53 protein-coding genes and 1 pseudogene are annotated in these 55,883 nt (G+C 67.1%); 25 read left to right on the top strand and 29 right to left on the bottom strand.

Annotation, left to right across the window (positions count from 1 at the left end; translation table 11 throughout):
* Positions 1 to 198 precede the first annotated feature (198 nt).
* On the top strand, positions 199 to 1,545 hold the full coding sequence (locus tag ACZYVJ_RS25250; protein WP_463833952.1) for a flavin monoamine oxidase family protein: 1,347 nt from the start codon (positions 199 to 201) through the stop codon (positions 1,543 to 1,545).
* Here the strand turns inward: ACZYVJ_RS25250 and ACZYVJ_RS25245 are convergent.
* The gene (locus tag ACZYVJ_RS25245; protein ID WP_463833950.1) at positions 1,540 to 2,505 is read right to left on the bottom strand and encodes an alpha/beta fold hydrolase; all 966 of its coding nucleotides are present in this window, start codon (positions 2,503 to 2,505) and stop codon (positions 1,540 to 1,542) included. The two genes, ACZYVJ_RS25250 and ACZYVJ_RS25245, sit on opposite strands and share 6 nt — an antisense overlap.
* A gap of 121 nt (positions 2,506 to 2,626) precedes the next feature.
* On the opposite strand from ACZYVJ_RS25245, the gene ACZYVJ_RS25240 reads away from it, so the two are divergent.
* On the top strand, positions 2,627 to 4,015 hold the full coding sequence (locus ACZYVJ_RS25240) for a flavin monoamine oxidase family protein (protein WP_463833948.1): 1,389 nt from the start codon (positions 2,627 to 2,629) through the stop codon (positions 4,013 to 4,015).
* 17 nt (positions 4,016 to 4,032) lie between these two features.
* Here the strand turns inward: ACZYVJ_RS25240 and ACZYVJ_RS25235 are convergent, their stop codons facing one another.
* The 3 genes from ACZYVJ_RS25235 to ACZYVJ_RS25225 all read right to left on the bottom strand — a co-directional run bounded on the left by ACZYVJ_RS25235 (position 4,033) and on the right by ACZYVJ_RS25225 (position 7,236).
* Positions 4,033 to 5,118 (bottom strand): helix-turn-helix transcriptional regulator, encoded by a 1,086-nt coding sequence (locus ACZYVJ_RS25235; RefSeq protein WP_463834051.1) that lies wholly within the window; start codon positions 5,116 to 5,118, stop codon positions 4,033 to 4,035.
* Between the two features lie 37 nt (positions 5,119 to 5,155).
* On the bottom strand, positions 5,156 to 6,331 hold the full coding sequence (locus tag ACZYVJ_RS25230; RefSeq protein ID WP_463833946.1) for a glycosyltransferase: 1,176 nt from the start codon (positions 6,329 to 6,331) through the stop codon (positions 5,156 to 5,158).
* A gap of 122 nt (positions 6,332 to 6,453) precedes the next feature.
* Positions 6,454 to 7,236: a sulfate transporter gene (locus ACZYVJ_RS25225; protein WP_463833945.1), complete on the bottom strand. Its 783-nt coding sequence runs from the start codon at positions 7,234 to 7,236 to the stop codon at positions 6,454 to 6,456.
* Between the two features lie 106 nt (positions 7,237 to 7,342).
* Between ACZYVJ_RS25225 and ACZYVJ_RS25220 the strand changes: the two genes are divergently transcribed.
* Together ACZYVJ_RS25220 and ACZYVJ_RS25215 are read left to right on the top strand one after the other, a co-directional pair.
* Positions 7,343 to 9,445 (top strand): catalase, encoded by a 2,103-nt coding sequence (locus ACZYVJ_RS25220; RefSeq protein ID WP_463833944.1) that lies wholly within the window; start codon positions 7,343 to 7,345, stop codon positions 9,443 to 9,445.
* 74 nt (positions 9,446 to 9,519) lie between these two features.
* A complete protein-coding gene (locus tag ACZYVJ_RS25215; RefSeq protein ID WP_463833942.1) occupies positions 9,520 to 9,777 on the top strand; it encodes a DUF7218 family protein in 258 nt (85 codons plus the stop codon).
* On the opposite strand, the gene ACZYVJ_RS25210 is transcribed toward ACZYVJ_RS25215, so the two are convergent.
* The gene (locus ACZYVJ_RS25210) at positions 9,771 to 10,349 is read right to left on the bottom strand and encodes a nucleotidyltransferase family protein (RefSeq protein WP_463833941.1); all 579 of its coding nucleotides are present in this window, start codon (positions 10,347 to 10,349) and stop codon (positions 9,771 to 9,773) included. The two genes, ACZYVJ_RS25215 and ACZYVJ_RS25210, sit on opposite strands and share 7 nt — an antisense overlap.
* Before the next feature lie 92 nt (positions 10,350 to 10,441).
* Between ACZYVJ_RS25210 and ACZYVJ_RS25205 the strand changes: the two genes are divergently transcribed.
* Genes ACZYVJ_RS25205 through ACZYVJ_RS25185 form a run of 5 tightly spaced genes read left to right on the top strand, consistent with a single transcriptional unit; the run spans position 10,442 to position 14,310 of the window.
* Positions 10,442 to 11,146 (top strand): glycosyltransferase family 2 protein, encoded by a 705-nt coding sequence (locus tag ACZYVJ_RS25205; RefSeq protein WP_463833940.1) that lies wholly within the window; start codon positions 10,442 to 10,444, stop codon positions 11,144 to 11,146.
* Positions 11,143 to 12,096: an acyl-CoA dehydrogenase family protein gene (locus tag ACZYVJ_RS25200; RefSeq protein ID WP_463833938.1), complete on the top strand. Its 954-nt coding sequence runs from the start codon at positions 11,143 to 11,145 to the stop codon at positions 12,094 to 12,096. The genes ACZYVJ_RS25205 and ACZYVJ_RS25200 overlap by 4 nt, the downstream gene beginning before the upstream one ends.
* Entirely contained in the window at positions 12,093 to 12,866 is a 774-nt protein-coding gene (locus ACZYVJ_RS25195; protein ID WP_463833936.1) for a PIG-L deacetylase family protein, read from the top strand. The genes ACZYVJ_RS25200 and ACZYVJ_RS25195 overlap by 4 nt, the downstream gene beginning before the upstream one ends.
* Complete coding sequence (locus ACZYVJ_RS25190) at positions 12,863 to 13,489, top strand: SAM-dependent methyltransferase (RefSeq protein ID WP_463833935.1); 627 nt, start codon at positions 12,863 to 12,865, stop codon at positions 13,487 to 13,489. Before ACZYVJ_RS25195 ends, ACZYVJ_RS25190 begins: the two co-directional genes overlap by 4 nt.
* Before the next feature lie 56 nt (positions 13,490 to 13,545).
* A complete protein-coding gene (locus tag ACZYVJ_RS25185; protein WP_463833934.1) occupies positions 13,546 to 14,310 on the top strand; it encodes an endonuclease/exonuclease/phosphatase family protein in 765 nt (254 codons plus the stop codon).
* A gap of 7 nt (positions 14,311 to 14,317) precedes the next feature.
* Here ACZYVJ_RS25185 and ACZYVJ_RS25180 read toward each other — a convergent pair whose 3' ends face one another.
* Together ACZYVJ_RS25180 and mbp1 are read right to left on the bottom strand one after the other, a co-directional pair.
* Positions 14,318 to 14,602: a DUF3349 domain-containing protein gene (locus tag ACZYVJ_RS25180; protein ID WP_463833933.1), complete on the bottom strand. Its 285-nt coding sequence runs from the start codon at positions 14,600 to 14,602 to the stop codon at positions 14,318 to 14,320.
* Positions 14,603 to 14,770: 168 nt separating this feature from the next.
* Positions 14,771 to 15,007: a microaggregate-binding protein 1 gene (gene mbp1, locus ACZYVJ_RS25175; protein WP_463833931.1), complete on the bottom strand. Its 237-nt coding sequence runs from the start codon at positions 15,005 to 15,007 to the stop codon at positions 14,771 to 14,773.
* Positions 15,008 to 15,247: 240 nt separating this feature from the next.
* Between mbp1 and ACZYVJ_RS25170 the strand changes: the two genes are divergently transcribed.
* The 4 genes from ACZYVJ_RS25170 to ACZYVJ_RS25155 all read left to right on the top strand — a co-directional run bounded on the left by ACZYVJ_RS25170 (position 15,248) and on the right by ACZYVJ_RS25155 (position 19,926).
* On the top strand, positions 15,248 to 16,054 hold the full coding sequence (locus tag ACZYVJ_RS25170) for an SDR family oxidoreductase (protein ID WP_463833930.1): 807 nt from the start codon (positions 15,248 to 15,250) through the stop codon (positions 16,052 to 16,054).
* 229 nt (positions 16,055 to 16,283) lie between these two features.
* Positions 16,284 to 16,682 (top strand): heme-binding protein, encoded by a 399-nt coding sequence (locus ACZYVJ_RS25165; RefSeq protein WP_463833929.1) that lies wholly within the window; start codon positions 16,284 to 16,286, stop codon positions 16,680 to 16,682.
* A gap of 131 nt (positions 16,683 to 16,813) precedes the next feature.
* Positions 16,814 to 17,869: a DNA topoisomerase IB gene (locus tag ACZYVJ_RS25160; RefSeq protein WP_463833928.1), complete on the top strand. Its 1,056-nt coding sequence runs from the start codon at positions 16,814 to 16,816 to the stop codon at positions 17,867 to 17,869.
* A 263-nt stretch (positions 17,870 to 18,132) separates the two neighbouring features.
* The gene (locus ACZYVJ_RS25155; RefSeq protein ID WP_463833927.1) at positions 18,133 to 19,926 is read left to right on the top strand and encodes a thiamine pyrophosphate-requiring protein; all 1,794 of its coding nucleotides are present in this window, start codon (positions 18,133 to 18,135) and stop codon (positions 19,924 to 19,926) included.
* Between the two features lie 19 nt (positions 19,927 to 19,945).
* Here ACZYVJ_RS25155 and ACZYVJ_RS25150 read toward each other — a convergent pair whose 3' ends face one another.
* Positions 19,946 to 20,614: a UdgX family uracil-DNA binding protein gene (locus ACZYVJ_RS25150; RefSeq protein ID WP_463833926.1), complete on the bottom strand. Its 669-nt coding sequence runs from the start codon at positions 20,612 to 20,614 to the stop codon at positions 19,946 to 19,948.
* Positions 20,615 to 20,685: 71 nt separating this feature from the next.
* Positions 20,686 to 21,246 carry a hemerythrin domain-containing protein gene (locus ACZYVJ_RS25145; protein ID WP_463833924.1) on the bottom strand — a complete coding sequence of 187 codons (561 nt, stop codon included), beginning with the start codon at positions 21,244 to 21,246 and terminating at the stop codon, positions 20,686 to 20,688.
* Between the two features lie 183 nt (positions 21,247 to 21,429).
* On the opposite strand from ACZYVJ_RS25145, the gene ACZYVJ_RS25140 reads away from it, so the two are divergent.
* The 3 genes from ACZYVJ_RS25140 (at position 21,430) to ACZYVJ_RS25130 (ending at position 24,681) form a co-directional block, all read left to right on the top strand.
* Positions 21,430 to 22,467, top strand: coding sequence for a hypothetical protein (locus ACZYVJ_RS25140; protein ID WP_463834049.1), 1,038 nt, complete (start codon positions 21,430 to 21,432; stop codon positions 22,465 to 22,467).
* Positions 22,468 to 22,537: 70 nt separating this feature from the next.
* Positions 22,538 to 23,557: a sensor domain-containing protein gene (locus tag ACZYVJ_RS25135; protein WP_463833922.1), complete on the top strand. Its 1,020-nt coding sequence runs from the start codon at positions 22,538 to 22,540 to the stop codon at positions 23,555 to 23,557.
* A 152-nt stretch (positions 23,558 to 23,709) separates the two neighbouring features.
* Positions 23,710 to 24,681, top strand: coding sequence for an aldo/keto reductase (locus ACZYVJ_RS25130; RefSeq protein WP_463833920.1), 972 nt, complete (start codon positions 23,710 to 23,712; stop codon positions 24,679 to 24,681).
* Here ACZYVJ_RS25130 and ACZYVJ_RS25125 read toward each other — a convergent pair.
* The 4 genes from ACZYVJ_RS25125 to ACZYVJ_RS25110 all read right to left on the bottom strand — a co-directional run bounded on the left by ACZYVJ_RS25125 (position 24,678) and on the right by ACZYVJ_RS25110 (position 30,900).
* Complete coding sequence (locus tag ACZYVJ_RS25125) at positions 24,678 to 25,445, bottom strand: SDR family oxidoreductase (protein WP_463834047.1); 768 nt, start codon at positions 25,443 to 25,445, stop codon at positions 24,678 to 24,680. The genes ACZYVJ_RS25130 and ACZYVJ_RS25125 overlap by 4 nt on opposite strands.
* 94 nt (positions 25,446 to 25,539) lie before the next feature.
* A complete protein-coding gene (locus tag ACZYVJ_RS25120; RefSeq protein WP_463833918.1) occupies positions 25,540 to 27,294 on the bottom strand; it encodes a diguanylate cyclase domain-containing protein in 1,755 nt (584 codons plus the stop codon).
* A gap of 181 nt (positions 27,295 to 27,475) precedes the next feature.
* On the bottom strand, positions 27,476 to 29,626 hold the full coding sequence (gene glgX / locus ACZYVJ_RS25115; RefSeq protein WP_463833917.1) for a glycogen debranching protein GlgX: 2,151 nt from the start codon (positions 29,624 to 29,626) through the stop codon (positions 27,476 to 27,478).
* 92 nt (positions 29,627 to 29,718) lie between these two features.
* Positions 29,719 to 30,900 carry a zinc-dependent alcohol dehydrogenase gene (locus ACZYVJ_RS25110; protein ID WP_463833916.1) on the bottom strand — a complete coding sequence of 394 codons (1,182 nt, stop codon included), beginning with the start codon at positions 30,898 to 30,900 and terminating at the stop codon, positions 29,719 to 29,721.
* Positions 30,901 to 30,989: 89 nt separating this feature from the next.
* On the opposite strand from ACZYVJ_RS25110, the gene ACZYVJ_RS25105 reads away from it, so the two are divergent.
* A complete protein-coding gene (locus ACZYVJ_RS25105; protein WP_463833915.1) occupies positions 30,990 to 32,144 on the top strand; it encodes an NAD(P)/FAD-dependent oxidoreductase in 1,155 nt (384 codons plus the stop codon).
* Here the strand turns inward: ACZYVJ_RS25105 and ACZYVJ_RS25100 are convergent.
* Positions 32,145 to 32,575 (bottom strand): annotated as a pseudogene (locus ACZYVJ_RS25100) (ANTAR domain-containing protein).
* Positions 32,576 to 32,657: 82 nt separating this feature from the next.
* Between ACZYVJ_RS25100 and ACZYVJ_RS25095 the strand changes: the two are divergent.
* Positions 32,658 to 33,968, top strand: coding sequence for an NAD(P)/FAD-dependent oxidoreductase (locus ACZYVJ_RS25095; RefSeq protein ID WP_463833914.1), 1,311 nt, complete (start codon positions 32,658 to 32,660; stop codon positions 33,966 to 33,968).
* Between the two features lie 20 nt (positions 33,969 to 33,988).
* On the opposite strand, the gene ACZYVJ_RS25090 is transcribed toward ACZYVJ_RS25095, so the two are convergent.
* Together ACZYVJ_RS25090 and ACZYVJ_RS25085 are read right to left on the bottom strand one after the other, a co-directional pair.
* Complete coding sequence (locus tag ACZYVJ_RS25090) at positions 33,989 to 34,525, bottom strand: DUF1360 domain-containing protein (RefSeq protein ID WP_463833913.1); 537 nt, start codon at positions 34,523 to 34,525, stop codon at positions 33,989 to 33,991.
* A gap of 65 nt (positions 34,526 to 34,590) precedes the next feature.
* Positions 34,591 to 34,956 carry a MerR family transcriptional regulator gene (locus tag ACZYVJ_RS25085; RefSeq protein ID WP_463833911.1) on the bottom strand — a complete coding sequence of 122 codons (366 nt, stop codon included), beginning with the start codon at positions 34,954 to 34,956 and terminating at the stop codon, positions 34,591 to 34,593.
* Between the two features lie 141 nt (positions 34,957 to 35,097).
* Here ACZYVJ_RS25085 and ACZYVJ_RS25080 point away from each other — a divergent pair, with 141 nt between their 5' ends.
* Both ACZYVJ_RS25080 and ACZYVJ_RS25075 read left to right on the top strand, forming a co-directional pair.
* Positions 35,098 to 35,547: an Hsp20/alpha crystallin family protein gene (locus ACZYVJ_RS25080; protein WP_463833909.1), complete on the top strand. Its 450-nt coding sequence runs from the start codon at positions 35,098 to 35,100 to the stop codon at positions 35,545 to 35,547.
* Positions 35,548 to 35,658: 111 nt separating this feature from the next.
* Positions 35,659 to 36,342 carry a PAS and ANTAR domain-containing protein gene (locus tag ACZYVJ_RS25075; protein WP_463833907.1) on the top strand — a complete coding sequence of 228 codons (684 nt, stop codon included), beginning with the start codon at positions 35,659 to 35,661 and terminating at the stop codon, positions 36,340 to 36,342.
* Positions 36,343 to 36,370: 28 nt separating this feature from the next.
* Here the strand turns inward: ACZYVJ_RS25075 and ACZYVJ_RS25070 are convergent, their stop codons facing one another.
* Complete coding sequence (locus tag ACZYVJ_RS25070; RefSeq protein ID WP_463834046.1) at positions 36,371 to 38,020, bottom strand: sensor histidine kinase; 1,650 nt, start codon at positions 38,018 to 38,020, stop codon at positions 36,371 to 36,373.
* 59 nt (positions 38,021 to 38,079) lie between these two features.
* Positions 38,080 to 38,748, bottom strand: coding sequence for a response regulator (locus ACZYVJ_RS25065; protein ID WP_463833906.1), 669 nt, complete (start codon positions 38,746 to 38,748; stop codon positions 38,080 to 38,082).
* Positions 38,749 to 38,968: 220 nt separating this feature from the next.
* On the opposite strand from ACZYVJ_RS25065, the gene ACZYVJ_RS25060 reads away from it, so the two are divergent.
* Positions 38,969 to 39,385: a pyridoxamine 5'-phosphate oxidase family protein gene (locus tag ACZYVJ_RS25060; protein ID WP_463833905.1), complete on the top strand. Its 417-nt coding sequence runs from the start codon at positions 38,969 to 38,971 to the stop codon at positions 39,383 to 39,385.
* 9 nt (positions 39,386 to 39,394) lie between these two features.
* Here ACZYVJ_RS25060 and ACZYVJ_RS25055 read toward each other — a convergent pair whose 3' ends face one another.
* Positions 39,395 to 40,369: an Acg family FMN-binding oxidoreductase gene (locus ACZYVJ_RS25055; protein ID WP_463833903.1), complete on the bottom strand. Its 975-nt coding sequence runs from the start codon at positions 40,367 to 40,369 to the stop codon at positions 39,395 to 39,397.
* A 141-nt stretch (positions 40,370 to 40,510) separates the two neighbouring features.
* On the opposite strand from ACZYVJ_RS25055, the gene macS reads away from it, so the two are divergent.
* Both macS and ACZYVJ_RS25045 read left to right on the top strand, forming a co-directional pair.
* A complete protein-coding gene (gene macS / locus ACZYVJ_RS25050; protein WP_463833901.1) occupies positions 40,511 to 41,671 on the top strand; it encodes a MacS family sensor histidine kinase in 1,161 nt (386 codons plus the stop codon).
* Entirely contained in the window at positions 41,661 to 42,326 is a 666-nt protein-coding gene (locus tag ACZYVJ_RS25045; protein WP_463833899.1) for a response regulator, read from the top strand. The genes macS and ACZYVJ_RS25045 overlap by 11 nt, the downstream gene beginning before the upstream one ends.
* Before the next feature lie 51 nt (positions 42,327 to 42,377).
* On the opposite strand, the gene ACZYVJ_RS25040 is transcribed toward ACZYVJ_RS25045, so the two are convergent.
* The 9 genes from ACZYVJ_RS25040 to ACZYVJ_RS25000 form a co-directional block, all read right to left on the bottom strand.
* The gene (locus tag ACZYVJ_RS25040; protein WP_463833897.1) at positions 42,378 to 43,694 is read right to left on the bottom strand and encodes an acyltransferase family protein; all 1,317 of its coding nucleotides are present in this window, start codon (positions 43,692 to 43,694) and stop codon (positions 42,378 to 42,380) included.
* Positions 43,695 to 43,825: 131 nt separating this feature from the next.
* Entirely contained in the window at positions 43,826 to 44,116 is a 291-nt protein-coding gene (locus ACZYVJ_RS25035; RefSeq protein WP_463833896.1) for a YiaA/YiaB family inner membrane protein, read from the bottom strand.
* Between the two features lie 49 nt (positions 44,117 to 44,165).
* Positions 44,166 to 44,300 (bottom strand): hypothetical protein, encoded by a 135-nt coding sequence (locus ACZYVJ_RS25030; protein WP_463833895.1) that lies wholly within the window; start codon positions 44,298 to 44,300, stop codon positions 44,166 to 44,168.
* A 58-nt stretch (positions 44,301 to 44,358) separates the two neighbouring features.
* Positions 44,359 to 45,546 carry a cation:proton antiporter gene (locus ACZYVJ_RS25025; RefSeq protein ID WP_463833894.1) on the bottom strand — a complete coding sequence of 396 codons (1,188 nt, stop codon included), beginning with the start codon at positions 45,544 to 45,546 and terminating at the stop codon, positions 44,359 to 44,361.
* A gap of 32 nt (positions 45,547 to 45,578) precedes the next feature.
* Positions 45,579 to 46,661, bottom strand: a complete 1,083-nt coding sequence (locus tag ACZYVJ_RS25020; RefSeq protein ID WP_463834045.1) for a PDR/VanB family oxidoreductase — start codon at positions 46,659 to 46,661, stop codon at positions 45,579 to 45,581.
* A 2-nt stretch (positions 46,662 to 46,663) separates the two neighbouring features.
* Positions 46,664 to 47,593: an alpha/beta fold hydrolase gene (locus ACZYVJ_RS25015; protein ID WP_463833893.1), complete on the bottom strand. Its 930-nt coding sequence runs from the start codon at positions 47,591 to 47,593 to the stop codon at positions 46,664 to 46,666.
* 2 nt (positions 47,594 to 47,595) lie between these two features.
* Entirely contained in the window at positions 47,596 to 48,504 is a 909-nt protein-coding gene (locus tag ACZYVJ_RS25010; RefSeq protein ID WP_463833892.1) for a metal-dependent hydrolase, read from the bottom strand.
* A gap of 88 nt (positions 48,505 to 48,592) precedes the next feature.
* Positions 48,593 to 51,844, bottom strand: coding sequence for a thioester reductase domain-containing protein (locus ACZYVJ_RS25005; protein WP_463833891.1), 3,252 nt, complete (start codon positions 51,842 to 51,844; stop codon positions 48,593 to 48,595).
* A gap of 417 nt (positions 51,845 to 52,261) precedes the next feature.
* On the bottom strand, positions 52,262 to 53,254 hold the full coding sequence (locus ACZYVJ_RS25000) for a diacylglycerol/lipid kinase family protein (RefSeq protein WP_463833889.1): 993 nt from the start codon (positions 53,252 to 53,254) through the stop codon (positions 52,262 to 52,264).
* 149 nt (positions 53,255 to 53,403) lie between these two features.
* Here ACZYVJ_RS25000 and ACZYVJ_RS24995 point away from each other — a divergent pair, with 149 nt between their 5' ends.
* Together ACZYVJ_RS24995 and ACZYVJ_RS24990 are read left to right on the top strand one after the other, a co-directional pair.
* Entirely contained in the window at positions 53,404 to 54,297 is an 894-nt protein-coding gene (locus tag ACZYVJ_RS24995; protein WP_463833888.1) for an oxidoreductase, read from the top strand.
* Positions 54,298 to 54,410: 113 nt separating this feature from the next.
* A complete protein-coding gene (locus ACZYVJ_RS24990; RefSeq protein WP_463833887.1) occupies positions 54,411 to 55,328 on the top strand; it encodes a DMT family transporter in 918 nt (305 codons plus the stop codon).
* Positions 55,329 to 55,392: 64 nt separating this feature from the next.
* On the opposite strand, the gene ACZYVJ_RS24985 is transcribed toward ACZYVJ_RS24990, so the two are convergent.
* Positions 55,393 to 55,883 (bottom strand): MCE family protein (locus tag ACZYVJ_RS24985; RefSeq protein WP_463833885.1); only part of this gene is annotated, 491 nt, incomplete at its 5' end.

Genomic DNA, 55,883 nt, shown 5'->3' with positions numbered 1-55,883 from the left:
GGCGCCGCACTGGTCGGAGCGGTCGGACGGGTGGCAGGGCTTGTGGCAGGGCTTGTGGGAAACACGTGGTCGCAGCGTAATTAACATGGCCAGGCCGGCATATGTTTGCCATCGCGGTGATGCGAAACGTCCTGCGGTTCGGCAGTCAGCTTGCAGAAATTGCCATGAAAACCGCAGAAATGCGGTTCACTAGACCGCGTGCCAAAACCCCCACGGATTGTCGACGTTGTCGTGGTCGGTGCGGGCTTTGCCGGACTCGCCGCGGCGCGCGAGCTGTATCAACAAGGCCATGACGTGGTGGTTTTCGAGGGTCGTGACCGGGTCGGCGGACGATCGCTGACCGGCAGCGTCGCTGGATTGCCGGCCGATCTGGGCGGCACTTTCGTCGGGCCGACCCAGGACGCCGTCTTGGCGATGGCCGCCGAACTCGACGTCCCGACCACCCCGACGCACCACGACGGCAAGAACCTCATCCATTGGCGCGGGTGGACGCACGCGTATCACGGCACCATCCCGAAGCTTTCGCTGACGGGACTGCTGGACATCGGTCGGCTGCGGTGGCAGTTCGACAGGATCGCCCGCAGCATCCCGCTGGCGGCGCCGTGGGACGCCCGACGGGCCCGCGAACTCGACGGCCTATCGCTGGGCGGCTGGTTGCGTTCGGTGCGGGCGACCGCTTCCTCGCACGACCTGCTGGCGATCGTGGCGCGGGTGACCTGGGGATGTGAACCCGACGACGTATCGATGCTGCACGCCGCCCGCTACGCCCACGCGGCCGGCGGCCTGGACCGGCTGCTCGACGTCGAGGACGGCGCCCAACAGGACCGCTTCCCCGGCGGCACCCAACAGATCGCCGAGGCCGCGGCCGCCGAACTGGGTACCCGCGTGGTGCTCAACGCGCCGGTGCGCCGAATCGAGCGCCACGGCGCGGGCGTCACCGTCACGACCGATGTCGGTGAGACCGAGGCCGGGTTCGTCATCGTCGCCATCCCGCCGGCCCATCGCGCCTCGATCGAGTTCACTCCGCCGCTGCCCGCCGAGTACGAGCAACTCGCCTTACATTGGCCGCAGGGCCGGCTCAGCAAGGCCTACGCCGCCTATTCCACGCCGTTCTGGCGGACTAACGGTTTCTCCGGGCAGGCGCTGTCCGACGAGGGCCCCGTGTTCATCACCTTCGACGTCAGTCCGCACCCGGAGGGTCCCGGCATCTTGATGGGTTTTGTCGACGCCCGCACGTTCGACTCGCTACCCAGCGATCAGCGTCGGCGCGATGCGTTGCGCTGCTTTGCAACGCTTTTCGGTGATGACGCGCTCAAACCCCTGGACTACGTCGATCATCGTTGGGGGGTGGAGGAATTCGCCCCCGGCGGCCCCACCGCCGCGGTGCCGCCCGGGTCGTGGACCCGGTTCGGGCCGTGGTTGCGCGAACCGGTCGGGCCAATTCACTGGGCCGGTACCGAAACCGCCGACGAGTGGACCGGGTTCCTCGACGGGGCGATCCGGTCCGGGCAGCGCGCGGCCGCCGAGATCACCGCCCTGCTATGAACTGATCCGCCGGGTGGCGGCGTTGTGCACCGCCATCTCGGCGAGGGCGCGCAACTGGCGATTAACCTCGCGCGGGTGTTCCAGCATCGAGCAGTGACCGCCGGGCAGCTCGACCAGCTCGATCAGGTTGGGTGTGGTGCGCGCGATCCTGCGCGACTGGCTGATCGGGGTCAGCCGGTCGCGTTCGCTGCCGATGACCAACGTCGGCACGGTCAGGCCGTCCAGGTTGAGATACCGAGACCCTAGTGAGGTGACCAGCGCCCTCGCACAGCCGGCCCGGCCCGCCGCCGAGGTGTTCTCGAAGAGGTCGCAGACGAGCCTGGCGATGCTCGGATCGGCGTCGCGTCCGGTGGCCAGCATCGCCACCACATACCGGCTTGGGATGCGGGCGGCACCCGGGACGGGGAAGCCACCGAACGCATTGATCAGGGTCCGCCCGGCGAGAACTCGAGCCGGCGACAACCCGTACGGCACCGGCAGCAGCTGCACCTGTCGGATCAGGTCTCCGGTGGTGGTGTTGATCAGGGCGACGGCGTCGGCGCGCCGGGGAACCTTGTGGCGGTAGCGCTCCGACCACGCGGCGATGGTGATCCCGCCCATCGAGTGACCGGCGATCACGGCCCGCTGGTGTGGCGCCAGGGTGGCATCGAGCACCGAATCCAGATCGGAGGCAAGGTGTTTGAGGCTGTAGCCCTTGGGACGCGGCACGCCACTTCGGCCGTGGCCGCGGTGATCGAAGGCGATCACCCGGTAGTCGTTGGACAGATCGGCGATCTGATAGGCCCACGCCTTGATCGCGCAGGTGATGCCGTGCGTCAAGACGATCGGATACCCGTCGGGCGGCCCGAACACCTCCACGTGCAGCCGGGTGCCGTCGGTTGCGGGGACCGACACCGTCTCGCTCGGCGGCAGCCGGTCGGGAAACGGGTCAACAGGGCGAGCCGATCGTCGAGCACTCATCACCGCTCCCCCCTCGAACGCGGACCGGAGTTGCCGCAGCTAAGGATGAGACGATTTTATCCCCAAGTTCGGTCCGCTTTTGGGAAATCCGGCAAACGATTCTTATGAGACGCTTAGACCCGTGTCTGGGTTGTCGCGTCGGGCATTCTTCGCGGCCGCGACCGGCGTGGCCGGCGGTGGGCTGACGGCCGCCTGCGCGTCGAACCGGCCGACCCGTGCGAGCGGTCGCCCGTCCGATTCACCCCCACCGCGTGAAACCACGTCCATCCTTATCGTCGGCGCCGGGATGGCCGGCTTGTCCGCCGCCCGCAGCCTCGCCGACGCCGGACGGCCGGTACGCGTCATCGAAGCTCGCGGCCGCATCGGTGGCAGGGTGTGGACCGACCGTGACTGGGGCACGCCGCTGGAGCTGGGTGCGTCGTGGATTCACGGCACCACGGACAATCCGCTGACCGAGCTGGCCCGGCGCGCACGGGCGCAGCTGATCAGCACCGACTACTACGGATGGGCCAAACTCGAGGTCGATCCCGCCGTGGCGCCGCTGGACTACCACAGCGCAACCTGGCGATCGTTTGTCGAGCGGGCGCGCGCTCAGGCAGGTGCGGGAAGTCTGGGCGCAGCGGTACACGCCGCCGCCGACAGCGCACGGCTGTCCGCGTCCGATCGCACCCAGCTGGCGTTTTACCTCGCCACCGAGATCGAGGACGAATACGCCGCCGATGCGAACCAGCTCTCGGCCAACAGCTTTGACAAGGGTGACTACGCCGGCGGCGACCAGGACGTGATCATGAACGGCTATGACGCCCTGCCTCATTCACTCGCCGACGGACTTGCCATCGAGCTCAACACGCCGGTTACCGCGATCGTGCAACGCGACGACGCAGTCATCGTTCGGACCAGGGACAGGTCCTTCCAGGGTCCCGCCGCGGTCGTCACCGTCCCCCTGGGTGTGCTGAAATCCGGCGCGATCACGTTCGATCCGCCGCTGCCCGATGGCCATGCCCAGGCCGTGGCGGCCCTGGGCTTCGGAGCGTTGTCCAAAAGCTTCTTTCGCTTCAATCAACGAACATGGAAGGCAGACAACGCTTTCTATCAGTACATCGGACCCGAAGGCGGGCTGTGGTCGCAGTGGTTCACCTTGCCGAGCACCGCCGGCCCCATCGCCGTGGCCTTCCACGGCGGCGGGCGGGCACGATTCGCGGAATCCTGCGCGCCAAGGGATCTGCTGGCCGGCGCGCTACCGGTGGCCCGCCGGCTCTTCGGCGACAACGTGGCGCTGACGGATGTGCGAACGTCGAACTGGACCCTCGACCCGTACGCACTCGGTGCGTATTCGTTTCACCCGCCCGGCTCCGGCCTGGACGACCGGCGCCGCCTACAGCAACCGGTCGGCGACCGGCTCTACCTGGCGGGCGAGGCTGTGGGAGTTGACAATCCGTCGACGGTGACGGGCGCGTTGGCCAGTGGACGCTACGCCGCGAACCAACTGCTGCACACGCTGAATGGGTGACCCGGCCCGCGCGGCGATCAGGATGGCGAAGCCTGCTGCCTCAGCGTGGTATGGGGGCTCTGGCCGTAGGTCTGCCGGTACAGCACCGCGAATCGGCCGGTGTGCGCGAAGCCCCACCGCTGGGCGATTTCGGTGACGGTGGAGGTGGCGGCGGTTGCCGCCAGCAGCTCTTGATGGGCCCGGCTGAGCCGGACACGACGCATGTATTCCGTCGGCGTCGTGTCGAGCTGCCGGCGGAAGAGGTACTGGACCGCCCGGGGTGTCAGGTGTACGGCTGCGGCGACCTCGTTGATGCCGATGTCTTCGATGGTGTGGCGGTGGATGAAAGACACCGCCTCCTTGAGGGTGTCGGGCAGCGCGAGATCGCTGGCCGGGTCCTGCTCGGTGAGGTTTGACGGGTAACACTCGAGCAGAGCACCGGCCAACAGGCCCGCCATACCCGCGGCGATCAGCGGCTGTTGGGCGGTGTCAGCGGAGGCCAACGTCGCAACCACATAATCCAGCGCCCGGTGCCACGCCCGCACGGCGGCACGGGAACGTGGGCGCCAATTCACGAACTGGGTCTGCTGTCCCGGCGACGTGTGCCATTCCGCGGCGACCTTGTGCAGCACGTCCGCCTCGATGGTGACCACATCGAAACGCGCGCCGTTGCAGTGCAATACACAAGGCATTCCGTGTGCAACGAGGATCGGGAAGTCCGCGGTCGCCACTGGACCGTCCGCGACTCGCAACGATCCCGCACGCGGCTGGATCACCACGATGGTGTCGGAAGCCGGGATCTCCAGGGTCGAACGGCCCTGGATCATCACCTCGTCCACCGTCATCGAACCGGCGTCACTGCGAAGATGTGACATCGCGGCGTGACGGGTCAGCCCGGAGATCCGCCAGCCAGGCTGATAGGCACCGGCGAAGAATCGCCGCGCGGCCTGCGCATCGGTGGTACGAAACTGCCTGTATTGCACCGCGACTAGATGCAGATTGTGCAGGGAGTCACTTCCGAGCACTGATTGCGCCGGGCGGCGGTCGGGCCCGTGCGCTTCGCCGCCGGCCACGACGGCCTGATTGGTGGTATCGCTGCGGGTCCCGTCCACCAGGGTGGTCATGGCCGGCCGGGGGGCTACCGCGGACGCCGTCATTGCGTCACCGCGCCGCGGCCGAGGGCAAACCCGCATGGGCCTGATGATGCGCCCCGACGCTTCCATAGATATTCAGTGCGTCGAGCGCGATTCGCTGCCACGCGAAGCGCGACATGGCGCGGCTGCGGCCCGACGCGCCCATGCTCTTGGCCTGAAAGCTCTGGGCGAGAAGCCTTCTCGTTGCCGCAGCCACGCCGACGGGATTCTCCGGCGGGACCACGAGCCCGGTGATGTCGTCGAGCACGACGTCGGCAAGGACCCCCACACTTGTCGCGACCACTGCCACCCCGCTGGCCATGGCCTGCAGCACGACATTGGCGCGCGGTGGTTGCCGGGGAGTGCACACCACGACGTCGGCGGACCGGATGAACTTCGGCAGCTCGTCGTCGGCGACCCTGCGGGCAAAGTTCACGCGATCAGCCACGCCCACTTTCAACGCGAGATGTTGCAGCCGTGATCGCGCGTCGTTGTGGGTGCCATTCGTGACGTCAGTCTCCGCAATCATCAGTTCCGCACCGGGAACCTTGGGCAATGCGCGGATCGCAAGGTCGATACCGTTGCACCACAACGGATTTGGTGCAATACAGAGAATTCTCTGCAAGCGGTTGCGCGAGACCGCCGGCCCGCTTGGTGTGTAGCGCTCGGGATCGACGCCACACGTCAAGGCGGACAACCGTGCCCGGCTGTGACGCAATTGGGCCAGCACATTGATATCGTCACTGCTCTCACCCGTAACCCAACTCGCGCTGCGCGCCAGGAGCGACTCGATCCGCTCACGTTCGTTTTGTTCAGCGTCGCCCTGTTCGCGCGATGTCGCGGCCAATCCCAGGAACGTCTGGACCGTCGGTATGCGCCGTCGACGTGCGGTCAGTTGTGCGGCCAAGCCGCCCAGCCAGCCGTATGCGTGCACGACGTCGGGTCGCTCCGTTGACCAGATCCGGTCCAGTGCGGCGGCCCAGTCCCCCACATAGGGCAGCACATCGACGGGCGATTTCGCTTTGCGCGGACCGATGGAGACCGAGATGCGCCGATAGTTGCCGTCAGTGGCCGCCTGCGCGCAGCGTCGGTTGGCTCGCCGGAGACACACCGTCGCGTCGTGTCCCTGCCCCGCCAGCGCGGCACACAGCTGCTCCGGGTCCTCCGCGACGACGTCATCGCCGTTGACAATCGCAATCTTCAACTGCATTTCCTCTGCGCAGTAGCCTTACCCGCCAGTAACGGGGGGCATACCCTTAGCGGAATTACCGAAACAGGACGGTTGGTGACTCGCACCGCGGCGAGGCCGAACACCGTCTGAGCTCCTTAGAATTGGCTTTCCTGGCCAATCACTGCCCACACCGTCTTGCCGGATGATGTCGGGGCGCTGCCCCACGCTCGACACAGTGCGGTAACGATGGCAAGGCCAGAGACAGCATCGACGCCGCGGCTCACGTCCTCGTGACGAACCGGCAAGCTAGAGGAGTTGTCTTCGACGGCGACCGCGACGGTGTCCCGGTATTTCTCGACGATCAGGCCTGGCGCACTTTGCGTGTGGTCGAGGACATTTTCGACGAAGGCCGTTGCAACCGTAGCCACGGCCGGCAGCACCCCCCGTAAGTCCCAATTGCTGAGCCAGTACGTGACCACATCGCGGGCGAGCTCGATGCCCTCGCGCGATCGCGGAAGGTCGGTACGTACCCGCTCGCGCGCCCGTAAGGCCTGGGTGTGGACAGCGCCTAGCGCGGCCTCCCGGGTGCGATGTATCGGCAAATATCGATTGATGCCGCTGGTGAAGAGGGCCCTTCGATTCCCGGAATGCGCACATACGAGCAGGATCTTGACGTCTGGCCAGATGCTGACGTGCCAGCGGGCACTGGTAAGCACCGCCCAGGCGGAGGGCGAGGGCGAAGACAAGCGGTCGACATCGACAATCACCGCCGGAGGATCATCGACCGCGGCCTTGATTACAGCGTCGCGCAGAGTCAGATAGGTAGAGCTACTGAGGATGCCCGCCGCCACCAGGACCGGCACATCCCGCTGTGGTTCCACATCGATTCGAATACCGCACTCGAGGCCACCATCCCCGTTAGCTGCCTCGATCACCACCTCCGACTACCCGGATCGACCCCGGCTAATCAGCACGAGATTAGATGTGCCGCGCTAGTAGATTGTCGGGCCGTTTGCACCCGTTGGCCGGTGGTACCCCGACAGAATGTCCACTGACCAGAACCCGAAACAGCGCGATCTGGACTCGGCGCGGTTCCGCCGCGACACCGGATACCTGACCACACAGCAGGGCGTCCGCGTCGACCACACCGACGATTCGCTGACCGTCGGCGAGCGGGGCCCGACCCTGCTGGAGGACTTCCACGCCCGAGAGAAGATCACCCACTTCGACCACGAGCGCATTCCGGAGCGCGTGGTGCACGCACGGGGAGCCGGCGCCTACGGTTATTTCGAGCCATACGACGATTGGCTGGCCGACTACACCGCAGCGAAATTCCTGATCACTCCGGGCGTTCAGACTCCGGTGTTCGTCCGGTTCTCCACGGTGGCCGGGTCGCGCGGATCTGCCGACACGGTCCGCGACGTGCGCGGTTTCGCCACCAAGTTCTATACCGAACAGGGCAACTACGACCTGGTGGGCAACAACTTCCCGGTTTTCTTCATCCAGGACGGCATCAAGTTCCCCGACTTCGTACACGCGGTGAAGCCCGAGCCGCACAACGAGATTCCGCAGGCGCAGTCGGCGCACGACACGCTGTGGGACTTCGTCTCGCTGCAGCCCGAGACCCTGCACACCATCATGTGGCTGATGTCGGACCGGGCGTTGCCGCGCAGCTACCGCATGATGCAGGGCTTCGGCGTGCACACCTTCCGGCTGGTAAACAGCGGCGGTGAAGGCACTTTCGTGAAGTTTCACTGGAAGCCTCGGCTCGGTGTGCACTCACTGATCTGGGACGAATGCCAGAAGATCGCGGGCAAAGATCCTGACTACAACCGCCGCGATCTGTGGGAGGCCATCGAGTCCGGCCAGTATCCGGAGTGGGAGCTCGGCGTGCAGCTCGTCGCCGAGGCCGACGAGTTCAAGTTCGATTTCGATCTGCTCGACGCGACGAAAATCATTCCCGAGGAACAGGTTCCGGTCCGGCCGGTGGGCAAGATGGTGTTGAACCGCAACCCGGACAATTTCTTCGCCGAGACCGAGCAGGTGGCGTTCCACACGGCCAACGTGGTGCCCGGCATCGATTTCACCAACGACCCGCTGCTGCAGTTCCGCAACTTCTCCTACCTGGACACCCAGCTGATCCGGCTGGGCGGACCTAACTTCGCTCAACTGCCGATCAACCGGCCGGTGGCCGAGGTCCGGACCAACCAGCACGACGGTTACGGCCAGCACACGATCCCGCAGGGCCGCACCAGCTACTTCAAGAACAGCATCGGCGGTGGCTGCCCCGCGCTGGCCGACGAGGGCGTGTTCCGCCATTACACCGAGCGGCTGGACGGGCAGGCGATGCGCAAGCGCGCGAAGTCGTTCGAGAATCATTACAGCCAAGCGCGCATGTTCTGGCAGAGCATGTCGGCGGTGGAAGCCGAACACATCGTCGCCGCGTTCGCCTTCGAGCTCGGCAAGGTCGAAATGCCCGAGATCCGTTCGGCCGTAGTGGAACAACTCGCACGGGTCGACGGAGGGCTGGCCGCGCAGGTGGCGGCGAAGCTGGGGCTGCCCGAGCCCCCCGAGGAGCCGGTCGACGACGGGGTGACCGCGTCCCCGGCGCTGTCCCAGATCGGCGTCAGCGACACCATCGCCACGCGCAAGATCGCCGTTTTGGCCGCCGACGGGGTCGACGTGGTGGGAACCCAACGCTTCATCGAGCAGATGGACGAACGCGGCGCGATAGTCGAGGTACTTGCCCCGGTCGCCGGCGGCACGTTGGCGGGCGGATCCGGCGGCGAGCTACCCGTCGACCGGTCGTTCACGTCGATGGCGTCGGTGCTCTACGACGCCGTCGTGGTGGCGTGCGGGCCGCGGTCGATATCGACCTTGTCCAACGACGGCTACGCCGTGCACTTCGTGACCGAGGCCTACAAGCACCTGAAGCCGATCGGGGCCTACGGGGCGGGTGTTGACCTGCTGCGCACCGCCGGAATCACCAACCGCCTGGCCGAGGACACCGACGTGCTCAACGATCAGTCCGTCATCACCACCAAGGCCGCGGCCGACGAGTTGCCGGACCGGTTCGTCGAGGAATTCGCCGCCGCCCTCGCACGGCACCGGTGCTGGGAGCGGCGCACAGACCCGGTTCCCGCCTAGGACGTGGTTTTTTATGCGCCGGGGGTGGGCACTCGGAGAGCTAGGGCGTCTCAACCTGGACAGGAGGATGAATCATGCCGCGTTCGTCGATCAAGAACGAAAAGTTGTACCAGGATTTGCGCAAGAAGGGCGACTCCAAGGAAAAGGCTGCGCGGATTTCGAATGCCGCCGCGGGGCAGGGGAAGTCAAAGGTCGCCCGCAGGGGCGGCAGGTCCGGCTCGTATCAGGACTGGACCGTTCCGGAACTCAAGAAGCGCGCCAAAGAACTTGGGATGTCGGGCTATTCGAGCCTGACAAAGGACAAGCTGGTCGCCAAGCTGCGTAATCACTGACTCGTCAGGCCGAGTCGGTCGGCCAGCACCAGGAACGCGACCGCGTAATCGTTGTCGGCGGTCGTCTTCCTGATGTCATCCCAGTCCAGTCGTTCACGCACCGCGCGCACCGCCGGCAGTAACTTGGCGAAGTCGCAGTGATGCTCACCCAGCGAGCGCAGCTGCTGGATGAGCACCATGGTGGGCGGCAACACTGGCATGTTGATGGCTAATACTTCGTACTGCTCGGCACGGTCCAACGTTTCGGTGTCGACCGCCACTCCGTTGATGCGGTGCAGGACGTCCACCAGCGTGCCGCTGACACGTGCCTTGAACAGCCAATCCTCCGGCGGGCGCTCAATGACGAATCCGGCGCCCGCTAGGGTCGCCACGGCCGCTTCCACATCGGATTCGGCCACGACGAGGTCCACGTCATGACTGGGTTCCGGTGCCCCGTAAGCCCATAACGCGTAGCTGCCGGCTAATGCGAACCGTGGCCCGTTTTCCTTGAGCGCCGACGCCGCGCAGCGCAACGCCTCACGCAACTGCCCGGCGGAGGCGGATGAATTGGCGTGAGCATCGGGGGCTGCCATGGTGCATAAGGTCATACCCCGCCGTCGGGCGTAGCAACCTGGGTGGCCGCTAAAGCCGTTTAACTTGTGGCTGATTGGGAAATCTTCTGGTTATGTCAACCGCCGTGCCATGCGCGTATGACGCTGCAGCCGTCGTGATCCCCGCCCACAACGAGCGCGCGAAGCTGCCGGCCTGCCTGCGCGCGGTGCTGACCGGCGCTCTGTGCGCGCCGATTCCGGTCACGATCGTGGTGGTCTTGGATGACTGCGACGACGGCTCTGATGAGCTCGCCGGCCAGTACGGTCCCGACGTGCATTTCATCAGCGTGGACGTGCACAACGTCGGCACGGCCCGCGCTGTCGGTTTTGGTTACGCGCGCTCACTGTTGGGCGACGACGCCCGCACCTGGTTTGCCACCACCGACGCCGACAGTCGCGTGGACCCGGACTGGTTGGTCCATCAACTCGGCGTTGGTGCAGATATGGTCTTGGGCGTCGTGCGCGTCACCGACTGGCGGCACCACGATGCCGTCGTCGTCGACCGCTACATGCGGTGCTACGACGGCGATCACGACCACATTCATGGTGCCAACATGGGCTTCAGCGCCCGGGCATATTGGCGCGTCGGCGGCTTCCGCAGCTTGCCGACGGGCGAGGATGTCGACTTGGTCGAGCGGTTCGAAGCCGCCGGCTACCGCATACATCGAGACACCGAACTATCGGTGATCACATCGGCGCGAACCCAGGCTCGGGCCCCTTTGGGATTCGCCCATCACCTCAGGCAAATCGGGAGAACGGTGGCGGGTGATTGCGTGTGACAGCGGGGCTGGTTGAGCATTGGCTGGAGTCCGGTCGACTCGAGTTGCCGCTACCCGCCTCGGGTCGGACAGGCGAACGCTGGCAGCGGCTGGCGCAGTTGGCCGAGGACAACATCGTGGCGGCCAGGATCGCGGAGGCCCACGTCGATGCCGTCGCGATACTTCACGAGTTGGGCGGCAAGCCGCCCGAACCGGGACAGCTGTGGGGTGTGTGGGCCGCGGAGGCGCCGGATGCAGTGCTGACCGCCACCAATACCGACGGTGCGTTCACCCTGAACGGCACCAAGGTGTGGTGCTCGGGTGCGGGGTTCTGCACCCACGCACTGGTGACGGCGCGGTTCGACGACGGAACGCGCGGGCTGTTCGCGGTCGCCGCGACCGATCCAACCGTCAAGGCACTGCCCAGCACATGGTGGAACGCCGGGATGGCGGGCAGCGATACCAGGCCGGTCCAGTTCACCAACGCTCAAGCCGTCGCGGTGGGTGACCCTGACGCCTATCTGACCCGGCCCGGGTTCTGGCACGGGGCCATCGGCGTGGCTGCCTGCTGGCTCGGCGGTGCCCGCAGGGTCGCCGATCCGTTATACCGTTGCGCCGCAAGCCAATCGGCCGATGCTTACTCGCTGGCACACCTCGGCGCCGTGGACGCCGCGCTGGCCGCCAGCGACGCGATTCTGGCTATGGCCGCGAGTCAGGTCGACGAGGACCCGTTCGACAAGTCCGGCAGGGCGCAACTGCTGGCCCGCCGCGTCCGCACGGTAGTGGAACACGCCGTCGACGAAGCCATCACCCGCACCGGACGCGCGTTGGGCCCCGGTCCGCTGTGCCAGGACGGCCGGCACGCGCAACGGGTCGCCGATCTGAGCATCTACATCCGGCAAAGTCACGCCGAGCGGGATTTGGCCGAGCTCGGACGGCTGTCGGGCCAGCAGGCGATGAGGGCACCATGAAGACTCTGCCGGCAGGCAACTGCGCACGATTTGCGGTCAAGCCGCTGACCCACGGCGGCACACCGGCTCCGTTGTGGTTGGCCGCTTTTGCGGATAAGCCCTTGCCGGCCCTGGATCTGGCGGAGTGCCGACAGCTGACCGTGGTGGCCCCGCACCCCGATGACGAAACGCTGGGCCTGGGTGCGACGATCGCACAGCTGACCGCGACAGGAGCTACCGTTCAGGTCGTCTCGGTCAGCGACGGCGGAGCCGCGCACCCCGGCGCGTCGGCTTCGGACCGGCTTCGCATGGAAACCACTCGTAGGTACGAATTACGCAGGGCCACTTATATTTTAGGTACTCCTTCCCCGATATGCCTGGGTCTGCCGGACGGCGAGCTGACGGATCACGAAGACCGGCTCACCGATCAGCTGACCGAGATCCTCGAGGCCGCGGGGCCAGGGACCTGGTGCGCGGCGACGTGGCGAGGCGACGGCCATCCCGATCACGAAGCCGTGGGACGGGCGGCCGCGGCTGCGTGTGCGCGCACCGGCGCTGCGTTGCTCGAATACCCGGTATGGATGTGGCACTGGGCAGTTCCGGCGGACCCGGCAGTGCCGTGGGACCAGGCGTACTCGATTCCCGCGGCCGGCTGGCCGACAGAACGCAAGCGTCGCGCCGCGCACTTCTATCGAAGTCAGTTCGAGCCCAATGGAAGCCAGTCAGCGCCCATTTTGCCGGGCTTCGTGCTTCCCCGACTGCTCGCGGTGGGCGAGGTCGTATTTCGGTGACCGCACGGCTGCCGGACTCCTACTTCGACCAGATGTATATCGGCACGGAAGATCCGTGGCAGCTGTCGACCCGGTGGTACGAACAACGCAAATACGCGATCACGCTTGGGCTGCTACCACGACGCCGCTACCGACACGGATTCGAGCCGGGCTGCTCGATCGGGACACTCACCGCGCGGCTGGCGCAGCGCTGTGGCCACCTGACCGCGGTGGATGTCGCCGAGGCGGCGTTGCGCACTGCGGATATCCGGCTGCGTGAGGCCCGCTGCCGCAATCGGGTGACGCTGATCCGCTCGTCGCTAGACGCTGCGTGGCCGCCCGGGCCGTTCGACCTGCTGGTGCTCAGCGAGGTCGCCTACTATCTGGAGGCCGAGACCCTGGCCGAGGTGTTGCGTCGCGAGTGCCCGAGAATGGCGTCCGGCGCCAATATCGTTGCCGCGCACTGGCGCCACCCGGTGGTCGACTACCCGCTCACGGGCGACGCGGCCCACGAGGTAATCGCCCAAACCCCGGGACTGACCGCGATGGGACGCTACCGCGACAGCGATGTCGTGATCGACGTCTTCGACACCGGCGACGGCCGGTCGGTGGCCGCTCGGGAGGGAGTGCCCGGCGCGCGCTGATTCCGACGGCCTGCCGCGCTGACTGCACGAGGCGGAAAGTGGGTAGGTGAGAACCTATGCGTGTCGCGACGTTCAACATCTTGCATGGGCGCACCGTCGGTGACGGCGTGGTCGTCCAGCGGCTCCGTGACTGTGTGAAACGTCTTGACCCGGACGTGCTCAGCCTGCAAGAGGTCGACTGCGATCAGCCCCGCTCCGAACACGCGGACCTGACCGCCGCGGCGGCCGAAGCGATGGGCGCGGTGGAACATCGGTTCGTGGCGGCGATTTCGGGCACACCGGGGGCAACCTGGATGGCCGCGACCGGCCGCGAGCAGCCCGGCACCGCCGCGTACGGAATCGCGCTGCTGTCGCGATACCCGGTGGACAGTTGGCAGGTGGTGCGGCTACCCCGCATCCCGATGCGCTTTCCGATGTACCTGCCGGGACCCAACCGGGTCATGGTCGTCGACGAGGAGCCGCGGGCGGCGGTCATCGCGCAACTGCGTACGCCGTTGGGCGGGCTCACGGTGGCCAATACGCACCTGTCCTTTGTCCCCGGCTGGAATCGGCGCCAGCTGCGCCGGCTGATTCACGACCTGCACGGCTTTCCGGGACCGCGGCTGTTGACCGGGGACCTGAACATGACCTTGAAGACCGTGCGCCGATGGTCGGGGCTGCGGGCGCTGGCCGCCGCGAAGACGTTCCCCGCGGACCAGCCCAACCGCCAGCTCGACCACATCCTGACCGACGATCACCGACTGCGCGGCGGCCCGGTGGAATGCGATCTCATGACCATTTCCGACCACCGTCCACTGCTGGTGGAGCTGCAGCGGGTCTGAGGGGGGCTCAGCCGCGGTGCCGGGCCGCGTGCACCGCGACCATGACACGCTCGATGTCGTCGGCGCAAGGCATTTCGTCGGTGGCCGCGATGATCTGCACACCAGCGTCGATGTCGTCGATGGCGTGGCGGCTAGGCGAGAGGAGCCGTCTGGCGATGGCGACGATTTCGTCGTCGGACACTCGCCGCGGCGACAGAGCCAGCAGCGGTGCGTATCCGACGTGGGGAACAGGCGTGGGGTAGCCCGCGCGCAAAAATGCGACCGCGCTGAATAGCCGATTTCGCAGGCCCATCTTCCACCTCGCTCTTCCACCGCGCGCCACGCGCCGGGACGCGGCTCAAGCCGGGATTACCCGCTAAAGCGGCTCGCAACCATCGATCGTCGGTTCAACGCCGCCGGATCACCCTACGCGCGAAAAGGGCCCGGCCCGACAATCGGACCGGGCCCCTTTGCGGGCGACCTACTGGTTCTTCTTCTGGCGCTCTTCGGCCGCGTCAGCGCCGGCCCGCGCCGACTCCGCTTCGGCTTCCTTCTTGCCCGCGTCGCGTTGGGCGTCGGCTTTGTCCTGCTGAGCCTGGCCCTCCCTGGTCATGTCGTCGCGGCCGAGCACAGCCCCGCCGACCTCTTTGGCCTTCCCCTTCACGCCTTCGACGGCGCCCTTGACCGCTTCTTCCGGCCCGCTCTTGTCATCCCCCATGGGTTTGACCTCCCTCTCGGTGGTTACTGAGCTTGCGCTCGATGGCACCTAGGGCGTTCCCGCCGCACGGCCCGTCAAACGCCCGTCCGGCGTTGCGCCTGGACAGAGGTGATCGATGTGCGCGTGATCACGTCCGCGGCGATTGTCGCCCCAGCTCATGTTTTAGCCAGCCAATCAACCAGTTTGAACGAGGCTTTACTGGGTAGTGCCTAGGCGGCGCAGGAAGGGGGGAGAAACCACTTGACCACCATCGCCGTCATTGGGGCAACCGGAACAGCCGGATCCCGCGTTGTCGCCAGGCTGAAATCGCGCGACGTCGCGATCGTCGAGATCTCGCGCGAGCACGGCGTCGACCTGTTCAACGGGCGGGACCTTTCGCAGGCGCTCAAGGGCGTCGACGTCGCCATCGACGTCTCCAATCCGGTGCCGCCCGATGGGCGGTCCGACATCACCCAGACGCTCGCCACCGCTTCGCGCAACATCATGGCCGCGTGCGCCCGGCAAGAAGTGCAGCGCCTGGTGGTGTCGACGATGGCGGGGATCGAAGACCCCGTATTCGACGGCTTCGCCTATTACGAGGCCAAGCGGGAAGCCAAGGACATCCTGCTCGACGGTCCCGTACCGGCGACGATCGTCAAGTCGACGCAGTGGTACGAATTCGCGACCAACCACGACGCGGTGACATGTAGCGCCGACGAGGTGATCGTCGAAGACTGGCTGATTCAGCCCATCGCCGCCGACACCGTCGCCGACGTGTTGGTGGAGGCGGCCCTGGGCCAGACGCACTCGCCGCGCACCATCACCGGTCCGGATGCCATCCGGTTGCCCGACCTGACATCGAAACTGCTTGCCCAGCAAGGCGATAGCCGATATGTGCGAACCGTCGAACCCGCGGTGGCCGCGCTGGGCGCCGGAGCGCTGCTGGCGTCCGCGCACGCGGTGGTCGTCGGCCCCGACGTCGACACGTGGCTGCAGACGATGGCTCCGCCCAGCACCGATGGCCACCACGCCGCCGACTGCGACGGCTCCGGCCCGGGCCCCGGATAACAATTCCGTCACGATCCCGAGGACGATTCCTTAGGAACCGGTCCACTTTCTTAAAAACGATTCGATCCTTTGATCGTTCGCTTAGCAAAAGACCCCGTGAGGCACGGCTAGCGGCCCCAGAGTTCATCGTGAGCCAACGGCGCCACTGTTGGCTTCCGCTACTTTGGATTTCGAGGATCGGGAGCCTCTGGCGAGAGAAAATCATTTCGTTCGAAGGACAACAAACATCATGAAAATCAGCAGTATTGTCGCGCGCCGGAAAGTGGCCCGGATCAGTGCCGGCTGTTTGCTCGGCGGAATGGCCATCGGCATCGTCGGTGCGCCATCGGCGGCCGCAGCACCCGACTGCAGCCCAGCAGGGGTGAACAACACCGTCTCCTCTGTCCAAGGCTCCGCCCAGCAGTATCTGGCGGCGCACCCCGGCGCAAACCAGGTGGTGACGGCCGCCTACGGGCAGCCGCGGCCAGAGGCTGAATCGAGCCTGCGCGGCTATTTCACCGGCCACCCGCAGGAGTACAACGATCTGCGCGGCATTCTGGCACCGATCGGCGACACCGAACGGCAGTGCAATGTTTCAGCCCTGCCGCCTTATCTGGAGTCGGCCTATCAGGAGTTCATGGCCGGCTGAGTTCCGGTCCGAGACGACCCGTCACAACGCTGTGGCGGGTCGTCTCCACTTCGGAGTGTGCTTTTGCACCGTGTGAACGACTTCTCCGACGGGTAATTGTGCAAACAGCTACCAGATCTGGAGGGCAATCAATGCGGCTGCGTCGAAGCGTGCTGAGCAAGCCGGGTATCGCGCGCAAGCGCCGCGGTAAAGGCTTCGCGTATTACCGGCCGGACGGCAAGACGCTCTCCGATCCGGAGACCCTGCAACGCATCAAGGATCTCGTGATCCCGCCGGCCTGGAAGAAGGTGTGGATCTCGCCGTATCCCAACGGACACATTCAGGCCGTGGGCATTGACGCCGCCGGCCGCCGACAGTACCTGTACCACTCCGCCTGGCAGCAGGAGCGCGCCGAGGAGAAGTTCGACCGCGTGCTGGAACTGTCCACGCGCCTGCCGGCGTGGCGCGCCGAGATCGCCAAAGACCTGACGCGCAAGGGCTTGACCCGCAAGCGGGTGTTGGCGCTCGCGCTGCGGCTGCTCGATCGCGGCTACTTTCGTGCCGGCGGCGAACAGTACGCCGAGGAAAACGAGTCCTACGGTCTGTCAACCCTGCTGTGCGAGCACGTGGTGGTCCGGCGCAGCGCGGTCGAATTCGATTTTCCGGCCAAGAGCGGGGTCCGGCGCACGGTGGAAATCGAGGATCCCGAAGTGGTCCGGGCGGTGCGTGCGCTGATGCGCCGGCCCGACCGAAGCGATCGACTTTTGGTGTGCCGCAATGCATCCGGGTGGCTCGATGTGCGCGCCGATGATCTCAACAACCGGTTCAAGGAACTGGTCGGCGACGAGTACACCGTCAAAGACCTGCGGACCTGGCACGGGACCGTTCTCGCCGCCGCGGCGTTCGCCGACGCCGACCCGGCCGTCTCGCGCCGGGTTGCCAAGCGCGTCGAATCCGCGGTGATGAAAGAAGTGGCCGAAGAGTTGGGCAACACCCCGGCGGTGGCGCGCGGCTCCTATGTGGACCCCCGCGTCGTCACCGGGTACGAGCAGGGGCTGACCATTGCCGCGGCGGTGCGCCGCGCCGAACGCGCACGTAAACCCGATGTGGCCCAGGAGATCCTGGATAAGGCGACCCGCATGCTGATCCGGCGCGTGGCCAAAGGCCACAGCGCCGGTGGATCGTCTGCGCTGCCCAAGTCGGCCTGAACAATTCACCAGCTGAAAACTCGCTGAGAGTCGGCTGGCCGCCTTGGTTTCGGCGAATACTGCAGACGATTGCGGGTAATCCGCCTGCTGTGGGAAGTGCCCAAGCCGCCCATGCGGTGGCAGCCTGCATTAGTCACGCCTGTCAGAGGGGGCCGCGATCGGTCGGCCCGCGAGTCCGCGACAGTGCCATGCAGGTGGTTCAAAAATTAGCCACACACGCCCACCCGTCAGCGCTATAGATCCGTCTGCCGAGGAGGGAAAACATGTCCAAAAAAGAGGTTTCCGACTATCTGCTGGAGCGCCTGCGGGCGTGGGGCGTTGAACACGTATTCGGATATCCCGGCGACGGCATCAACGGGCTGCTCGCGGCTTGGGGTCGCGCGGACAACAAGCCAAAGTTCATCCAGTCGCGCCACGAGGAGATGAGCGCATTCGAGGCGGTGGGCTACGCAAAATTCACCGGCCGGGTCGGCGTCTGCGCGGCTACGTCGGGCCCGGGCGCGATCCACCTGCTCAACGGCCTATATGACGCCAAGCTCGACCACGTCCCGGTGGTAGCGATCGTCGGCCAGACCAACCGCAGCGCCATGGGCGGAAGCTACCAGCAGGAGGTCGACCTGCTGAACCTGTTCAAGGACGTCGCCGGCGACTATGTCCAAATGGTCACCGTCCCCGAACAATTGCCTAACGTGCTGGACCGTGCCATCCGGATAGCGATGACCCAGCGGGCCCCGACGGCGTTGATCATTCCCAGCGACGTCCAGGAGCTGCCGTACTCGCCGCCCGAGCACGCGTTCAAAATGGTGCCCTCCAGCCTCGGCATCGAGTACCCGAACATCGCGCCGGACGACACCGCCATCGCCCGAGCGGCCGACGTGCTCAACGCCGGCAAAAAGGTTGCCATCCTGGCGGGCACCGGCGCCCGTGGCGCCCACCAGGAGCTGGCCGAGGTCGCCGATCTGCTGGGCGCCGGCGCGGCGAAGGCGCTGCTGGGCAAGGACGTGCTGTCGGACGAATTGCCCTGGGTCACCGGTTCGATCGGGCTGCTGGGGACCCGGCCGAGCTATGAGATGATGCGTGACTGCGACACGCTGCTGACCGTCGGGTCCAGCTTCCCGTACACCCAGTTCCTGCCCGAATTCGGGCAAGCCCGCGCGGTGCAGATCGACGTCGACGGCGGAATGATCGGCATGCGCTACCCGTACGAAGTCAACCTGGTCGCAGACGCGAAGACCGCACTGCGGGCGCTGATCCCGCACCTGCGCCGCAAGGAGGACCGCTCGTGGCGCGAGGGCATCGAGAAGACCGTGGCGCGCTGGTGGGAGACCATGGAGAAGGAAGCGATGGTCAACGCCGACCCGGTCAATCCGCTGCGGTTGTTCTCCGAGCTGTCGCCACAGCTGCCCGACAACGCCATCGTCGCAGCCGATTCCGGCTCATCGGCCAACTGGTATGCGCGCAACCTGCGCTTCCGCGGCAACATGCGGGGTTCGCTGTCGGGCACGCTGGCGACAATGGGTCCCGGGGTCCCGTACGGCATCGGCGCCAAATTCGGCCATCCGGACCGACCCGTCATCGTGTTCAGCGGTGACGGCGCCATGCAGATGAACGGCATGGCCGAACTGATCACGATCAAGCGGTACTGGAACGAATGGCAAGATCCCCGCCTGATCATCGCGATCCTGCACAACAACGACCTCAACCAGGTGACCTGGGAAATGCGGGCCATGGCAGGTGCGCCGAAATTCGCGGAGTCCCAGAACCTTCCGGACATCGACTTCGCCGCGTTCGCGGCCAGCCTGGGCCTGAACGCCATGGCCATCAAGGATCCGGAGGAATTGTCGGACGCATGGCGCCAGGCGCTGTCAGCTGATCGTCCCACGGTATTGGACGTCTACACCGACCCAGACATGCCGCCCATCCCGCCGCACGCGACCTGGGAGCAGTTCAAGTCGGCAACCACGGCGGTGCTCTCCGGTGACGAGGATCGGGTGGGCTTCGTCAAGGTCGGTCTGAAGACCAAGGCCCAGGAGTTCTTGCCGCACAAGAAGAGTTGACCCGCGGCGGGTTCAGGACTCACCTGCGCTTGGTGAGTCCTGAACCCGCGCTACGCAGGTCGTCGACGAACGATTTGTAGACCTCGTCATGTTGGTCGCTGCGGTCACGCAACACCGACGATGGATGCACCGTCGCCACGACTATCGGCTCGGGCGCGAGATGTACGTCGGCGGAAGCGGGCAGCTGCAGTAGTTGGCCGCGCTGAGCGGTCACCCGAAAAGCGTTACCCAGCAACGACTGTGCGGCGGTAGCGCCCAGGCACACGATGACCCGCGGCCGCACCGCCTCGATCTCGGCGATCAGCCATGGTCGGCAGGCGACCACTTCGGTGCGCCCGGGCTTTTGGTGGATGCGTCGCTTGCCGCCCTTGCGAGTGAATTTGAAGTGCTTGACGGCGTTGGTCTCATAGACCATCGCCGGGTCGATGCCGGCGTCCTCGAGGGCGCGGGCGAGCAGTCGGCCGGCCGGACCCACGAACGGCTCGCCGGCGCGGTCCTCCTGGTCGCCGGGTTGCTCGCCCACCAGCATGATCGGCGCCCCGGGATGCCCGTTGCCGAAAACCGTTTGGGTGGCGTCCTCGAAAAGCGAACAGCCGTGGCAAGTTTCGGCCGCATCGCGCAGCGCGTCGAGGCCGCGCTGCTCTGGGAGGTAGCGGGCGGCGCCTGGTGCTTTCGACGTCGCGGTCATGGTGAGACGGAGGGCGTGGGTACCCCCGCTCCCACACCGAGCGGGGGGACCCACGCCGTTGGGCGGTGGTGTCAGCCCTTGCCGATGATGGCGTCGCGGGCCCGGTCGAGCATCGCGGGGAACGGCCCGACGGCCAGGTTGGCCACCTGGGATTCCACTCCGGCGTGCGGGCGGGTGGGAGCAATCGCCTCGGCGAGCTTAGCGGCGCGACCCATGCGTTCGAGCTCTTCGCCGCTCAATTCCTCACCCAGCTTGGCGAATTCGTCGTGCTCCTCGTGCTCGGCGTGTTCGATGACGGCATCGCGCAGCTTCGTCAACTCGCGAGTGAACTCCTCGCTGTCGACGTCGAGCTTTTCCAGCTTCTTCAGAACGGCCTTGGCCTCGTGCTCCTCGTGCAGCCGCTGGTCCACCACGGTGCCGCCGTCGGAGATCTTGCGTTTGGCGCGGGGGTGAACGATCTCTTCCTCCGCGGTCTCGTGCACGGCGAGCAGCTTCCGGAGCTCGACGAAAGCCTGTTCACGGGCCTTTCCGGACGCCGCCAGGGTCTCGGCGAACATCGCCTTGATCTGCTTGTGCTGACCGACGAGGAAGTCGACCACATCGGTGGGCGACTTGATGGCGGTCGGTGCCACAGTGTCCCTCCCATCTGCTTTGGTCCGGCGCGCAGGCCTGTGCGCGCTCGGTGAAACGGCTACCCGACGATTCCGACCGTCAAACGGCGTGTGGCCGTGCCCGCAGGGGGTATGTCCTGGACAAACGGCGAGAGGAGCACGCGGTCGATGGGCGCCGGAATGAATTCCCGCGCGGGCCAGCGCATGCGGGCGCTGCTGCGCTACGGAGTCGTCGGAGCGGTCACGGCGGCGGCGCTGACGACGGGCTGTTCGCGCCCCGGTGCGTCCTTGGAATCCGCTCCCGACGTCGAATTCTGGCGGGCAGGTGGCGCTTTGCACGAGCCGGTGTGGTCCTACCGCATGCACTCCCTGGTCGCACTCACCGACGATCATCGGCTGGCCGAGGTCACCGCGGACGATCGCGGCGGCGAAGCCAAGACGCGGTTCTCCGCGCCGATGGCGTCCGGACGCAATCTGCAGATCAGCCGGGAAGACGAGGGCGACGTCTTCGTGCCGCAGCCCGACCGCGGCAGGGTGGCCGTCGTCGACCTGGAAAGCCTGCGCCAGGTCAACGATTTCGACGCCGGACCGGCACCGGCCTACCTTTCCGAGGACGCGGGATTACGGATGCTGCTGGCGCTGTCGTCGGATGGAACGGCGGTGACACCGGTGGACCAGTACGGCTACCGCAAGCTGCCCACCGCGGTCACCGGCACGAGCGCCGACACCATCGACGGCGCGAACCGCGGCCGCGAGCTCGACTACCACCTGTTCGGATCCTCGGGCATCCGCCACTTCCAGGGGACGTCGTCGCCGGCGGCGCAACGCGGCTCGCTGGACTTCGACGTTGCGGTCTCGGCCGGTGACGGCACCGCGGTGACGCGCAGCTATGTCGCCGGCCACGACGACAGCACGCTGCATGCTATCGACTCCCGCCGTGGCGGACAGGGATTGGAGGAGCTGGCCAGCACGCGGTTGCCGTCGCCGATCCGCGAACTGGGCACCGACGACACCAGGATCTATGCCGCCACCGACCACGAGCTGGTGACGCTGGAAACGGCGAGCTTCACCGGTTTTCCGGACGGGCGAATCCCCATGCTCCGCAGCATCGACTACCGGTCGGGGCTGCCGCCGGCCGCCCAGGCGGCCGAACTCTCGGGCATGGCCGTGGGACCACATCGGGTCTACCTGACCCTCGCGCACGCGCCGTACGTGGTCGGCATCGCCAAGCCCCGGCTGTGACAGCCCCGGTTTAGGCGATGGCCCTCGTCGGCTACATTTCGGGCAGGTTCGGCCGGTAAGGAGGCGCTGGGTGACCAACCCGCAGGACCCGTATTGGCAAAACCCGCTGAGTTACGACCCGCTCGGCCGCGTCCCGCCGCCCGACTTGGACCCGCCCGCGCCGCCGCCCGCCATGCGGCCGCCGCCGTTCACGCCGCCGCCCGCACCCGCGCCCTACCGCGCGCCGGTCAACACCATGGCGACGCTGTCGCTGGTTTTCGCGTTCGTGTTCGCGCCCGTGGGAGCGATTCTGGGGCACCTCGGGCTGGCGCAGATCCGCCGCAGCGGCGAACTCGGCCGGGACCGTGCGCTGGTGGGCGTGACGCTGTCGTACATCTTCATCTTGTTGGCGGTCGTCGCCCTGGCCGGCTGGGCCACGCTGTCCGGTTCGACCTCGTCGCACCGGGCGTCCCCCGGCTCCAGCACGGCCGCCGGGCCGCCGCCGCCCACGGTGCCGCCGGAGACCATCGCCACCCTGCTGCCCGGGCTCGACGCGCTGCGCAACATCACCGCCGACGCGAACCTCGACGCAGGCCCGACCTGGAACAGCCCCGGCCGCTCCCCGGATGACGGCAGCATCGACCGCCCGGAGTGCTGGGAAAGCATCGCCGCCGGCAGCCCGGACGCCTACACACCCGGGGCGTTGGCCGGGTATCACGCCGGTGAATTCACCGACACGCGCAGCATGATGAAGTCGATGCAGGTCATCCAGGGCGTGGCGGCGTTCCGCGATCCTGGCGCTGCCCAGGCGCAGCTGGGCACCCTGCTGTCGGGGTGGCACAAATGCGGCGGCTCGACCGTCACCGTGTCCGCTCCCGGCGGGCAGCCGATCCCGATGTCGGTGAGCGCACCCGCCGACGCAGGCAACGGCATCACCACCCTGGACCTGACGCCGAAGGGCATCCAGGTGCGTTCGGCGCGGGCGATCGCGGCGAAGGCGAACGTCGTCATCGACCTGAACGTGTCCGCCAGCGGCACCACGGACAGCGCGCCGCCCCGCGCGGCCGCCGTCAGCATCGCCAACTACATCCTCGGCAAGATCCCCGGCTGAGCGACCGCCGCGCTTGCGATCGCCACTAGGGCACATGCGTGGCGACCCGCTGCGCCCGGCCCCGCCGCGCTTGCGATCGCCACTAGGGCACATGCGTGGCGACCCGCTGCGCCCGGCCCCGTCGCGCTTGCGATCGCCACTAGGCTGGGCGCATGAAGTTTGTCGACGTCGACGGGGTCGGCCGGGTCAGCCGAATCGGCCTGGGCACCTGGCAGTTCGGTTCACGCGAGTGGGGTTACGGGGACAGCTACGCCGCCGGCGCCGCGGGCGACATCGTGCGCCGCGCCCGCGCCCTCGGGGTGACGCTGTTCGACACCGCCGAGGTCTACGGGCTGGGCAAGAGCGAACGGATCCTGGGCGAGGCCCTGGGCGACGAGCGCGCCGACGTCGCGGTGGCCAGCAAGATCATGCCGGTCGCGCCCTTCCCCGCCGTGGTCAAGCAGCGCGCCCGTGCCAGCGCGCAGCGGCTGGGCCTGGACCGCATCCCGCTGTACCAGATTCACCAGCCCAACCCGGTGTTCCCCGATTCGGTGATCATGCCGGGCATGCGCGACCTGCTCGACAGCGGCAAGATCGGCGCGGCCGGCGTCTCGAACTATTCGCTGCAGCGGTGGCAGAAGGCCGACGCCGCGCTCGGCCGGCCGGTGATCAGCAACCAGGTGCACTTCTCGCTCGCCTACCCGAAGGCGCTGAAGAACCTGGTGCCGTTCGCCGAGCGGGAGAATCGCATCGTGATCGCCTACAGCCCGCTGGAACAGGGGCTGCTGGGTGGCAAATACGGCGTCGACAACCGTCCGGGCGGCGTCCGCGCGGTGAACTCGCTGTTCGGCACCGAAAACCTGCGTCGCGTCGAGCCGCTGCTGCAGCTGTTGCGCGACGTCGCGAAGGACGTCAACGCCAAGCCGGCACAGGTGGCGCTGGCCTGGCTGATCAGCTACCCGGCCGTGGTCGCAATCCCGGGCGCGTCCAGCGTCGAGCAGCTCGAGTTCAACGTCGCCGCCGCCGACATCGAACTGCCCACCGCATCGCGTGACGCGCTCACCGAGGCGGCCCTGGCCTTCCGGCCCACGTCCGCGGCGCGCTTCCTCACCGACCTGGCCAAGGAGAAGCTCGGCCGTCGTTAAGACTGGTTGGCCTCGGCGAACGCCGCGGGGCTGGCTGGCGCACCGCGGGCCACCACCAGCGGCATCGACGTCGAGGCGTTGGTGCGCAGGATGGTGTGGACGACGTCGATGAGGTCCTCGACGGGCATCAGCTTGCCGGGCATGCAGCCGCGCGACGACCACAGCGGGACCGCCTTCATCGCGAGGTCCATGTCCCAGCCCTCGTTCATGCCGGTCTGGCCGTCGCCTTCACCGCCCGCGCACTCCCCGACGATCAGGTTGGTGAAACCGATGTCGGAATGTTCGGCCCGCCACGCTTCGACGAGCCGTTCCAGGGCGGCCTTGCTGACGCCGTACGCGCCCAGCCCCGGCCACGGCGGCCCGAAGGTGCCGGCGTCGGAGGACAGAAACACCGCCTTGCCGGCCGATGCGGTCAAGTACGGCACCGCCGCGGCCGTCACCAACGACGCGCCGATGACGTTGGTGTCGAAGATGCGCCGCCACGTCTCGGCGTCGGTGTCCACCATGCGGACCAGCGGCCCGACGGCGGGTGTGTAGACGATGTTGTCGATGCCGCCGAGCCCCTCGGCGGCACGGTCGATGGCCGAGCGGCAGGACGCCTGGTCGGTGACATCGCATTCGATCGCGATGGCGTTCGCGCCGGCATCCTTGGCCGCGGCCTCGATGCGCTCACGACGCCGGGCGAGAAGCGCGACCTGATCGCCGCGGTGCGCAAGACCGACACCTATGCAGCGCCCCAACCCGCTCGAGGCGCCGACCACCACTGTCCTTGACATTTTCGCCCTCTCTTGTAACGCAAGACGCTGTCGCGAAAAACCTACCGGATGCGATGCGTCGCGTGGTGATCACTAGGCCGCTTTAATTCGGAACGACGGTATTGCGCTCGCCCGACTTGGCTCGGTACATGGCCTCGTCCGCTCGCGCCGTGACGGTGTCGACCGACTCGGCGAAGCGCGCAAGCGTGGCGCCGATGCTCAAGGTCGCGCGAATCGTGTTTCCGGACAAGTGGATCGGCTCGGCGACGCGCGAGCGGATCTTCTCGGCGATCTGAGCGAGCTCGGCGCTGCTGCGGACGCCGGGCAACAACACCAGCATTTCGTCGCCGCCCGTCCGTCCCACCGTGTCCCCGCGGCGAACGCTCGCCCGGATCCGTGCGGCCAGCGTCGCGAGCACGAAGTCCCCCATGCCGTGCCCCCACGTGTCGTTGATCGCCTTGAAGTGGTCGACGTCGCAGAACAGGACGCCGACGTGGGTGCCGACGGGTTGCGGTTCGTCCAGCGCGCACTCGAGCCGGCTGAGCGCCTCGGCCCGATTCACCAGCCCGGTCAGGGTGTCGAACCGCGCCAACCGTTCGAGGCGCTGTTCCGCCTCGACCTGATCGTCGACCACGCGCAGCGCCGCGATGAGCCCATCGGTGTTGCCCTGTGCGTCGGTGTAAGGCTTTCCGTGACCGTCGACCCAGTGGTAATCGCCGTCGACCGAACACACCCGGAACCGTTGCAGAACCTGTTCGCCGCCAACGATCCTGCGCACGGCGGCGACGAGTTTGTCGCGATCCTCGGGGTGGATGCGACGGGCGAGACCCGAGCGGGTCCATCGCTCGAGCGGGCCGCCCAACGCAGCTTCGGCAGATGGCGAAATCCACACCACCTCGCCATCGCGGAGGTGAACGATGATGTCGACGGCGTTGTCGGCGAGAATGCGATAGCGCATCTCGGCCTCGGCGCGCTGGGCGCTGGCCAGTTCCTTCGCGATCAGCAGCTGCTGCTCTCGCTGGCTGAAATAGAACGTGACCACGCCCACGACCGCGGTCCCAAACAGTATCGAGAACGTCCACTCGGCATGCTGGCCGAGGCCGAGCTGCAGGAAAATTGGCCTCGCCAGGGCTACCACCAGTGGAAACCCGGCAAGGATACCGGCCAATCGCACCAGCGACCGCCGATCGGGGCGGGCGAGCAACCACGCGATCGGAGACCGATCGGGGCGCGCCAGCGACGCCGCCGCAATCAGCAACAGCAGAGCCGACGCCGTCGAGAGTGCCTGGCCGGTCGAGGGCGAGACGCCCACGAGCGCCAACGCGTCGAACAGGTAGGCCCCGAGCGTGACGAACGGGATTGCCCCACTGCCCGCCAGGCACGCGGGCCAGAGCACCCGCGTCCCGCGGTCCACCCGGATGAGCGCCACCGCGGCGGCCAGCAACAGGACCGGCGCCGCCGTCTGCGGGCTCGGGCGCCCCGGCCATGACGTCTGTTTCCCGCGCACCGCTTCCCCGAACAGCACCTGGTCGACGCCGAGCGACCCTACGGGCGTGTATTCGAGCAGGATGATGACGGCCATGACGCCCACCAGGACAGCCAGGGCACGCCCGATCCAGACACGGGTGGGCGTCGGGTGGCCCGACTGCGCCAATAACCCGGCGCCCAACGCGGCCAGCCACAGGGCTGTCCACGGCGTCATCGGTGGCCAACTCGGGAAGATCCGCGTCAGCCCGTCGACCCCGGTCGCCCAGCCGACCCAGGTCACCGCGGCGAGGACGAGCACCACCACCGCGGCGGTCCGCCCCGAGCGGTCCATCGCCGATTCCAGGCTCGCGCCGGGGCCGGGCCTGTCCATCGGTTGTCCCTGTCCTTCCCCGGCGGTCGGGGCGCGGTGCGCGGCATCGGCGCATCAACCCGGCAACAATACTGTGCGCAAAAAGTTAACCGATGTCGCCTATTCGGCGCGAGGAATCCGCTCGATCCGCAAAAACGGGGGATGCAGCCACGGGACGCGACTATGGGGTGTCGCGAAAGGACTAGTCCGAGGGAAGGGCGCGCAGCACCACCGCGGTGTGCGCTTCCACGTTAAGCCCGCCCCCGCCGGGCACTTCGTCGGCGGGTGTCGTCTCTTCGGGCCCGGTGTACAGCATAACCTGCCAGGCGGCACCGAATTCCTTTGGCGGCAGGGTGAATTCGATCGACTCGTGGTGAGCGTTGAAGCACAACAGGAACGAGTCGTCCAGCACCCGCTGGCCGCGCGCGTCGCGGTCGGGGATGCCGTGGCCATTGAGGAACACCGCGACGGACTTGGCGAAGCTGGCGCCCCAGTCCTCGTCGGTCATCTCGGTGCCTTCCGGAGTGAACCAGGAAATGTCGGGCAGGCCGTCCTGCCCGCGCCGGCCCACCGGCTTTCCGGAGAAGAACCGGCGCCTGCGGAACACCGGATGCTCGGCCCGCAGCGCCGACACCGTCCTGGTGAAGTCCAGTAGTCCGGCATCGGCGTGGTCCCAGTCGATCCAGGTGAGCTCGTTGTCCTGGCAATAGCCGTTGTTGTTGCCGTTCTGGGTGCGCCCGAGCTCGTCGCCGTGACAGATCATCGGCACACCCTGGGACAACAGCAGCGTGGTCAGGAAGTTGCGCTGCTGGCGGGCGCGCAGCGCATTGACCTGCTCGTCGTCGGTGGGCCCCTCCGCGCCGCAGTTCCACGACCGGTTGTGGCTTTCGCCGTCGTTGTTGTCCTCGCCGTTGGCCTCGTTGTGCTTTTCGTTGTAGGACACCAGGTCACGCAGCGTGAACCCGTCGTGGGCGATGACGAAGTTGATCGACGCCACCGGCCGGCGCGCGGTGTGCTCATAGAGATCCGCCGATCCGGAGAGCCGGTAGGCGAACTCGTCGAGGGTGGCCGGCTCGCCGCGCCAGAAGTCGCGGACGGTGTCGCGGTACTTCCCGTTCCACTCGGTCCACTGCGGCGGGAAATTGCCCACCTGATACCCGCCCGGCCCGACGTCCCATGGTTCGGCGATGAGCTTGACCTGGCTGACCGTCGGATCCTGTTGCACGAGTTCAAAAAACGTCGCCAGCCGGTCGACGTCGTAGAACTCACGGGCCAGCGTCGAGGCCAGGTCGAAGCGGAAGCCGTCGACGTGCATCTCGGTCACCCAGTAGCGCAGCGAGTCCATGATCAGCTGCAGCGCATGCGGATGCCCGACGTTGAGGCTGTTGCCCGTGCCGGTGTAGTCCATGTAGTACCGCTTGTCGTCATCGACCAGCCGGTAGTACGCGGCGTTGTCGATGCCGCGCATCGACAGGGTCGGGCCCAGGTGGTTGCCCTCCGCCGTGTGGTTGTAGACCACGTCGAGGATGACCTCGATGCCGGCTTCGTGCAGCGAGCGCACCATGGCCTTGAACTCCTGGACCTGCCCGCCCGGCGTGGTGGCGCTCGAGTACTTGAAGTCGGGCGCAAAGAACCCGATCGTGTTGTAGCCCCAGTAGTTAGAGAGCCCCTTGTCGACCAGCGTGGAATCGTTGGCGAAGTGGTGCACCGGCATCAATTCGATGGCCGTGATGCCGAGACTTTTGAGGTGATCGATGATCACCGGGTGCGCCACCGCGCCGTAGGTGCCGCGCAGCTGCTCGGGGATGTCGGGGTGGGTCTGGGTCAGGCCCTTGACGTGGGCCTCGTAGATCACCGTGTCGGCGTAGTGGTGGTCCGGCGGCCGGTCGTTGCCCCAGTCGAAGTAGGGGTTGATCACCACCGACTTGGGCATGCTGGCCGCCGAGTCGTCGTCGTTGCGGCTGTCGGGGTCGCCGAAGTTGTAGCTGAACAGCGATTGGTTCCATTCGAACGATCCGTCGATGGCCTTCGAATAAGGGTCCACCAGCAGCTTGTTCGGGTTGCATCGCTGTCCCGCGGCCGGTTCGTACGGTCCGTGCACCCGGTAGCCGTAGCGCTGCCCCGGCTCGATGTTGGGGATGTACGCGTGCCAGATGAAGCCGTCGACCTCCGGCAGGGTGATGCGGCTCTCGGCGCCCTCGGCGTCGAACAGGCACAGCTCTACCCGCTCGGCAACCTCGCTGAACACGGCGAAATTGGTGCCCGCGCCGTCGTACGTCGCACCCAGCGGGTAGGCCCTACCCGGCCACACCTCTCCGGTGGGCGTGGGAGCGAGAGCGTCTGCGGCGGTCATGGCGCATTTCATACCCTGCTTACACAGCCGTCAAACTGCGGTCGGGCTCCCGAGCCGGCGGCGGTGGACGTAAACCCTTGCGGCATAGTCAATCACGGCTTGAGTATGACCTTCACCGCACCGTCCTGCTTCTTCTGGAAGATCTCGTAGGCGTGCGGGGCCTGGTCCAACGGCAGCACGTGAGTGGCGAAGTCGTCGACCCCGAGCGGGTCGTCGTCGGTCAGCAGCGGCATGATGTCGTCGACCCAGCGCTTGACGTTGGCCTGACCCATCCGCAGCGTCAGTTGCTTGTCGAAAAGGGTGAGCATCGGCAGCGGGTCTGCCATTCCCCCGTACACGCCGATCAACGAAATCGTTCCGCCGCGCCGCACGATGTCGATGGCCGAATAGAACGCACTGAGACGGTCCACGCCGGCAGTTTGCATCAGCCGCTTGCCGAGCACATCCGGCAGAACCCCGACGACCTGTTGCGCCAGCTTGGCAGCCGGCGACCCGTGCGCCTCCATTCCCACCGCATCGATGACGGAGTCGGTGCCGCGGCCGTCGGTCAGGTCGCGGATCGCGTCACCGAGAGAGGAGTCCAACCGCCCCAAATCGACGGTGTGGATACCGCGTTTCGCCGCGCGGCCCAGCCGCTCGGGCACCAGGTCCACGGCGATAACACGGTAGCCCAGGTGATCGGCGATCCGCGCGGCCATGTCCCCGATCGGACCCAGCCCCAGCACGGTCACCGAGCCACCGTCCGGGATGTTGGCGTAGTCAACCGCCTGCCACGCTGTGGGCAGCACGTCCGAGAGGTAGACGAACCGCGAATCTGGCGGCCCCACAGGGACTTTGATGTGAGTAAACTGCGCCTGCGGGACACGCAAGAGCTCGGCTTGCCCGCCGGGGACCTCGCCGTAGAGTTCCGAATAGCCGAACAACGCCGCGCCCATGCCCTGGTCGCGCACCTGGGTGGTCTCACATTGGGTGTAGAGCTGCTGACCACACATGTGGCAACTGCCGCAAGAGATTTGGAACGGGATGACGACCCGGTCCCCTATCCGCAGGTCGCCCGTCTCCGTGCCGACATCGCGCACGATGCCCATCGGTTCGTGCCCGAGAATGTCCCCCGGCTTCATGAAAGCCCCGAGAATCTCGTAGAGGTGCAGGTCGGATCCGCAGATATTGGTCGAGGTGACCTCGATGATGGCATCGGTGGGCTGCTCGATCTTCGGATCGGGCACCGAATCCACCCGTACATCGCGCTTGCCGTGCCAGGTAACAGCCTTCATGTGGGTGGCACATACCCGTCTCCCACCGACCGAAACGGCGGCGCCAGGAAAGGCCGTGTGAGTCCTCGAAGTACGGGTATCACCTCGGGATGACCCCACCGGGAGTGATCATCGTGGGCAGTGGCCCAGCCGGAGTCGCCGCGGCCGAGTCGTTTCGTGAACACGATGCCGACACACCGCTACAGATCATCAGCGCTGACATCGACCCGCCCTACGCCCGACCACCCCTGAGCAAGGAGTTCCTGCGCGGCGAAACCGACGACGTCGAGCTGCGCCCCGCGCGGTGGTTCGGTGAGCTGGCGATCGAACTCGTTGGCGGGGCGCGCGTCGAGCGGCTGGACCTCGCCGAACGCGAAGTCGTGGCCGGTGGTCAGCGGTACGGCTACGACAGACTGATCCTGGCCTGCGGCGCGGCACCGGCTACACCGCCGTTCCCCGGCGGGAAACGCGCGCTGCTGTTGCGCTCCCTGGCCGACGCCAACACGTTGCGTGCCGCGGCCGAAACTGCCTCGTCGGCGGTGGTGATCGGCTCGGGGTTCATCGGTTGTGAAGCGGCGGCATCGCTGGCCAGGCGCGGGATACCGGTGACTATCGTTGCGCCGTCAGAACTTCCGCAGGAAAAGCGGCTCGGCGGCGAGGCCGCCGCACGGTTGCGCGATCTGGTGTGCGACGCGGGCGCGCGACACGTCGGTGGGGTTACGGTGCAGGAGATCACCGACGCGGGTGTGCGCCTGGACAACGGCGTGACCATCGACTGCGACCTGGTGCTCGCGGCCACCGGTGTCGCGCCACAGAGCCGGATCGCCGCCGAGGCCGGCCTGGAAGTCCGTGAGTCACGCGTCGTGGTGGGCTCCGATATGGCCACCGCGGTTTCCGGCGTGTACGCCGCAGGTGACGTCGCGCTGGCCCACCACGAAATCGCCGGACGACACGTGGCCACCGAACATTGGCAGGATGCGACCGACCAGGGGGCGGTCGCCGGAGCCGGTGTGTCGGGCCATCGATCGAAATGGAATGCGGTGCCGGGCTTTTGGACCAGCATCGGGGATGCGACGCTGAAGTACCACGCGTGGGGCGACGGATACGAACGCAGCCGGATGCTCGACCATGGCGACAGCTTCACCGTGTGGTACGAGTCGAAGAACGCCGTCGTTGGCGTCCTTACCTACAACGCCGACGACGATTACGACCTCGGCGAGCGGCTCATCGCCGAAGGTCGGCCCGCACCGGTTCCGATGAACTGACTAGCGCGAAAACTGCCCGCCGACGGCCATATTCAGCGCCGGCGATCTCTTGAGCGGATGTTCGCCGTCGATGAGGGCGGCCGCGATTCCACCAGCCTGGTGTTGGACTTTTGCGAGAGGCACCTGAGCAGCCCGAACGCTCGACGGCATCGGGATTGAAGCGCTCCATGAGCACGCCCTTGGCCTGACCGATGATGTCGCGCGACGCCAGGGCGCTGCGGAATTGGTCCTGCCGGCGCAACATCGACCACGCTGCTGACCGACCTGCTCTTCTCGGCCAGGGTGATCCCGGCGTACCGATAGCCGGTCACGTGGTCGACGCCGTTGTCGATCAGCTCGTGCAGCCCAGTCGCGGTGTCGGTGTTCTCCCGCTCAAGGTTCGAAACCAGCTCCACTAGCTGATTGACGATGGTGACGCTGCCATCTCGCATAAACATCACCCCCGGAGGCCGATACCACGAATCCGGGATGACGGTCACAGCCCACCCTCGAAGGCCGCCTACACTCGGGGCAGTGACCTCCATTGTGATCGTGGGAAGCGGCTTTACCGGATTCACCTGCGCCCGTCGGCTGGCCCGAATTATGCGCCGACATCATGCGCCCGTCGACATCACGATGATCTCGCCCGTCGACTACATGCTGTACACGCCACTGTTACCCGACGTCGCGGGCGGCGTCGTCGATGCCCGCTTTGTCGCTGTCCCCCTGGCTAATTCGCTCAAGGGCGTCCGCGCCGTGCGCGGCCGGGTGGACGGCGTGGACTTCGACGAACGCACGCTGACCTTTTGCGATCCCGAGGAGCGCAGCCATTCCATGTCCTGGGATCGGCTGGTGCTTACGCCAGGCTCGGTGACCCGGTTGTTCGATGTCCCGGGACTCGCCAGACACGCCCGCGGCTTGAAGACCACTGCCGAGGCCCTCTACTTGCGAGACCATTTCGTGGAACAGCTGGAGCTGGCCAACATCGAGGACGACCCGCGGGTGGCCGCGGCCCGGCGCACCGTCGTGGTGGTTGGCGCGTCGTATTCGGGCACCGAGCTGGTGGCGCAGCTGCGGGCACTTGCCGACGCGGCGGCCAAACAGATGGGCTTCAATCCCGCCGAGGTGCGGTTCCTGCTGCTGGACCTGGCCGACCAGGTGATGCCCGAGGTGGGAAAGAAGCTGGGTGACGCCGCACTCAAGGTGCTGCGCAAGCGCGGTATCGACGTCCGGCTCGGCATCACACTCAAAGAAGCACACGCCGATCACGTTGTGCTCAGCGACGATTCGCGCATAGAGACGCGCACCATCGCGTGGGTGACCGGAGTGACGGGCGCCCCGTTGATCCAGAACCTCGGGCTACCGACCGAAAAAGGCCGGCTCACAGTGCAGGCCGACCTGCAGGTGCCCGATCACCCAGAGGTGTTCGCCGCCGGTGACGCGGCCGCCGTTCCCGATCTGACCCAGCCGGGAAAGGTCACACCGCCGACCGCCCAGCACGCGACCCGGCAGGGCAAGGCGCTGGCCCGCAACGTCGCGGCCAGCCTCGGCTACGGAAGCGGCAAGGAATACAAGCACCGCAATCTCGGCCTGGTGGTCGACCTCGGACCGCGCTACGCGGTGGCCAACCCGCTCAACATCCATTTGTCCGGGTTGCCCGCCAAGGCCGTCACCCGGTCCTACCACCTGTACGCGATCCCGCGCGGCGTCAACCGGTGGGCGGTGTCGCTGGCCTACCTGACCGACGCGCTGTTCACCCGCTCGGTCGTCTCGATCGGGTTGACCTCCGAGGACGACGCGCAATTTACCGCCAGCGAGGGCATTCCGATGCCGAAGACGAGCTGACGTAGCCGATTCGGGGGATCTCAGCCTTCGGCCTTCTGCTGCGCCATGGCGTAGGCGAGCTGCAGAAAGTCCGCGCCGGCCAGCGCGCTGAACACGCCCGCGATCAGCCGGGTGAACCGGGGCGCGAACACCAGGCCGATGGCAAACCCCGTGGCGACCCACATGTCCAAGCAGAATGGGCAGGTCAGCAGCTCCCCCAGGCTGTGCCGGAGCTGGCTCTGCTCGCGCACCTCTTCCTGGACTTCCGCGGGTCCGCCCGTGCCCTTGTAATGCGTGAAGGGCGCCCGCAGCGGGCTGGTCACCGCGTCCTTGGTCAGGGTGCGCGAAAGCTTGTGGGTACCCAGGGTGAGCAGCAGCAGGTCTTGGACCCGCCACCGGGCCGGCAGTCTGCGCCCGCTGACCAGCGCGGCCAGCACCGCGACGACCACGACCGCGCCATAGACCGCCATGACCGCCAGGTAGCCGCCCAGCGGGCGGGCGTTGTCGCCTCGGTAGGCATCCGCTTCCTGGCGAGCCCCGTCGACGACCTGAGCACCGGTTTCCGTCAGCTCACCCATGGCTTCTCCTTGAACGCATAGCCGCACGGGTACCCGACGTCGGCCGTTGCAATCCGCGATGGGCTCTACAGGATGCCCGGGTCGACGGGCTGGGCCGCTTTCGCGGCTTCTCGCAAATTGCGGTTGGTGGACCGCAGGTCGGTGTTGGCCGCTGACAGTGTGGCGTTGTGGTCTTCGAGATCGAGGATGCGTGCGACGCCGGCCAGGTTGACCCCGGAGTCGACCAGCGCACTGATGCGCTTGATTCTGGCCAGATCGTCGGCGCTGTACCGGCGGGTGCCGCCTTGACTGCGCGACGGCGTGATCAAGCCGTACCGTTCGTAGAGCCGCAACGATTGAACCGCGATCCCGGACAATTCGGCGGCCACCGAGATGCCATACACCCCATGGTCGGATGCCGGAGTATCCGTGTTTCCGCGGTAGTCGACCATCGCGCCTCCCCTTAGCTACCTGTTCAGAAAATCTGTTTAGCACACTTGCGTCATTCTGTCGATAGTGCTATATCAAATCTATGTCATTAGACATAGGAAATTGCCGACCCACCGCCTAGATTGGAGTGAGAGGTGACCACCATGCTGATGCGTTCAGATCCGTTCCGTGAGCTCGATCGCTTCGCCCACCAGGTCCTCGGTACCGCCGCCCGGCCGGCAGTGATGCCCATGGACGCCTGGCGCGAAGGCGAGAAGTTCGTCGTCGAGTTCGACCTGCCCGGCATCGATGCCGACTCGCTGGACATCGACATCGAGCGCAACGTGGTGACGGTGCGCGCCGAACGACCGGCCGTCGATCCCAACCGCGAGATGCTGGCCACCGAGCGGCCGCGCGGCGTGTTCAGCCGCCAGCTGGTGCTCGGCGAGAACCTCGATACCGACAAGATCGAGGCCTCGTATGCCGAAGGCGTTCTGCGCCTGCACGTTCCGGTGGCCGAGAAGGCCAAGCCGCGCAAGATCACCGTCGGCCGCGGTGACACGCCCCGGGCCGTCCGGGACAGCGCGGGGCAGCACGAGGTCATCAACGCCTGACCGACCGGCGGGCCGGGCGGCGGCCCCACCGGCACGCACCGGCGTGCCGACTCCCCCACCGCCGCCCGCCGCCGGCCCCAGGCGACTGGGGCGACGGAGACCGGACACACCATGAAATGGGAACTCGACGGCCAGACCGCCAACGTCGAACAGGCGTTGGCCGGCGGCGCCGCGCAACCGGCGGGCTGGTTTCGGTTCTACTTCGCCGACCAGCGCTGGGAATGGTCGGATCAGGTGCAACGGATGCACGGGTATGAGCCCGGCACCGTCACCCCGACCACCGAACTGGTGCTGTCACACAAGCATCCCGACGACCGCGGACAGGTGGCAGCCACCATCGACCAAATCCTCGATACGCGCCAGGCTTTCAGCATGCGCCATCGGATCGTCGACACGTGCGGGGATGTGCACCACGTCGTCGTCGTGGGTGACCGGATCTTCGACGACGATGGCGACGTGATCGGAACGCACGGCTTCTACATCGACGTCTCCGAACCCCGCGAACGCATGCGCGAAGACGAGATGAGCGCGAAACTCGCTGAGATCAGCGAGAACCGGGCCGGCATCGAACAAGCCAAGGGCATGCTGATGCTGATCTACGGCATCGGCGAGCGCGCTGCCTTCGAGTTGCTCAAGTGGCTGTCCCAGGAAGCGAATATCAAGCTGCGTCCGCTGGCCGAGCAGATCACCGAGGACTTCCGCCGCGCCGGCCTCCCGCTGAACACGCAGTCCGAATTCGACCACCTGATGCTGACCGCGCACCAGCGCGTCCGCTCCACCAACGGTCACGAGTAAACCGCCTGCAGGCCAGAGCCTTTCGCCCTCAGTGGTTGATCAGCGGGGCGACCCAGTGCACCCGGGTGCCGCCCTCGGGCGTGCCGGTGATCTCACAGGTTCCGCCGAGTTGCTCGGCGCGCCGCTTCATGTTGGCCAGGCCGCTGTGCCGCGTGTTGCCGTCCGGAATACCTCGTCCGTCGTCAATCACGTTGAGAATGAACATGTCCGCGACGCCGATTTCGACGGTCAGCCGCGAAGCGCCCGAATGACGCAACGCATTGCTCACGGCCTCGGTGGTGACCGCCTCGGCCTGGTCGGCGAGCTCGGGTCCCACGGCGGTCATCGGCCCGTCCAGGCGCACGGTGGTGACGAGATCACGGTTTTCGGTCAGGTCGGCGACCACCCGCTGGATGCGCTGGCGGAAATCGCCGCTGGCGGCCAACGGGGATTTGAGCGCGAAGATCGTCGTGCGGATCTCCTCGATGATGGTCTGCAGGTCGTCGAGCGTGCGATTGAGCCGGTCGGCCACCTCCGGCGAGCGGGCCCTGGCCAGCGTGCCTTGCAGGTTCATGCCGGCGGCGAAAAGTCGCTGTATGACGTGGTCGTGCAGGTCATGCGCGATACGTTCGCGCTCCGCAAGGATGGTCAGCTGCCGCGCGTCATCGCGCGCCGACGCAAGCGCCAGCGCTATCGCGGCCTGCGTGGCGAAATCGCTGACCAGGTCCAGGTAGCTCTCGTCGAACGGCGGCTGGTCGGCGCCGCGGGCGATGGCGATCACGCCGACGACCTCGTCGCGGGCGCGCAGCGGCATCAGGATCGCCGGACGCGGCCCGACGTCGGTGAAGGCCTGGATCGGGTACCGCAACTCCTCAGTGATCAGCGGTTCGCCGGACTTGAACACCGCGCCACTGGTGGAACCGTCCACCGGGACCCGCTGACCGAGCACATCGGAGGCGTGCAACCCCACCGCGGCGGAGACCACAAGCGTGTCGATGTCGTCGTCGGATGCGTCGGAGTCGGCCGGCACCAGCACGATGGCCTGTTCGGCATCGGTCAGCACGCGCGCGCGTTCGGCGATCAGTTGCAAGGGGCGCCGATGCGGTTCGGGGCGCGACAACAGCGCGGTGGTGATCTCGCGGCTGGCCTCGATCCACTTCACCGAGGTCCGTTCGCGTTCGAAGACCTGCGCGTTGTCGATGGCGACGGCGGCCGCGAACGCCAACGCGCGCGCGGCAACCTCGTCGGACTCGGAGAACACCCGCGCCGGATCGACGTGGGTGAGATACAGATTGCCAAACACGGTGCCGCGGATGGTGATCGGGACCGCGAGGAAAGCGCGCATCGGCGGATGGTGTTCGGGAAAACCGACCGCGGCGTGGTGCGTGGTCAGATCGTCCATCCGCAGCGCGGGCGTATCCAGCAGCGACAAACTCAACAGCCCCTTGCCGACCGGCAGGTGCCCGATGCGCCGGACCGTCTCGGCGTCCATGCCCCCGTGGACAAACGACATCAAGTTGCCGTCGCGATCGCGAATGGCCAGCGCACCGTACGGGGCGGAGGTCAATTCCCTTGCCGCGCTGATGATCCGGTGCAGCGTGGCGTCCAGGTCTAGGCCCGCGCCGATCTCCACGATCACCCGCAGCAACTGCTCCATCTGATCGCGCGCGGCCAGCAGCTCGTCGAGCTGGGCATGCATCCTGCCGACCAGCCCACGCTGTCCGAGTCCGGCGAACGCCGAGCCCTTTTCGCCGCCGGTCACCCAGACCAGTCCGGCGGCGTCGACGGTGGGCCGGACCGCTGATTGAGTTTCGACGCGAACACCGCCGCCTGGGTGCGACGCTCCATGCCGAGTTTGGCCAACAACCGCGACACGTAGTTCTTCACCGTCTTCTCCGCGAGGAACATCCGCGCGGCGATCTGCCGGTTGGTCAACCCTTCGCTGAGCAGTCCGAGCAGCGTGCGTTCCTGCTCGGTCAGCCCGGACAGCGGGTCGTCGCGCGTGGTCGCGCCGCGCAGCTTCGCCATCAGCGCGGCGGCCGCCCGGTTGTCCAGCAGCGATTTACCCGCACCCACCTCTTTGATCGCATGCGCCAGCTCCATGCCCTTGATGTCCTTGACGACGAACCCGCTGGCGCCGGCCAGGATCGCCTCGAGCATCGCCTCGTCGGACGTGAAGGACGTCAGCATGAGGCAGCGCAGGTCAGGATGGTCCGACACCAGGTCGCGGCACAATTCGATGCCGTTGCCATCGGGCAGGCGAACATCGAGCACGGCGACGTCGGGCTGCAACGCCGGTATCCGCGCTTTCGCCTCCGCCACCGTGCCCGCCTCGCCGACGATCTGAAGATCGGGATCGGACGCGAGCAGATCGGAAAGACCGCGGCGGACGACTTCGTGGTCGTCGACCAGGAACACCTTGACCATGGCGGGCCCTTTCCTGCCGGTCTCGCAACTGGAAAGATTTGCGGCAGACCAACCCAATATCCCATATTCTCGACGAGAGCCGTCGGGAAGCAACGGCTTCAACGACTTTGGTCACCACGGGTGAGGACCTTCGGCCGACGTTCTAAGCGATGTCAGGTCAATAGCCTTGCGGCAGTGGCCCATTGCGGACGCCAGCCGCACACGCAGGAAGGGAACCTCGATGACCGATGACGGAGTCGACATCCTGCCGGTGCACGAATGCTGGGAGCTGGTCGGCAGCCTGGCGCTGGGCCGGCTGGTGACCTACGCCGACGGCCAGCCCGACATCTTTCCGGTCAACTATGTCGTCCAGCGCCGGACCGTGCTGTTCCGCACGGCGGCGGGAACCAAGCTGGTCAGCACAGCGATCAACAATCGGGTGCTGTTCGAGGTCGACGACCACAACCTCGCCGAGGCATGGAGCGTGATCATCCGGGGCAAGGCGCGTTCGCTGCGCACGCCGGAGGAACTCGAGGAGGCCGAGCGCGCGCAGGTATTGCCGTGGACCAGGCCGGAGAAGACACACTATGTGCGCATCGTTCCCGAAAGCGTCACCGGCCGGCGGTTCCAGTTCGGGTCGCCGCCGGGTGACGTTTAGCGGCCGTGATCAGGTCGCCCACTCGACGAAGTCGCCGAGGTCGCGTCGCGGCGTCGCCGGCAACGGGTCGGCGTTGATCGGCGCCCAGCCCACCCGAAGCAGCATCTGCGGATAGTTGCTGTCGCCGAAGATGCCGGAGCGGACGGCTTCGCGGGTCTCGGCCGTCTCGAGCGGTTCGGTCACCGGGCAACTGGCCAGTCCCGTCGATGTCGCGGTGAGCAGCACGACGCTGGTGGCTTCACCGGCGCGCAGCTGCGCCAGCCGGTCGTCGTGGCGAGTGCCCAGCGCCAGCACCACGGCATTGTCGTCGGTCGAGGACGAATTCGGTGCCATCGGCAGCGCCGCACCGGCGAACAGCCGACTCGGGATCTTGGCGTCTGGATCCGATATCGGCGCGTTGCGGGCGGGAACGCCCGCGACCGAAAAGTAGCGCCCGCTCCACGCCGTGAGCTCGGCGAGATAGTCCTGAGTCAGGTGATCGCGGACGGATTCGGCGACGATGTCGTGCAGCGTGTCGATGTCTTCCACCTGGCACAGCGTGACGCCGATTCGGGCGGCGCGCGCCGCCATGAGCGCGATGTCGCCCATCGGCACCGGCCAGGAACTGTAGTGGCGCCGATCGGTTCGCCGCCGAGGGATGGCTGCGGCGAGTGCGATGTCGACGTAATCGGCGGGCGCAGCGGAAAGCTCGATCGTGGCGAGGTGTGTGGGGTCGCCGGCGTTCGGCAGCCGGCTCACCCGGGATCGCCATCCCACCGCCGCGAACGCCGCGACACAGTGGTGCAGCGCCGTGCCGCAACTCAGGATCAGGTCGCGCCCATCGGGGTCGGTGTTGGGCAGTTGACGGCCGGGGTCGGCGTACAGCTGCAGGCTGGCCGCGCCGACTCGCCACCGCCACGGTTGGGTGTTGTGCACCGACGGTGCGCGCGATGCCAAAGTCAGGGCCGTCCGGATGGTTCCGGCGTCCGGAAAGCGGGTGTCCATACCCGGTCCCCCTCTCGCCAAGCGGCTTGCCGTTATCCACGATCATGCGTTCTCGGCGGCCCCGCGAGGGCACGACGGCTCTAGCTCAAGGGACTTTTGGCCAATATCGGTAGCCGGTCCGCCGCGAGGCCATCCGCCTTTATGCTGACCACGATGGCGAATCACAGCCCCGATCCCACCACGCCGCTGTGGCGCGCCGCGCAGGTATTCCGCCTGCTGAGCTGCATCTATGCCACCGGCTTTCAAATCGCGATCAACCCGGATCTGGTTCGGCCCGTACTGGGTTGGGTGCTTTTTGCCGGGCTGATCGGCTGGAGCGCGGCGTGCGCGTTCGCCTATCTGCGGGGCTTCGGCCGCAAACCGGCGTGGGTGCTCGCCGAGCTCGTGGTCGTCGTCTTGCTGATGTGGTCGAACAATATCGTCGCGAGCCCGCAATGGGCGGCCGACAACCAGACCTGGCCGACGACGTTGTGGGCCAGCAATCCCACGATTTCGGCCGCCATCCAGTTCGGGCCAGCGGGCGGCATGCTGACGGGCCTGGCGGTGATGGCCACCAATTTCGTCGTCAAGAACTACCTCGCGCTCAACCTCGGTCACAACGCCACCGTCATCATCGAACTGGCGATCGGCATGGCCATCGGTATGGCCGCGCAGACCGCACGACGCGCCCACGACGAGCTGCAACGCGCGGCCCGGTTGACGGCCGCGGTGCAAGAACGCGACCGGCTGTCCCGCGAGGTCCACGACGGAGCCATCCAGGTGCTGGCGCTGGTCGCCAAGAAGGGACACGAAATCGGTGGCGCTACAGCCGAACTCGCCGACCTGGCGAGCGAGCAGGAACGCGCGCTGCGGCGCTGGCTGGCGTGCACGGACATCGATCAGGACGCCGACGGCGCCACCGTCGACCTGCGCACGCTGCTGCGGTGCCGGGGGTCCGATCGGGTGTCGATCAGCCTGCCGGCCACCGCGGTGCCGTTAGGGCGTTGGGCGGCAACCGAACTCGACGCCGCGGTGGGCAATGCGCTGGACAACGTGGTCGCCCATGCCGGTCCGGATGCGCACGCGTTCGTGCTCGTGGAGGACCTCGGCGATTCCGTTCTGGTCAGTGTCCGCGATGACGGCGTGGGGATTGCCGCAGGCCGCCTCGATGAAGCGGCGCGTCAGGGGCGCCTTGGCATCTCCCAGTCGATCGTGGGACGGTTGGCGTCGTTGGGCGGCAGTGCGGAATTGCACAGCGAGCCGGGCGAAGGCACCGAGTGGGAGTTGTGCGTGCCGCGCGGGGAGGGACGCCATGGCGGATGACGTGACGCCAACGACGGTGATGGTGGTCGACGACCATCCGATCTGGCGCGACGCGGTCGCGCGCGACCTCGCCGAGGGCGGATTCACCGTGGTCGCCACCGCCGACGGTGTGGCCGCCGCCCAGCGGCGGGCGGGCGTGGTCAAGCCCGACGTGGTGGTGATGGACATGCAGCTCACCGACGGCGACGGCGCGCAGGCAACCGCCGCGGTGCTGGCGGTCTCACCCTCGTCGCGGGTGCTGGTGCTGTCCGCCTCCGACGAACGCGAGGACGTCCTGGAGGCGGTCAAGGCCGGCGCGACGGGGTATCTGGTCAAGAGCGCCTCGAAAGCCGAACTGGCGGAGGCGGTGACGGCCACGGCGGCCGGGCGGGCGGTGTTCACCCCGAGCCTGGCCGGGCTGGTGCTGGGTGAATACCGGCGCATCGCGCAGAGCAAGGACGACGGCCCAGTCCGTCCCAGCCTCACCGACCGCGAGACGGAGGTGTTGCGTTACGTCGCAAAAGGGCTGTCCGCCAAGCAAATCGCCGAGAAGCTCTCGTTGAGCCACCGCACGGTGGAAAACCACGTGCAGGCGACGTTTCGCAAGCTTCAGGTCGCCAACCGGGTGGAACTGGCCCGCTACGCCATCGAGCACGGTCTGGACGAAGAGCCGTGACCCGCGGGGCGGGCGGATAACTCTTGCCCCGCGGGTCAACGGATCCCGCGGCTACCGCGTGAGCCGCGCCGGCACTTCGCCGTTGTGCTGGGCCAAGATCCGCGCGGTCACCAGTGCGGTCACCACCACGGCCATGCACACCAGCCCGTCGTCCTTGAGTCCCCACCGGATCGCGGCGAGCAGCGCCACGCCGGCCACGCACAACAGGGCGCCGATGGCCCTACCCCGCCCGCGCGACGTCACCGTGGGCGCGCCGTCCCAGCCGGACAGCGGGTTGTTCTCCAGCGGCCTCAGCGCGATGAACAGCAGCGCCACCGCAAGAACCACGATGAGCACCTGCGCGAGGCTGATGGCGAGGAAGTCCGGCGCGCCCGGAAAGCGGGGGCGGCCAAGGTAATCGAAGGCCAGGTGCACACCCAGCAGCACCGGCATGTGCCACAAGTACAAAGTCATCGCGCCGGAGTTGCCGATGGCGGTCCACCACCACACCCGCGGCCGCTGCGCCCAGCGCGCGATCGCCGGCGCGGCCGCGATCGCCAACGCGCTCAGGATGATTGCGTGCCCGGCAAGCAGTAGCGACGGCGGGCTGGTGTTGGACAGGTGGTGGCCACCGGTGCCGACCATGCTGATCTGATACGGCCCCCAGCGCACCAGGGCGACGTCCGCGACGAAGAAGGCGCCGGCCACGGCCAGGGCGGCGCGCCCGCCGAGCAGCCCGCGACGGTAGGCCACGCCGAACATGGCGGGAATGAGCCAGACGGCGAGGTTGAGGTAACCCAGCGGCATCATCGCCGGACAGTGCAACCGGATCGCGTCGATGAGCACGATCGCCCCGTAAACCGTCGCCACACCGGCGGCCAGGCGTCCGGCCGTGGTGATGCGGTGCAGCACGGGCATGGCGGCCAGCACCAGGACGTAGGCCCCCAGGAACCAGAGCAGCTGCGTGCTGACGCCGGCGATCGGCTCGTAGATGTGTTGCGGCAGAGCCCGATACAGCACCGTCAGTGTGACGGCCCAGAATGCCAGGTAGTAGAAGACCGGGCGAAACGGCCTGGTGCAGCGCTTCAGCAGCCAGTCTCCCCAGTTGGTGCCGGGCGCCCAGGAGGACACGCAGGCCGCGGCGCCGGCGAAGAAGAACAGCGGCATGATCTGCAGCAGCCACGTCATCGCCTGGAACAGCACCGAGGTGGTGAGCAGGTTGTCCCAGATCAAGACGTGGTTGCGAATAATGCTGGCCGCCATCACGGTATGGCCGAGCACCACGCCGACCAAGGAGGTGATGCGGATGACGTCCAGGACGCGATCGCGATCGGCCGGCGTGCTCGCGGCCACCTCGGCGACGTCGGGAAACTTCACAAGAGTTGTCATGGCAGCGAAATAGCCCTTCTGCTGATGCGAATGCGTTGCGGTGGAGAGGGAGTCGTGCGATGAGAGAAGCATCGCCGATGGCCCGGGCGCGCGCCTGCGCGCTTCTACGCGTTGAGGCTGAGTAGTACTACTCAGTTCGGGGCATTGAGCGGGTCGTAGTCGGCGAGCAGCCTTTCGATGCGGGCTTCGTCGAGTCGTACCCGCACGGTGGCCGCCTCCTGCTGGTCACGGATCACCTTGGCCAGGGTGAATGCGCTCGACACCAGGAATAAGAAGGTGACACCGAGGAACAATCGTGGCCACGGGTCAAGCGGGAGGAAGTAGATTCCGCCGAGTGCGGCCACGAAGCTGATCGCGAACGCGACGGCGGCCTGAACGAAGAAGGCGGCGGTGGTTTTCGACATGCTGCTGGGAACGGTCATACCAATAAGCCTGCGGCAGCGGACCGTTGGCGGGGATCCGTAAGACTACTCAGATTCGGCGGTGCGATCGCCGGGGCCGCATCAGCAGCGCCGCCGCGCCCGCGGAGCACACCCCGAGCACCGCGGCGCCCCCCGTCGCGACCTCGACGGCGGCGAACTCGGAGTCCACGAGCGGTTTGACCACCGCGGCCGATGTAGGTCATCGACACCTGTTATGCCCGACGAGAATTGACCTGCCGCGGTTACTTGGCGGCCTGGGCGGGCTCCTCCGGTTCGGCGGAATCCTGGCCGCGCGCCGCCAGTGCACCCGCGATCGATGTGCAGGCGATGGTCAGCAGGGAGCCGAACATCAACGCCGAGGCTTCGCCCGGGGCAAGCAGGTGCTGTTGGGTGCCGATGGTGGCGGCGGCCACCGCCACACCGAGCTGCGTGGAGGACATCACCGCATACGTGATCGGCTGGCCGAGCAGGCGTCCCGCGCAATGCGCCAGCACGCCGCCGAGCCCCAGGCCGACGCCGAGCAGAATGTATTTCGGTTGCGAACCCAGCTCGCGCACCTGCAGCGAGGCGCCGAGCCAGACGAAGAACACCGGGCTGAAGAAACCCTCGGTGATGCCGAACAACTGACGCGCCAGCCGCCGCGGTTCGCCGACCATGGCGATCACCAGACCCAGAGCGAAGCCCGCCAGCATGATCGACACGTCGGTGCTGACGGCCAGCATCGCCAGCCCGAACAGCACCAGCAGGTTGATCCGCAATTCCAGCGCCAACTGGTTCTTGTGCGAATAGTCGTGCATGCGCTGACGCCAGCCCCGGCGGTCGACCCAGCGCAGCACCACGAAAAGCAGCACCGCGCAGCCCGTGACAGCCAACCCGCCCAGCGCCGCCGTGGCCGCGTGACGAAAGTCAATCACTAAGGGCAGCAACACGATACAGGCAGCATTTGCGATGGCGATCTGCGCGGTCACGGACAACACCTGCGGGCCACGCAATCGCAACGAGTCGATCATCGGCAACGTCACGGCCGCCGAGGACGAGGCCATCAGCACCGCGTAGAGCGCCGCGTGTCCGGTGCCGAACTGCGTGGCCAGCCAGAACCCCAGGGCCGCCGCCGCGGCGCCGGCCAGGACCGCTCGCGCCAATGCCGTCGGCACGGCCGAACGCATCGCGGGGTCGCGGACCGGGACGTGGCTGCCCACCACGAACATCACCAGCGCGAAGCCGATGTTGGCGAACAATTGGAAGGTGGGGTCGGAGGCATCGACGACGCCGAAACCGGTCTTGCCGATGACCAGACCCGCGAGCAGCTCGCCAACGATCACCGGTATCCGCAGGCGCGGCACGGCGGCCAGTACAGGGCCGGCGAAACCGACAGCGGTCAGCAGCGCCAAGGTGGGAAAGCCGAATCCCTGCACGTGGTCATTTTGCACGGTGCGGGGTCAAACGTGGCGCATCACCGCGCTCAGGCGTCGATCACCACACGCCCGGATTTCGCGCGGGAAACGCAGACCAGCATCTCGTCATCACCCTCCGCGGCGCGTCCGCGGCGATCGACCTGCCCGCCAAGCACTTTCACCTTGCAGGTGCCGCAGAACCCCTGCTGACAGGAGTACGCGGTGGTCGAATCGCGGTCGAGCATGACATCCAGGGCCGAGCGGTTCCCCGGCACACTGAGCACCCGCTGCGAGCGGGCAAGCTCCAACTCGAAAGGAACGCCATCGACCACCGGCGGCGGCCCGAAACGCTCATAGTGCAGCGGCGCGTTCGCGTGTTCGTTACGCGCGGTGCGCACCGATTCCAGCATGGCGGTGGGGCCACACACGTAGACGGCGGTCGCCGGCCCGGCGTCGGCAAGCAAGTCGGACGCGGTAGGCACTCGGCCGCGCTCGTCGTCGGCCCACACGATGACCCGGGCCGGGTCCACCGCCACCACCTCGTCCAGCAGCGGCATGTATTCCCGGCCGCGACCCGCATACACGGCATGCCAATTGATTCCGCACTGCTGGGCCGTCTGGATCATGGGCAGGATCGGCGTCACCCCGATGCCGCCGATCACGAACAACACCTCGCGCTCGTCGGTGACGAGATAGAACGCGTTGCGGGGCCCTTCGAACTCGAATTTGTCGCCCACGTGGAAGGTGTCGTGCATTTCAATCGAGCCACCGCCGCCCCCGGCGATGCGGCGCACCGCAATGCGATAGTCCGTGCGCCGGCCGGGTGAACCACACAGCGAGTATTGGCGGCGGCGACCCGATGGCAGCCGAACGTCGATATGCGCTCCGGGTGTCCAGGACGGCAACAGCCCACCGGCCGGGTCGGCCAGCGTCAACGCGACCACATCGGGCGCCAGCAACTCGCGGTTGGTGACGACCGCGGTGGTGGTGCGCTGCACGGACTGCACCCGCGAAGACGTCCACCGCGACGCCGACGCCAGGCCGCCGAACAACGCACCGACCCCGTACAACGCGGTGTACATCCGGTCACGCTTGCGGCGGCCGTACAAGTCGGCCGGAATTCCATCCCAAATAGTCTGTGCCACAACGATCCTCACATCTGGCCGAGGCTGCGACGGTCGGTGGACTGTGCGATCAGATCGACCCACTCAGCGGTGAGCCGGGCGATGACGTCGGGGTACGCGGTCACCACCCAGTGGCCGCCCTCGATCGTCACGACCCTGCTGCCCTCCGGGATGGACCCGGTAAACCGTTGCAGGGCGGGCGATACGAAATAGTCCTGGCGCGCGACCAGCACCTGCACCGGAACGGTGGTCTGCGGCAGTTGCGCAGGGGGTGACAGGATCGGTGCGGGCATGTTCGCTCGATACAGATTAAGCCCGTTGAGGTAGTCATCGACCGAGCGGTACGCCGTACCGCGCCCGCTGCGGGTGCTCGATCCACCGATACGCTCAACCGTCTCAAAGACTTTCACCGTCGCCCGGGACCGGATCGCCAGCTCCGGTACGGCCGGGCACAGGAAGAACCAGATGTAGGACGAGGCCAGAATCTGTTTGGCCACGTCGAACAGCGCCCGCGGCGTGCGCGCTGAGCGCAGGAACTTGCCCGCGTAGTTCAGGTGGGGCCCGGAGACCGACGTGAATGAGGCGATCTTGCCCATCACCGCGTCATCGGTGACCGCCGCCCAGGCCTGGATCGACCCCCAGTCGTGGGCCAGCAGGTGCACGTTGTCCACGCCCAGGCGCTCGATCACCGCACCGACGTCGGCGACCAGCTTCGGGAGCCGATACCCCGAACGCCCTGCCGGCGTTGAGGATTGGCCGGCGCCACGCACGTCGTACGCCACGACATTGAATCGGCGGCCCAATGTGGTTGCCACCGGATCCCAGACGTGGTGGTTGTCCGGGTAGCCGTGGATGGCCAGAATGGTCGGCCGCCCGGGGTCGATGTCGGTGTAGGTGTGCACCGCCAATCGCACGCCGTCGGAGGCGACGACCGTGGTTGAAGCCACTTCGGTCGTCATCGTCAGTGCGACGCGCGGGCGGCGGGTGAGCGGGCCAGGTAGTCGACCGCGCGCCCGACCCCGCCCAGTTGGGATGGGTGGAAACTCGGGGTGTAGTAGGCGCCGATGACCCGCAGGAACTGGAATGGCCCGGGCACCAAACCCCGACGCGCGGCGCGGAAGTAGTCCCGCCAACGCGGTTTGGTGCCGGGTGGCAGGTAGGGATCGACGGAGTACATGAACCGGACCCCGCGGACGAACAACCACAGCAACGCCGGCGTGATCAGCAGCTGGGTGCGCACCTGCCGCCAATACCCGGCGCGCAGGTGCTTCATGGTGTCGAAGGCGACCGCCTTGTGCTCGACCTCCTCGGCGCCGTGCCAGCGCAGCAGGTCCAGCATCACCGGGTCGGTGCCCATGGCGTCGTGCTGCGGGGTGTCGAGAATCCATTCGCCAAGGATGGCGGTGTAGTGCTCGAGTGCGGCCACCATCGATACCCGCTCGAGCAACCAGCTTTGGCGCCGCCGCGGACTCCACCCAGGCCGATCGCCGATGAGCTGACCGAACAGCCAACGCATTTGGTCGGTGAACGGCGTCACGTCGATGTCTTTGACCGCGAAGTGCCCGAGCACCCCCGCGTGCGCCTGGGAATGCATAGCCTCCTGGCTGATGAATCCCTGCACATCGCGCCGCAGTTGATCGTCTTTGATCAGCGGCAAGGTGTCTTTGAAGGCGTCGACGATGAATTCCTCACCCGCCGGCAACAACAGGTGCAGCACGTTGCAGAAGTGGGTGGTGAAGGGCTCGTTGGGCACGTAGTAGAACGGCAGCGTCGACCAGTCGAAGTCGACGTCACGCGCCTGCAGGACGATCCGCTCGTGGTCGAGCGAAGCGTCGTGCGGGCCCGTTGCCTTGTCATCGACGGTGAACATCGTGGCCACCCCTTTCCGTGATGCGGCGACCCGCTGCGCCCGGCTTCGCCGCGCTTGCGATCGCCGCGTCCGTCGCCCGATCGTAAGGCTAGGCGCTGCGCTGCGCCGCATCCTCCACCTCAGTGATCAAACGCTCGCTGCGCAAGAACCGGACCAGATGATCGACCGTTTCGGTCAGGGCCGGCTCGCGCAGGCGGACATTGGTCAGCCCCCGCCGGTGGCGATACTGGGTGTTGTCGTAGCGCTTGTCCCGCATCGCCGCGATCTTGTCCGCCGACCTGGTGAGGAAGTCGACCAGCGGGTACATCTGGTCGTTCGGCGTGCAGCGGCGGTTCAGCTGCTCGGTGAACGACGGGATGTCGTGGTACTCAAAGCGATACCCGTACCGCTCGGACAGGATCCTGGTGACGTCGGTGAGGTTGTAGTAGTCGTCCGCGGTCATGTTGAAGACGCTGCCCGACTCGTCGGGCAGGCCCATCAGCGTGACGATGTGATCCGCGATCAAGTCCGCAGGCAGCAGGCTGATCTGGTTGAGCGCGTTGACGGCGACGCCGTGCTCGATCATGAATGCCGTCAACCGCACCAGGATGTCGTCCTGGCTGCCGAAGCCCGCGCGGGTCGGCGAGATCAGCGAGGGCCGGTAGATGCGGACGTCGAGCCCCTTGCGCTGCGCGGCCAGTGCCAGCTGCTCGCCGACCCACTTGGTCTGCGAGTAGCCGAAGTCCAGGCCGGCCATCCTTTCGTTTGCATCCCACTCCCCGACCACCGGCTCGGTGCTCCAGCCGTAGATGAACGTGCTGGAGACGAGGTGGAAAGCCTTGCGGTGGTTGGTCATTGCCAGCCGCAACAGCTCGCGGGTGCCCTCCACGTTGGCGGGACGCAGGGCGTCGTAGGTCCGCACGTAGTTGACCAGGGCACCGTTGTGCACGACGGCATCGACGTCCTGCGCCAGCTGCTGGAAGGCCGCCTCGCCGATGCCCAGCGCGGGCTCGGCGAGATCGCCGCAGACGATGCGGACCCGTGCGCGCACGTCGGCTTCCAGCGCCGGCGTCCACAGCTGGGCGCGGCGCAGCGATGCGACGATGCGGTCCAGGCCGTGCGCGACGTCGGTGGCGCGCACCAGTGCGTGCACCGTGTAGGAGGTCCGCGCCAGCAGGCTGCTCACCAGGAACGGCCCCAGGAATCCGGTCGCCCCGGTGAGCAAGAGGTCGGTGGGCTCACCCGGCCGCGCGGGTGCCAGTTCCGGCAGCGGCAGTGCCGCGTCGGCGCGCATCTGGGCGGCCTCGTGGGCCTCGTATTCGGCGGAGATCTGATCCAGCGCCCGGCACAGGGCCTCAAGCGGCTGCCCGGATCCCGCGCCGAATTGGCTTATCAGCCCGAAGAATTCGGACACCGTCAGCCGCTGCAGCAGGCGGGTGTTGACGTCTTCGGCCAGCTCGCCCGCGCCGTGCTCCTCCAGCAGCGCCTGCAAGTCGGTGCGGAGTTCGGCCAACGCGAGGGAGTCGATACCGAGATCGGCGAACGAGCAGTCCTCGTCGCCGGTGAGGTCGTAGCTCTCGATGAGGTTGCGGAAGCGTTCCAGCGGACCCGCAGCCAGGCCATGGTGAGTCCGGTTGGCCGACTGGTTGATCCAGCTCGTGAAGGCGGGCAGCTTGTCGTCCAGCCAGAGTTGACGGGTCGACGCGCGCCGGATCTTCCCCGACGTGGTCTTGGGAATGCCGCGCGGCGGTGCGAAGACGATCGCATGCGGATCGATGTGGCAGTGCCGCCGGATCGCACGAGCCACGGCCTTGGCGTCCGGAAGGTTGTGCTCGTCGCGCACCTCGGCGACGACGATCAGCGCTTCGGACTCATCGTGCTCGACCGAGAAGGCGGCGACGCAGCCGCTGCGAACGTGCGCGGCGGTGCGCTCGACGACGGCTTCGATGTCCGAGGGGTAGCAGTTGACGCCGCGGACGATGATCAGGTCCTTGCTGCGGCCGCAGACGAAGAGCTCGCCCTCGTAGAGGAAGCCCAGATCGCCGGTCCGCAGATAGGTGTGCTGGTCATCGCCGGCGACGCGGGCGCCGAACATCTCCGCGGTGAGTTCCGGACGGTTCCAGTAACCGGCCCCCTTGGAGGGTCCCGCCAGCCAGACCTCGCCGACCCGCCCGTCGGGCAGCGCCTGCCGCGATTCGGGATCGACGATGCGGACCAAGGTTCCATCGATCGGCTTACCGCAGCTGACCAACCGGACCTGATTGCTGTTCTCCGGCAACGCCTTTTCGACGCGAGCGACGTTGCGCTCCAGCCCACGCTTGTTCACCGCGATGGTCTGGCGCCCGCGGATCGACACGATCAGCGTGGATTCGGCCATGCCGTAGGCGCCGGTGAGCGCTTCGGGACGCAAACCGTACTCGGCGAACCGCTCCCGGAACCGGGTGAACGAGTTGGCGCGCAACGGCTCTGCGCCCACCACGATGCATTCGAGGCTGCTCAGGTCGACGCCGGCCAACTCCGAGTCGGGCAGCTTGTCCTCGCGCAGGCAGTATTCGAGCGCGAAGTTGGGCCCAGGCGTGTGGGTGGCGCGCACGTCGCTGATGAGCCGAAGCCACGACGACGGCCGGGCGAGGAAGTCCAGGGGCGACATCGCGTGCGTCGACCCGCCCAGCAGCACGATGAACATGTAGGCCGAGATGAGCCCCATGTCGTGGTGCTGCGGCAGCCACGAGGCCAGCACCACTTCGCCGGTGAAGGCGAAGCCGTTGGCGATGACGTTGGCGTGGGTGACGATCACACCCTTGGGGTCGCTGGTGGAGCCCGACGTGTACTGCAGGAAGAGCACCTCGCCGGGAGTGTCCGCGACCGGGGCGCCGCCGAAGTCCTGCGCGGCGTCCGTCGCGTACCACGGCAGTTCAGGCAGGCCGGTGTCGGACCCGCCCGTCCAGATCTGCTCGCCATGGCGCTGGCCCAGTAACTGGCGGAAGTCGTACTCGAACTGCTTCGTCGACAGCACGGCCACGGCCTGGCAGTCGCGGGCGATGAAGCGGAGCTTGGCGAGCCCGGAATCGAAGGACATCGGCAAGGGAGGGCTGACCGGAACGGCGATCACCCCGATGCGCGCGCACGCATATAGCGCCGCGATCATCTCCAGACCGGGCGGGTAGACGAGCAGCGCACGATCGCCTGACTTCAGGCCGGCTTCCTGGGACAGGTAGGCGGCCAGCTCGCGGGTGCGTTCGGCGAAGGCCTGGTAGCTGTAGTGCTCGAGTTCGCGGCCGTCGGCGTCGACAAACCGGAAGAGGGTCTGGTCCGGCCTCCGCGCTTCCCACATCTGCAGGTAATCGATCAGCGTCTCCATCGTGGGAGTGATCCCCCTTCCATGTCGGCACAGCCCGAGAACGACTTCCGTCGTGAATATAAAACTAATGTAGCGCTGCGCGTTACTCCGAGCAAAACCTCGAGCTGCATTAATGGCCCTCGCACACTACATTCACAGGATAAACTTAGAAGCCAAAATTAATTGCACGGATGCTGATCTACGCGCATATGTACTTCAGTATCTCAGTGGTCGTCGACCAGGCATTACCGCTGTTCTTCGCCATGAAGTACTGAACTGCGTATCTACGAATTCACGCATTTACTATTCGCGGCAAAACGTGTGGACAACCCAAGATCAGACTTTAACCTTCGTCACACCTAGTGTCGAAATTGCAAAGCCAAAAGCGCAAATTCTGATGAGTCCGGCGGGCCCGGCAAGCCGTGGCCGCGGACGCCGCTACGCGGGCCGGGCGATGCGGATCCGCGGGCCCGCGCGGGCCACCAGCTTGACGATGCCGAGGAAACGCTCACCGTCGATGATGGGCGACAGCGGCTCATCCTCGGCTTCGATGATCATCTCGTGGCCGATGACATCGCGTAGCCCTTCGCCGCGGAGCATGCCGTTGGTCAGGGCCGTCGGGAGCTGCGCCACGATCATGGATGGCCGTAGGTTTCCGGCCTGAAAATGCAGCGCACCGGGTTCGGAAGCCTTGGGGAACAACCGAAGCGGGCCGCCGATGCGTAGGTCGATCGCGCCGGCGTGCAGCAGGCTGTGCGTGCGCGACGGGACCTCGTCACCGTCGATGACCACGCGCGCCCGCGTCGGAGTGAACAGGATGGAGGCGTAGTTCGGCGTCTTCACGCGGCTGGGGGCGACCTTGGAGGTGATGTAGTCGCCGAAGCTGCGGGCGATCACTCGGGCGACGGCCACCCGATTGTGATCGGGTGAGTCGTAATACCGGTCGTAGAAACGGTTTCCGACGCCCCCGGCCGCCAGCCCGAAGCACAGCCGGTGAAACGCTGCGCCGTCGGCGGTTTCGCCGTCGAGCGCCAACGTGTCCAGGCTCACGTCGGGCGGTAGCCGATCCGCCTCGGTGGCGGCGGCCAGCGCACGGATGATCGCTTCGGGTCGCCCGCGCACCCGGGCCTTGCGCGCGACGGCGTTGACGCTGCCGCCGTTGGTCGGGACGAACGCGGGCCAGCGCTGCGGATCGCTGATGCAGCGCTCGATCTCGTTGATCAACCAGTGCAGTGCGCCGTCGCCGCCGTCGCCCACCAGATGGGTGACCCGCGGCGCGAGCTGCCGGATGGCGTCGCGAAGCTCCTCGATCGAGTTGGTCTCGTGCACCTCGCCGCGGGAGCCGACGATGCGACGCAGTTCGGCGATGCGGTCGGCGGGAGCGGCGCGATTCTTCCGTGCTTTCGGATTGACGATGACGCCTACATACATCCGGCGATCCCCGCTGCAGGTGGGCTTTCGCTGGCCATCCCAGGCACGATACCTGGGCGTATCCGTAGACCGACAACGCCGCTGCCCGCCGACGCAACGCTCCTTGGCCGAACAACGCCCGCTGCAATTGCGAAGTTAGGGTGTCTGCCATGCCCGATTGGACCGCAGCGGAGCTGCCCTCGTTCGCCGGACGAACCGTCATCATCACCGGGGCCAACGCCGGGCTGGGCGAGATCACCGCCCGCGAGTTGGTTCGGGTCGGCGGCCACGTCATCCTGGCCGTCCGCAACACCGACAAGGGCCGGGCGGCCGCCGCGCGCATGACCGCCGCGGCAAACGGGAAAGCGGCCGGGACAGCCGAGGTGCGCCAACTCGACCTGCAAGACCTGTCCTCGGTGCGGCGCTTTGCCGAGGGCATCCACTCGGTCGACGTCCTGGTCAACAACGCCGGCATCATGGCCACCAAACACGCCGTCACAGTCGACGGCTTCGAGGGCCAGATCGGCACCAACCACCTCGGCCACTTCGCGTTGACCAACCTGCTGCTGCCCAAGCTGACCGACCGCGTGGTGACGGTGTCCTCGCTGATGCACCACTTCGGCTACATCAGCGTCAAAGACCTCAACTTCGAGTCCCGGCCGTATTCGGCCTGGCTGGCCTACAGCCAGTCGAAGCTGGCCAACCTGCTGTTCACCAAGGAACTGCAGCGGCGCTTGGACGGCGTCGCCACCTCGCTGCGCGCCCTGGCCGCCCACCCTGGGTGGTCGCACACCAACCTGCAGGGAAACTCCGGCCGCAAGCTGGGCGACGCGGCGGTCCTGGCGGTCGACCGGATCGTGTCCACCGACGCCGACTTCGGTGCCCGCCAGACGCTGTACGCGGTCTCGCAGAATTTGCCGGGCGGCACCTTCGTCGGCCCGCGATTCGGCTTGTACGGGCGCACCCAGCCGACATGGCGCAACTGGCCGGCAAAGCGCGCCGGCACCGCCACGGCCCTTTGGGAACTGTCCGAGCAGCTCACCGGGGCGAAATTCCCGCTCTGAGGCGTCCCTGCCGCCCCGCCCCTCGGCCCGGGCAGCCCAGTGGCGCGCCCACCGCGCGGGGCGCGGCTAGATTGGGTGGGTAGCGCAACCGCATCCAGCGAGGAGGCAATGCCATGTCGGACGCGCATCTGGCGGCCGTTATCGCGCTGTGCGCCGCGCTGGCGTCCGCGATCGGCAACGTGGTCCGGCAACGTTCCGCGCAGGAAGTCACCGACAAACGGGTCGGCCACCTGACATTGTTCGGCATGCTGCTGCGCGACAAGCGTTGGTGGCTGGGCGGTTTGGGCGACATCGGCAGTTACGTGCTGCTGGCCGCCGCGCTGGACAAGGGCTCGGTACTGCTGGTGATGTCCTTGCAGGTGACGGCGCTCCTGTTCGCGCTGCCGATCTACTCGCGGATGACCGGTAACCCCATCACCCGGCGGGAGTGGAGCTGGGCGCTGGTGCTGGCGGTGGCGCTGGCAGTGCTCATCGCGGTCGGAGACCCGACCGGCGGCCAGCAGCGTGCGCCGCTGCACACGTGGATCGTGGTGGCCGTGGCGATCGGCCCACTGTTGCTGCTGGGATTGCTCGGCGCGCGGATCTGGGCGGACCGCCCGGTCGCGGCGCTGCTGCTGGCGGCGGTGGCCGGCACGCTGCTGGCGGTGTTCGCGGTCCTGATGAAGGGCGTCGTCGACATCCTGGAGCACCAGCCGGGCCAGGTGTGGTTCTCCTTCGAGCTGTACGCGCTGGTGCTCTGCGGGGCGGCCGGAATGATCTATCACCAATCGGCATACCGAGCGGGCGCGCTCACCGCCTCGCTGCCGACGATCATCGTGGCGAAGCCCGTAGTGGGCGGGATCCTCGGCATCATCGTGCTTGCCGAGACGTTGGAGGCCGGCGGCTGGGAGTGGGTCGTGCTCGCGGTGACGCTCGTCGTGGTGATCGTCGCCACGGTCGGTTTGGCTCGCGGCGAGGCCGCGTCCATGTCGGCCGGGGCGGGGCATGATGTGAAAGCCAGCGCCAGGTCGAAGGCCGCCTCCCAAGCCTGAGCGGCCGACGGATTACCTTGCCCGGTAAGCATTTTCACCACCCGACGGCGCCGGGCGCACGCGGCTACGGGTTGATGGTGTTGTCGCCGACTTGGCGGCCCCAGACGTACTCGATCGCATACGGCGATCCGGTGTCCAGGTGGTTGTAGGGCGCGATGCTGTTGCCCGTGTCCATGATGAGCTCGGGTGCCGGCCACAGATCGCGAGTGACTTTCTGCCAGCACCCCGGGGCGCCACCGGGGCCGCCGCGCGCGTTCACCCGGGGCAGATTCTCGGGATAGATGTAGGGGTTCGGCGCACCACCGACCACCCCGGCGATCCCGCCCACCAGCGACGCGATGACGGGCACCGCGGACACCGGGTTCGCTATCAGCCCCAGCCCGGAGAGCACCTCGGTGTCCATGTTGAGCGAGTAGCCGTTGAACCCGCCCTCGGACGCACCGGTGGCCGGCAGCGCATCGTGTTCGCTGCGCATCAAGCAATAGATTTCCGGGCTGTAGGTATCCAGCAGCTGCGCGGTCGGCACCAGATCCGCGGCGCCGCGCGCCAAATACG

This window comes from Mycobacterium sp. IDUB_3, from assembly GCF_055419585.1.
This window is presented reverse-complemented; position numbering and strand designations above follow the sequence as displayed.

Excerpts from the sequence above, each read along its gene's own strand:
- ACZYVJ_RS25155 (WP_463833927.1), top strand. The coding sequence starts at position 18,133 with ATGTCCAAAAAAGAGGTTTCCGACTATCTGCTGGAGCGCCTGCGGGCG.
- ACZYVJ_RS25140 (WP_463834049.1), top strand. The coding sequence starts at position 21,430 with ATGCGGGCGCTGCTGCGCTACGGAGTCGTCGGAGCGGTCACGGCGGCG.
- ACZYVJ_RS24990 (WP_463833887.1), top strand. The coding sequence starts at position 54,411 with ATGTCGGACGCGCATCTGGCGGCCGTTATCGCGCTGTGCGCCGCGCTG.
- ACZYVJ_RS25075 (WP_463833907.1), top strand. The coding sequence starts at position 35,659 with ATGAAATGGGAACTCGACGGCCAGACCGCCAACGTCGAACAGGCGTTG.
- ACZYVJ_RS25215 (WP_463833942.1), top strand. The coding sequence starts at position 9,520 with ATGCCGCGTTCGTCGATCAAGAACGAAAAGTTGTACCAGGATTTGCGC.
- ACZYVJ_RS25085 (WP_463833911.1), bottom strand. The coding sequence starts at position 34,956 with ATGGTCGACTACCGCGGAAACACGGATACTCCGGCATCCGACCATGGG.
- ACZYVJ_RS25060 (WP_463833905.1), top strand. The coding sequence starts at position 38,969 with ATGACCGATGACGGAGTCGACATCCTGCCGGTGCACGAATGCTGGGAG.
- ACZYVJ_RS25090 (WP_463833913.1), bottom strand. The coding sequence starts at position 34,525 with ATGGGTGAGCTGACGGAAACCGGTGCTCAGGTCGTCGACGGGGCTCGC.
- ACZYVJ_RS25210 (WP_463833941.1), bottom strand. The coding sequence starts at position 10,349 with ATGGCAGCCCCCGATGCTCACGCCAATTCATCCGCCTCCGCCGGGCAG.
- ACZYVJ_RS25080 (WP_463833909.1), top strand. The coding sequence starts at position 35,098 with ATGCTGATGCGTTCAGATCCGTTCCGTGAGCTCGATCGCTTCGCCCAC.
- ACZYVJ_RS25245 (WP_463833950.1), bottom strand. The coding sequence starts at position 2,505 with ATGAGTGCTCGACGATCGGCTCGCCCTGTTGACCCGTTTCCCGACCGG.
- ACZYVJ_RS25000 (WP_463833889.1), bottom strand. The coding sequence starts at position 53,254 with ATGTATGTAGGCGTCATCGTCAATCCGAAAGCACGGAAGAATCGCGCC.
- ACZYVJ_RS25065 (WP_463833906.1), bottom strand. The coding sequence starts at position 38,748 with ATGGTCAAGGTGTTCCTGGTCGACGACCACGAAGTCGTCCGCCGCGGT.
- ACZYVJ_RS25150 (WP_463833926.1), bottom strand. The coding sequence starts at position 20,614 with ATGACCGCGACGTCGAAAGCACCAGGCGCCGCCCGCTACCTCCCAGAG.
- ACZYVJ_RS25185 (WP_463833934.1), top strand. The coding sequence starts at position 13,546 with ATGCGTGTCGCGACGTTCAACATCTTGCATGGGCGCACCGTCGGTGAC.
- ACZYVJ_RS25105 (WP_463833915.1), top strand. The coding sequence starts at position 30,990 with ATGACCCCACCGGGAGTGATCATCGTGGGCAGTGGCCCAGCCGGAGTC.
- ACZYVJ_RS25205 (WP_463833940.1), top strand. The coding sequence starts at position 10,442 with ATGTCAACCGCCGTGCCATGCGCGTATGACGCTGCAGCCGTCGTGATC.
- glgX (WP_463833917.1), bottom strand. The coding sequence starts at position 29,626 with ATGACCGCCGCAGACGCTCTCGCTCCCACGCCCACCGGAGAGGTGTGG.
- ACZYVJ_RS25235 (WP_463834051.1), bottom strand. The coding sequence starts at position 5,118 with ATGACCACCCTGGTGGACGGGACCCGCAGCGATACCACCAATCAGGCC.
- macS (WP_463833901.1), top strand. The coding sequence starts at position 40,511 with ATGCTGACCACGATGGCGAATCACAGCCCCGATCCCACCACGCCGCTG.
- ACZYVJ_RS25010 (WP_463833892.1), bottom strand. The coding sequence starts at position 48,504 with ATGTTCACCGTCGATGACAAGGCAACGGGCCCGCACGACGCTTCGCTC.
- ACZYVJ_RS25110 (WP_463833916.1), bottom strand. The coding sequence starts at position 30,900 with ATGAAGGCTGTTACCTGGCACGGCAAGCGCGATGTACGGGTGGATTCG.
- ACZYVJ_RS25195 (WP_463833936.1), top strand. The coding sequence starts at position 12,093 with ATGAAGACTCTGCCGGCAGGCAACTGCGCACGATTTGCGGTCAAGCCG.
- ACZYVJ_RS25180 (WP_463833933.1), bottom strand. The coding sequence starts at position 14,602 with ATGGGCCTGCGAAATCGGCTATTCAGCGCGGTCGCATTTTTGCGCGCG.
- ACZYVJ_RS25220 (WP_463833944.1), top strand. The coding sequence starts at position 7,343 with ATGTCCACTGACCAGAACCCGAAACAGCGCGATCTGGACTCGGCGCGG.
- ACZYVJ_RS25005 (WP_463833891.1), bottom strand. The coding sequence starts at position 51,844 with ATGGAGACGCTGATCGATTACCTGCAGATGTGGGAAGCGCGGAGGCCG.
- ACZYVJ_RS25165 (WP_463833929.1), top strand. The coding sequence starts at position 16,284 with ATGAAAATCAGCAGTATTGTCGCGCGCCGGAAAGTGGCCCGGATCAGT.
- ACZYVJ_RS25055 (WP_463833903.1), bottom strand. The coding sequence starts at position 40,369 with ATGGACACCCGCTTTCCGGACGCCGGAACCATCCGGACGGCCCTGACT.
- ACZYVJ_RS25045 (WP_463833899.1), top strand. The coding sequence starts at position 41,661 with ATGGCGGATGACGTGACGCCAACGACGGTGATGGTGGTCGACGACCAT.
- ACZYVJ_RS25015 (WP_463833893.1), bottom strand. The coding sequence starts at position 47,593 with ATGACGACCGAAGTGGCTTCAACCACGGTCGTCGCCTCCGACGGCGTG.
- mbp1 (WP_463833931.1), bottom strand. The coding sequence starts at position 15,007 with ATGGGGGATGACAAGAGCGGGCCGGAAGAAGCGGTCAAGGGCGCCGTC.
- ACZYVJ_RS25035 (WP_463833896.1), bottom strand. The coding sequence starts at position 44,116 with ATGACCGTTCCCAGCAGCATGTCGAAAACCACCGCCGCCTTCTTCGTT.
- ACZYVJ_RS25130 (WP_463833920.1), top strand. The coding sequence starts at position 23,710 with ATGAAGTTTGTCGACGTCGACGGGGTCGGCCGGGTCAGCCGAATCGGC.
- ACZYVJ_RS25160 (WP_463833928.1), top strand. The coding sequence starts at position 16,814 with ATGCGGCTGCGTCGAAGCGTGCTGAGCAAGCCGGGTATCGCGCGCAAG.
- ACZYVJ_RS25120 (WP_463833918.1), bottom strand. The coding sequence starts at position 27,294 with ATGGACAGGCCCGGCCCCGGCGCGAGCCTGGAATCGGCGATGGACCGC.
- ACZYVJ_RS24995 (WP_463833888.1), top strand. The coding sequence starts at position 53,404 with ATGCCCGATTGGACCGCAGCGGAGCTGCCCTCGTTCGCCGGACGAACC.
- ACZYVJ_RS25040 (WP_463833897.1), bottom strand. The coding sequence starts at position 43,694 with ATGACAACTCTTGTGAAGTTTCCCGACGTCGCCGAGGTGGCCGCGAGC.
- ACZYVJ_RS25070 (WP_463834046.1), bottom strand. The coding sequence starts at position 38,020 with ATGCATGCCCAGCTCGACGAGCTGCTGGCCGCGCGCGATCAGATGGAG.